At 65.2% G+C, this 55,522-nt stretch carries 51 protein-coding genes, 2 tRNA genes, 1 pseudogene and 1 riboswitch (1 of these 55 cut by a window edge); of the genes and pseudogenes, 24 read left to right on the top strand and 30 right to left on the bottom strand.

Annotated elements, in window-relative coordinates; genetic code table 11:
* The 4 genes from ACYCVF_RS16955 to ACYCVF_RS16940 form a co-directional block, all read right to left on the bottom strand.
* On the bottom strand, positions 1–1,362 hold the 5' portion of the coding sequence (locus ACYCVF_RS16955; protein ID WP_459598133.1) for an ammonium transporter. It extends 87 nt beyond the left edge of the window; only the first 1,362 of its 1,449 coding nucleotides appear in the window; it begins with the start codon at positions 1,360–1,362; the stop codon falls past the left edge of the window.
* Positions 1,363–1,399: 37 nt separating this feature from the next.
* Positions 1,400–1,738: a P-II family nitrogen regulator gene (locus ACYCVF_RS16950; protein ID WP_008142813.1), complete on the bottom strand. Its 339-nt coding sequence runs from the start codon at positions 1,736–1,738 to the stop codon at positions 1,400–1,402.
* A 309-nt stretch (positions 1,739–2,047) separates the two neighbouring features.
* Positions 2,048–3,349, bottom strand: a complete 1,302-nt coding sequence (locus ACYCVF_RS16945) for an ammonium transporter (protein ID WP_459598131.1) — start codon at positions 3,347–3,349, stop codon at positions 2,048–2,050.
* Between the two features lie 130 nt (positions 3,350–3,479).
* Positions 3,480–3,818, bottom strand: a complete 339-nt coding sequence (locus ACYCVF_RS16940) for a P-II family nitrogen regulator (RefSeq protein WP_028176997.1) — start codon at positions 3,816–3,818, stop codon at positions 3,480–3,482.
* 238 nt (positions 3,819–4,056) lie between these two features.
* Here ACYCVF_RS16940 and ACYCVF_RS16935 point away from each other — a divergent pair, with 238 nt between their 5' ends.
* Positions 4,057–4,956 (top strand): GYF domain-containing protein, encoded by a 900-nt coding sequence (locus ACYCVF_RS16935; RefSeq protein ID WP_459598128.1) that lies wholly within the window; start codon positions 4,057–4,059, stop codon positions 4,954–4,956.
* A 104-nt stretch (positions 4,957–5,060) separates the two neighbouring features.
* On the opposite strand, the gene tesB is transcribed toward ACYCVF_RS16935, so the two are convergent.
* On the bottom strand, positions 5,061–5,924 hold the full coding sequence (tesB, locus tag ACYCVF_RS16930; protein WP_459598126.1) for an acyl-CoA thioesterase II: 864 nt from the start codon (positions 5,922–5,924) through the stop codon (positions 5,061–5,063).
* A 205-nt stretch (positions 5,925–6,129) separates the two neighbouring features.
* Between tesB and ACYCVF_RS16925 the strand changes: the two genes are divergently transcribed.
* Positions 6,130–7,350: a ubiquinone biosynthesis hydroxylase gene (locus ACYCVF_RS16925; RefSeq protein ID WP_459598124.1), complete on the top strand. Its 1,221-nt coding sequence runs from the start codon at positions 6,130–6,132 to the stop codon at positions 7,348–7,350.
* A 68-nt stretch (positions 7,351–7,418) separates the two neighbouring features.
* Here the strand turns inward: ACYCVF_RS16925 and ACYCVF_RS16920 are convergent, their stop codons facing one another.
* From ACYCVF_RS16920 to trxA, 3 genes are all read right to left on the bottom strand, one after another.
* A complete protein-coding gene (locus ACYCVF_RS16920) occupies positions 7,419–7,616 on the bottom strand; it encodes a Trm112 family protein (RefSeq protein ID WP_459598122.1) in 198 nt (65 codons plus the stop codon).
* 309 nt (positions 7,617–7,925) lie between these two features.
* A complete protein-coding gene (locus ACYCVF_RS16915) occupies positions 7,926–8,600 on the bottom strand; it encodes an LON peptidase substrate-binding domain-containing protein (RefSeq protein ID WP_459598120.1) in 675 nt (224 codons plus the stop codon).
* 32 nt (positions 8,601–8,632) lie between these two features.
* Positions 8,633–9,556 carry a thioredoxin gene (gene trxA / locus ACYCVF_RS16910; protein ID WP_459598118.1) on the bottom strand — a complete coding sequence of 308 codons (924 nt, stop codon included), beginning with the start codon at positions 9,554–9,556 and terminating at the stop codon, positions 8,633–8,635.
* Positions 9,557–9,829: 273 nt separating this feature from the next.
* Here trxA and ACYCVF_RS16905 point away from each other — a divergent pair.
* Positions 9,830–9,904: transfer RNA gene (locus ACYCVF_RS16905), tRNA-Gly, on the top strand.
* Between the two features lie 147 nt (positions 9,905–10,051).
* Here the strand turns inward: ACYCVF_RS16905 and ACYCVF_RS16900 are convergent.
* Together ACYCVF_RS16900 and ACYCVF_RS16895 are read right to left on the bottom strand one after the other, a co-directional pair.
* Positions 10,052–10,702 carry a nucleotidyl transferase AbiEii/AbiGii toxin family protein gene (locus ACYCVF_RS16900; protein WP_459598116.1) on the bottom strand — a complete coding sequence of 217 codons (651 nt, stop codon included), beginning with the start codon at positions 10,700–10,702 and terminating at the stop codon, positions 10,052–10,054.
* 3 nt (positions 10,703–10,705) lie between these two features.
* Complete coding sequence (locus ACYCVF_RS16895; protein ID WP_459598114.1) at positions 10,706–10,966, bottom strand: hypothetical protein; 261 nt, start codon at positions 10,964–10,966, stop codon at positions 10,706–10,708.
* 194 nt (positions 10,967–11,160) lie between these two features.
* On the opposite strand from ACYCVF_RS16895, the gene ACYCVF_RS16890 reads away from it, so the two are divergent.
* The 3 genes from ACYCVF_RS16890 (at position 11,161) to ACYCVF_RS16880 (ending at position 14,574) form a co-directional block, all read left to right on the top strand.
* A complete protein-coding gene (locus tag ACYCVF_RS16890; protein WP_459598112.1) occupies positions 11,161–12,147 on the top strand; it encodes an NAD-dependent epimerase/dehydratase family protein in 987 nt (328 codons plus the stop codon).
* Positions 12,148–12,526: 379 nt separating this feature from the next.
* Positions 12,527–13,807, top strand: coding sequence for a PQQ-dependent sugar dehydrogenase (locus tag ACYCVF_RS16885; protein ID WP_459598110.1), 1,281 nt, complete (start codon positions 12,527–12,529; stop codon positions 13,805–13,807).
* Positions 13,808–13,992: 185 nt separating this feature from the next.
* Entirely contained in the window at positions 13,993–14,574 is a 582-nt protein-coding gene (locus tag ACYCVF_RS16880; protein ID WP_459598107.1) for a c-type cytochrome, read from the top strand.
* A gap of 203 nt (positions 14,575–14,777) precedes the next feature.
* Here ACYCVF_RS16880 and panE read toward each other — a convergent pair whose 3' ends face one another.
* The 4 genes from panE to ACYCVF_RS16860 form a co-directional block, all read right to left on the bottom strand.
* Entirely contained in the window at positions 14,778–15,701 is a 924-nt protein-coding gene (gene panE / locus ACYCVF_RS16875) for a 2-dehydropantoate 2-reductase (protein WP_459598105.1), read from the bottom strand.
* 127 nt (positions 15,702–15,828) lie between these two features.
* The gene (locus ACYCVF_RS16870) at positions 15,829–16,443 is read right to left on the bottom strand and encodes a 2-hydroxychromene-2-carboxylate isomerase (RefSeq protein ID WP_459598103.1); all 615 of its coding nucleotides are present in this window, start codon (positions 16,441–16,443) and stop codon (positions 15,829–15,831) included.
* 92 nt (positions 16,444–16,535) lie between these two features.
* Positions 16,536–17,885: an MATE family efflux transporter gene (locus tag ACYCVF_RS16865; protein WP_459598101.1), complete on the bottom strand. Its 1,350-nt coding sequence runs from the start codon at positions 17,883–17,885 to the stop codon at positions 16,536–16,538.
* Between the two features lie 84 nt (positions 17,886–17,969).
* Positions 17,970–18,554, bottom strand: a complete 585-nt coding sequence (locus tag ACYCVF_RS16860) for a DUF2239 family protein (RefSeq protein WP_459598099.1) — start codon at positions 18,552–18,554, stop codon at positions 17,970–17,972.
* Positions 18,555–18,717: 163 nt separating this feature from the next.
* Between ACYCVF_RS16860 and ACYCVF_RS16855 the strand changes: the two genes are divergently transcribed.
* On the top strand, positions 18,718–19,383 hold the full coding sequence (locus tag ACYCVF_RS16855) for a glutathione S-transferase family protein (RefSeq protein ID WP_459598097.1): 666 nt from the start codon (positions 18,718–18,720) through the stop codon (positions 19,381–19,383).
* Between the two features lie 80 nt (positions 19,384–19,463).
* Here the strand turns inward: ACYCVF_RS16855 and ggt are convergent, their stop codons facing one another.
* Positions 19,464–21,215, bottom strand: a complete 1,752-nt coding sequence (ggt, locus tag ACYCVF_RS16850) for a gamma-glutamyltransferase (protein WP_459598095.1) — start codon at positions 21,213–21,215, stop codon at positions 19,464–19,466.
* 98 nt (positions 21,216–21,313) lie between these two features.
* Here ggt and ACYCVF_RS16845 point away from each other — a divergent pair, with 98 nt between their 5' ends.
* Complete coding sequence (locus ACYCVF_RS16845) at positions 21,314–22,699, top strand: MFS transporter (RefSeq protein ID WP_459598093.1); 1,386 nt, start codon at positions 21,314–21,316, stop codon at positions 22,697–22,699.
* A gap of 127 nt (positions 22,700–22,826) precedes the next feature.
* Here the strand turns inward: ACYCVF_RS16845 and purH are convergent, their stop codons facing one another.
* The 3 genes from purH to ACYCVF_RS16830 all read right to left on the bottom strand — a co-directional run bounded on the left by purH (position 22,827) and on the right by ACYCVF_RS16830 (position 27,807).
* Complete coding sequence (purH, locus tag ACYCVF_RS16840; RefSeq protein WP_459598091.1) at positions 22,827–24,419, bottom strand: bifunctional phosphoribosylaminoimidazolecarboxamide formyltransferase/IMP cyclohydrolase; 1,593 nt, start codon at positions 24,417–24,419, stop codon at positions 22,827–22,829.
* 24 nt (positions 24,420–24,443) lie between these two features.
* Positions 24,444–24,525: riboswitch (ZMP/ZTP riboswitch) on the bottom strand.
* 58 nt (positions 24,526–24,583) lie between these two features.
* Positions 24,584–26,302 carry a heparinase II/III family protein gene (locus ACYCVF_RS16835; RefSeq protein WP_459598089.1) on the bottom strand — a complete coding sequence of 573 codons (1,719 nt, stop codon included), beginning with the start codon at positions 26,300–26,302 and terminating at the stop codon, positions 24,584–24,586.
* 158 nt (positions 26,303–26,460) lie between these two features.
* Positions 26,461–27,807, bottom strand: coding sequence for an RsmB/NOP family class I SAM-dependent RNA methyltransferase (locus tag ACYCVF_RS16830; RefSeq protein WP_459598087.1), 1,347 nt, complete (start codon positions 27,805–27,807; stop codon positions 26,461–26,463).
* Positions 27,808–27,996: 189 nt separating this feature from the next.
* Here ACYCVF_RS16830 and ACYCVF_RS16825 point away from each other — a divergent pair, with 189 nt between their 5' ends.
* The gene (locus ACYCVF_RS16825) at positions 27,997–28,206 is read left to right on the top strand and encodes a DUF1674 domain-containing protein (protein ID WP_459606564.1); all 210 of its coding nucleotides are present in this window, start codon (positions 27,997–27,999) and stop codon (positions 28,204–28,206) included.
* 71 nt (positions 28,207–28,277) lie between these two features.
* Positions 28,278–28,868, top strand: a complete 591-nt coding sequence (locus ACYCVF_RS16820; protein WP_459606563.1) for a thermonuclease family protein — start codon at positions 28,278–28,280, stop codon at positions 28,866–28,868.
* Between the two features lie 53 nt (positions 28,869–28,921).
* Here ACYCVF_RS16820 and ACYCVF_RS16815 read toward each other — a convergent pair whose 3' ends face one another.
* Together ACYCVF_RS16815 and acs are read right to left on the bottom strand one after the other, a co-directional pair.
* Complete coding sequence (locus ACYCVF_RS16815) at positions 28,922–29,437, bottom strand: L,D-transpeptidase (protein ID WP_459598081.1); 516 nt, start codon at positions 29,435–29,437, stop codon at positions 28,922–28,924.
* 426 nt (positions 29,438–29,863) lie between these two features.
* Entirely contained in the window at positions 29,864–31,810 is a 1,947-nt protein-coding gene (gene acs, locus ACYCVF_RS16810; RefSeq protein WP_459598079.1) for an acetate--CoA ligase, read from the bottom strand.
* A 399-nt stretch (positions 31,811–32,209) separates the two neighbouring features.
* On the opposite strand from acs, the gene ACYCVF_RS16805 reads away from it, so the two are divergent.
* Complete coding sequence (locus ACYCVF_RS16805) at positions 32,210–33,376, top strand: DNA topoisomerase IB (RefSeq protein WP_459606562.1); 1,167 nt, start codon at positions 32,210–32,212, stop codon at positions 33,374–33,376.
* 96 nt (positions 33,377–33,472) lie between these two features.
* Here the strand turns inward: ACYCVF_RS16805 and ACYCVF_RS16800 are convergent, their stop codons facing one another.
* The 3 genes from ACYCVF_RS16800 to tsaD are packed head-to-tail and all read right to left on the bottom strand — an operon-like array spanning position 33,473 to position 35,945.
* Positions 33,473–33,886 carry an EVE domain-containing protein gene (locus ACYCVF_RS16800; RefSeq protein WP_459598075.1) on the bottom strand — a complete coding sequence of 138 codons (414 nt, stop codon included), beginning with the start codon at positions 33,884–33,886 and terminating at the stop codon, positions 33,473–33,475.
* Positions 33,887–33,888: 2 nt separating this feature from the next.
* Entirely contained in the window at positions 33,889–34,869 is a 981-nt protein-coding gene (locus tag ACYCVF_RS16795) for an NAD(P)H-dependent glycerol-3-phosphate dehydrogenase (RefSeq protein ID WP_459606561.1), read from the bottom strand.
* A gap of 2 nt (positions 34,870–34,871) precedes the next feature.
* Complete coding sequence (tsaD, locus tag ACYCVF_RS16790) at positions 34,872–35,945, bottom strand: tRNA (adenosine(37)-N6)-threonylcarbamoyltransferase complex transferase subunit TsaD (protein ID WP_459598071.1); 1,074 nt, start codon at positions 35,943–35,945, stop codon at positions 34,872–34,874.
* A gap of 149 nt (positions 35,946–36,094) precedes the next feature.
* On the opposite strand from tsaD, the gene ACYCVF_RS16785 reads away from it, so the two are divergent.
* From ACYCVF_RS16785 to ACYCVF_RS16770, 4 genes are all read left to right on the top strand, one after another.
* Positions 36,095–36,841 carry a uroporphyrinogen-III synthase gene (locus ACYCVF_RS16785; protein WP_459599638.1) on the top strand — a complete coding sequence of 249 codons (747 nt, stop codon included), beginning with the start codon at positions 36,095–36,097 and terminating at the stop codon, positions 36,839–36,841.
* A gap of 65 nt (positions 36,842–36,906) precedes the next feature.
* Complete coding sequence (locus ACYCVF_RS16780; protein WP_459598069.1) at positions 36,907–38,175, top strand: COG4223 family protein; 1,269 nt, start codon at positions 36,907–36,909, stop codon at positions 38,173–38,175.
* A gap of 36 nt (positions 38,176–38,211) precedes the next feature.
* Positions 38,212–40,020, top strand: a complete 1,809-nt coding sequence (locus tag ACYCVF_RS16775; RefSeq protein ID WP_459598067.1) for a heme biosynthesis HemY N-terminal domain-containing protein — start codon at positions 38,212–38,214, stop codon at positions 40,018–40,020.
* A gap of 100 nt (positions 40,021–40,120) precedes the next feature.
* A tRNA-Thr gene (locus ACYCVF_RS16770) sits at positions 40,121–40,196 on the top strand.
* 106 nt (positions 40,197–40,302) lie between these two features.
* Here ACYCVF_RS16770 and ACYCVF_RS16765 read toward each other — a convergent pair.
* Positions 40,303–41,205: a LysR family transcriptional regulator gene (locus ACYCVF_RS16765; protein WP_459598065.1), complete on the bottom strand. Its 903-nt coding sequence runs from the start codon at positions 41,203–41,205 to the stop codon at positions 40,303–40,305.
* Positions 41,206–41,297: 92 nt separating this feature from the next.
* On the opposite strand from ACYCVF_RS16765, the gene ACYCVF_RS16760 reads away from it, so the two are divergent.
* The 4 genes from ACYCVF_RS16760 to ACYCVF_RS16745 all read left to right on the top strand — a co-directional run bounded on the left by ACYCVF_RS16760 (position 41,298) and on the right by ACYCVF_RS16745 (position 45,159).
* Entirely contained in the window at positions 41,298–42,359 is a 1,062-nt protein-coding gene (locus ACYCVF_RS16760; RefSeq protein WP_459598063.1) for an aldo/keto reductase, read from the top strand.
* A 90-nt stretch (positions 42,360–42,449) separates the two neighbouring features.
* On the top strand, positions 42,450–42,965 hold the full coding sequence (locus ACYCVF_RS16755; RefSeq protein ID WP_459598061.1) for a nuclear transport factor 2 family protein: 516 nt from the start codon (positions 42,450–42,452) through the stop codon (positions 42,963–42,965).
* Between the two features lie 311 nt (positions 42,966–43,276).
* Positions 43,277–44,548, top strand: coding sequence for a DUF2157 domain-containing protein (locus tag ACYCVF_RS16750; RefSeq protein ID WP_459598059.1), 1,272 nt, complete (start codon positions 43,277–43,279; stop codon positions 44,546–44,548).
* Positions 44,545–45,159: a GDYXXLXY domain-containing protein gene (locus ACYCVF_RS16745; RefSeq protein WP_459598057.1), complete on the top strand. Its 615-nt coding sequence runs from the start codon at positions 44,545–44,547 to the stop codon at positions 45,157–45,159. Before ACYCVF_RS16750 ends, ACYCVF_RS16745 begins: the two co-directional genes overlap by 4 nt.
* 90 nt (positions 45,160–45,249) lie before the next feature.
* Here ACYCVF_RS16745 and ACYCVF_RS16740 read toward each other — a convergent pair whose 3' ends face one another.
* Positions 45,250–46,665, bottom strand: coding sequence for an aminotransferase-like domain-containing protein (locus tag ACYCVF_RS16740; RefSeq protein ID WP_459598055.1), 1,416 nt, complete (start codon positions 46,663–46,665; stop codon positions 45,250–45,252).
* 124 nt (positions 46,666–46,789) lie between these two features.
* Between ACYCVF_RS16740 and ACYCVF_RS16735 the strand changes: the two genes are divergently transcribed.
* A complete protein-coding gene (locus ACYCVF_RS16735) occupies positions 46,790–47,650 on the top strand; it encodes a DMT family transporter (RefSeq protein ID WP_459598053.1) in 861 nt (286 codons plus the stop codon).
* 10 nt (positions 47,651–47,660) lie between these two features.
* Here the strand turns inward: ACYCVF_RS16735 and ACYCVF_RS16730 are convergent, their stop codons facing one another.
* Entirely contained in the window at positions 47,661–48,875 is a 1,215-nt protein-coding gene (locus ACYCVF_RS16730; RefSeq protein WP_459598051.1) for an EAL domain-containing protein, read from the bottom strand.
* 556 nt (positions 48,876–49,431) lie between these two features.
* On the bottom strand, positions 49,432–50,604 hold the full coding sequence (locus ACYCVF_RS16725) for a hypothetical protein (protein ID WP_459598049.1): 1,173 nt from the start codon (positions 50,602–50,604) through the stop codon (positions 49,432–49,434).
* A 337-nt stretch (positions 50,605–50,941) separates the two neighbouring features.
* On the opposite strand from ACYCVF_RS16725, the gene ACYCVF_RS16720 reads away from it, so the two are divergent.
* A complete protein-coding gene (locus ACYCVF_RS16720) occupies positions 50,942–51,562 on the top strand; it encodes a LuxR C-terminal-related transcriptional regulator (protein WP_459598047.1) in 621 nt (206 codons plus the stop codon).
* Between the two features lie 76 nt (positions 51,563–51,638).
* On the opposite strand, the gene ACYCVF_RS16715 is transcribed toward ACYCVF_RS16720, so the two are convergent.
* The 3 genes from ACYCVF_RS16715 to ACYCVF_RS16705 all read right to left on the bottom strand — a co-directional run bounded on the left by ACYCVF_RS16715 (position 51,639) and on the right by ACYCVF_RS16705 (position 53,296).
* A complete protein-coding gene (locus ACYCVF_RS16715) occupies positions 51,639–51,887 on the bottom strand; it encodes a hypothetical protein (protein ID WP_459598045.1) in 249 nt (82 codons plus the stop codon).
* A gap of 179 nt (positions 51,888–52,066) precedes the next feature.
* Positions 52,067–52,441 carry an Hpt domain-containing protein gene (locus ACYCVF_RS16710; protein WP_459598043.1) on the bottom strand — a complete coding sequence of 125 codons (375 nt, stop codon included), beginning with the start codon at positions 52,439–52,441 and terminating at the stop codon, positions 52,067–52,069.
* Between the two features lie 156 nt (positions 52,442–52,597).
* A complete protein-coding gene (locus ACYCVF_RS16705) occupies positions 52,598–53,296 on the bottom strand; it encodes a Crp/Fnr family transcriptional regulator (RefSeq protein ID WP_459599636.1) in 699 nt (232 codons plus the stop codon).
* Between the two features lie 795 nt (positions 53,297–54,091).
* Here ACYCVF_RS16705 and ACYCVF_RS16700 point away from each other — a divergent pair.
* The 3 genes and pseudogenes from ACYCVF_RS16700 to ACYCVF_RS16690 form a co-directional block, all read left to right on the top strand.
* Positions 54,092–54,301 (top strand): annotated as a pseudogene (locus ACYCVF_RS16700) (response regulator); the annotation flags it as partial.
* Between the two features lie 91 nt (positions 54,302–54,392).
* Positions 54,393–54,527 (top strand): hypothetical protein, encoded by a 135-nt coding sequence (locus ACYCVF_RS16695; RefSeq protein WP_459599722.1) that lies wholly within the window; start codon positions 54,393–54,395, stop codon positions 54,525–54,527.
* 424 nt (positions 54,528–54,951) lie between these two features.
* On the top strand, positions 54,952–55,522 hold a 571-nt coding region (locus ACYCVF_RS16690; protein ID WP_459598041.1), incomplete at its 3' end, for an Hpt domain-containing protein.

Here is a 55,522-nt window from a genome sequence, read left to right as displayed (position 1 = left end):
ATCGACGACCTTGTAGAGGATCGCCGAGCCGACGCCCGACCACACCAGCGTGGTGCAGACGGCCTTGATCTGGGCGAGCATCTGGACCGCGAAGTCGTAGTCGGCGACCTTGGGCGGGATCGCGGTGTAGTCGACGACGCCGGCGCCGCCGAGGGCGGGGTTGACGAGAATGCCGGTGCCGATGGCGCCGACAATGCCGCCGACGCAGTGCACGCCGAACACGTCGAGCGAGTCATCGTAGCCCAGCGCGTTCTTCACGACGGTGCAGAAGAACAGGCAGACCACGCCGACCACGAGGCCAAGCACGATTGCTCCCATGATCCCGGAGAAGCCGGCCGCAGGCGTGACGGCCACGAGGCCCGCGACGGCGCCGGAGATGACGCCGAGCACCGAGGGGTGACCCTTCACGATCCACTCCGCGAACATCCACGACAGCGCGGCTGCCGCGGTGGCGACGAAGGAGTTGGTCATGGCGAGCGCTGCACCGCCGCTGGCTTCGAGGTTGGAGCCGGCGTTGAAACCGAACCAGCCGACCCAGAGCAGCGAGGCGCCGATCATCGACATGGTCAGCGAGTGCGGGGCCATCAGCTCCTTGCCGTAACCGATACGCTTGCCGATCAGGAGTGCGCCGACGAGGCCCGCGATACCGGCGTTGATGTGCACCACGGTGCCGCCCGCGAAGTCGATCGCGCCCATCTTGAAGATCCAGCCGGCGTCGGCGTTGAGCTCGTCGAGCTTGGCCTGTGCCGCGGTCTTCGCCGCCGCGTCAGTTGCAGCAGCGAGCGCCTTGGCGGCATCCTGGATCAGGTCCGGACCCTGCCAGTACCAGACCATGTGCGCGATCGGGAAATAGACCAGCGTGACCCAGAGCGGGACGAAGAGAGCGATCGCCGCGAACTTCATGCGCTCGGCAAAGGCGCCGACGATGAGGGCGGGCGTGATCGCCGCGAAGGTCATCTGGAAGCAGACATAGATGAGCTCCGAGATGTTGGCGTCGACCGAGAAGGTCGCGGCCTTCGTGTCGGTGGTGACGCCCATCATGAAGGCCTTGGAGAAGCCGCCGATGAAGTCGGAGCCGCCGGTGAAGGTGAGGCTGTAGCCGTACACGGCCCAGATCACGGTGACGACGCAGACGGTGTAGAACACCTGCATCAGGACGGAGAGCATGTTCTTGGAACGGACGAGACCGCCGTAGAACAGCGCGAGGCCGGGGATCGTCATCAACAGCACCAGCACTGTCGATGTCATCATCCAGGCGTTGTCTCCCTTGTTGACCGTTGGCTCGGCATAGGCTGCGGTCGCAGCGAACAGGCCGACTGCGAGAGCCGCCAATCCCGCGCCATAGGGACGCTTGAACGTCATATTATTTACTCCTGATTGGATAAGGTTGAGCGCGAAATCAAAGGGCCGCGGCATCGGCCTCGCCGGTGCGGATGCGCACCGCGTGGTCGAGGTTGATGACGAAGATCTTGCCGTCGCCGATCTGTCCGGTTTTCGCCGCGGACGTGATGGCGTCGATGGTCTTGTCGACTTGGTCGGAGGCGACAGCGACCTCGATCTTGATCTTGGGCAGGAAGCTCACGGCATATTCGGCGCCGCGATAGATTTCCGTATGGCCCTTCTGGCGGCCATACCCCTTGACTTCCGTCACCGTGAGACCGTGAACGCCGATGGCGGTCAGGGCGTCACGGACTTCTTCCAGCTTGAATGGCTTAATAATCGCCATAACAATTTTCATGGGTCCTATCCCCGCTTGGGCCCGGTCCGGACGTGGCCGGGCGTTCTCGACTGGTTCGCCACGAGGGAGAGTTCACTACGCGGGCACAGCCAGGACCCTTAGAATCAAATGCCGTGCCAGATCGGGCGCCTTGCCTAACGGACTATGAAAGCAGGTGTTTTCGCGTTTGACGGGGACTGCACTGCAGTGCGTTATTAGGTCGCGCTCAAAACGTGGTCACAGCTGCTCAAAACGAGGGCATGACAGGCTGTCGACACAATGTTGCTCACGCGTCGGGCAGCGGAAAGGTAATAAAGTAGGGCTGGCGCCTTATTGCAGGGCCTCACCGTGCTGCGAAATATCCAGTCCTTCGAGCTCTTGCTCACGAGATACGCGCAAGGGCACGAAGAGGCCGACCAGCTTGAGCAGAATGAAGCTCATGCCCGCCGACCAGACGAAGGTGACGGCGACCCCGTAGAACTGGATCAGGATCTGCTGCGGATGGCCCTCCAGCAGACCGGCGGTGCCGCCGATGGCGCTGGTCGCGAACACGCCGGCAAGCAGGGTTCCGGTCAGTCCGCCGATGCCGTGAACACCGAACACGTCGAGCGAATCGTCATAGTCGAAGCGGTGCTTCAGCCAGGTACAGGCCCAGTAGCAGACCGCTCCGGCGATGATTCCGATGACGATGCCGTGCCAGGGTGCGACGAAGCCCGAGGCCGGCGTGATGGTGCCGAGTCCGGCCACCGCGCCGGAGATCATGCCGAGCACGGAGGGCTTGCGCCGCGTCGACCATTCGATCGCAGCCCATGTCAGCGCGCCGGCGCAGGCGGCGAGATGGGTCGCGATGATCGCCATCACCGCGCGTGAGTTCGCCGAAAGCGCCGAGCCGCCGTTGAAGCCGAACCAGCCGACCCACAACAGGCCGGTGCCCATCACCGCGAGCGACAAATCGAATGGCGAGAGATTTTCGGTGCCGTAGCCGAGACGGCGCCCCATCACCTTGGCCGCAACAAGGCCGCTGGTGCCGGCCGACAGGTGCACCACGAGGCCGCCGGCGAAATCCAGCACGCCCATGCCGGCGAGGAAGCCGCCGCCCCACACCCAATGCGCCAGCGGAATGTAGACGAAGATGAACCAGGCGACCGAGAAAAGGAGATAGGCGGAGAACCGCATCCGGTCGGCAACCGAGCCGGCGACCAGCGCCACCGTGATGATGGCGAACGTCATCTGGTACAGCATGAACAGCGATTCCGGGATCGTCTTCGCCGCAGGGTTGACGCTGTCCATGGTCATGCCGGCGAGGAACCAGCGGTCGAGCGTGCCGATCCACGGTCCGTCCCCGACGAAGGACAGCGAATAGCCGAACGCCACCCAGAGAATGGAGATCAACGTCACCGCCGCGAGGCTCTGCGCCATGGTGGCGAGCACGTTCTTCTTGCGCACCATGCCGGAATAGAACAGCGCGAGTCCCGGGATCGTCATCATCAGCACCAGGGCGGTGGCGACGATCATCCAGGCCGTGTCGGCGGTGTTGATCTCGGAGAGCGCGGCGTGCGCCGGCGACGCCATGGCCGACACAAGCCCGATCGGCGCGGCCAAACAGGCCGCGCGGCGCAACAATCCCGCCATGTCGTTTCCCCCAGCAGTGATGACGTCGCACGCTGTGGCGTCGTTGCCCGGTGCGATCGAAGATTTATCAGAGCGTTTTCGAGCGAAGTGGCTGCCGGTTCGCGCCGAGACGACGCGTCAGACCAAGAACCTAGAGCGCGTCGCTGTCGGTCTCGCCGGTGCGGATACGCAGCGCGTGATCGATCGGTGTGACGAAGATCTTGCCGTCGCCGATCTGCCCGGTGCGCGCGGTCGCGGTGATCACGCTGACCGCCTTGTCGGCGACGTCGGAAGCGACCGCGATTTCGATGCGCAGCTTGGGCAGGAAGTTCACGACATATTCGGCGCCGCGATAAATCTCGGTGTGGCCCTTCTGCCGGCCATAACCCTTCACCTCGGTCACGGTCATGCCGTGGACCCCGATCGCGGTCAGCGCCTGACGGACCTCGTCGAGCTTGAAGGGTTTGATGATCGCGACGACGAGTTTCATGGTCAGGCCTGTTTCCCGGGATGCGCCGCGCCGTATGTCCCCGGCGCAGCGTCAATCTGGCATCTTTCCGGGCAAATGGCATAAAAAAGTTGCAGATTGAAGCGGAAAAACGTTTGGCCGTGTGAACGGGCGCCTCTGTACAGGGCAACCGTTCATCCTTCACAATGCATTTTTGGCATGGATGCGGTGAACCCAGGCGTCCCGGCTGGTACAAAAGTATGTTTGAGGGGGACTCTACATGGCGAGTTGGTTCTACGCATCCGAGGGCAAGCAGCAGGGGCCCTTTCCGGAGGGGCAATTTCGCGACCTCGTCGCTCAGGGCGTCGTGCGCCCGGACACCCTGGTCTGGACCGAGGGCATGGCCGGCTGGCAGAAGGCGGGTGAGATTCCCGGCCTGATCGGCGGCGGCGCGCCGCCGGCGGTCCCGATGGGCGGGCCGCCGATGATGGGCGGAAGCGGTTACGGCGGCGCTGGCGGCTATGCTGCTGCCGGCGGCGGAGGGTCGCTCGCGGTCGATTTCGGCATCCTCGAATTCACCTGGCGCACCATCGTCCTGCTGATCGGAATGATCTTCGTCATCCCCGCGCCGTGGGCGTTCGTCTGGTACACGAAATGGATCGTGTCCTGCGTGAGGGTGCCGGGGCGGCCGAACCTCGGCTTCACCGGCAATGCCATGACGCTGGTGCCCTGGTATTTCGGCTTCATCGTTCTGGCGATCGTCCTCGGCTATATCGGCAGCGATATCCTGAGCAACCTGCTGTTCATCGTGCAGATCGTCCTCTACTGGCTTCTGGTCAAATGGATGGTGGCCAATCTCGCCTCCAACGAGCAGCCGCTGGGCCTGAGCTTCACGGGCTCGATCTGGGCCTATATCGGCTGGAACCTGCTGTTCGCGATCTCGCTCATCACCATCATCGGCTGGGCCTGGGTCGCCGCGGCGCAGATGCGCTGGTTCTGCCGGAGCATCGAGGGCACGCGGCGCGAGATCGTATTCACGGGCAGCGGTCTCGACATCCTCTGGCGCGGCATCGTGGCTGTGATCCTGTGCAGCCTCATCATCCCGATTCCGTGGGTGTATCGCTGGATCATGAACTGGTTCGCCTCGCAGACCGAGCTCGTTCCGCGCGGCTCCGTCTGAAGCATGATCCGGAAAAGTGCGCCGCGATTTTCCGGTAAGACGATGATTGGGCGACAACCCAAGGCGCGATGACGGTTCACCGTGATCGCATCGCGCCTTAGGCGTTAAGCTCTCCGCTCGCGCACGGAGCCTTCCTGCGCGACGGAGGCGACCAGCGTCCCGTCAGGCTTGAAGATCGAGCCGCGGGTCAGGCCGCGGCCGCCTTGCGCGCTCGGCGAATCCTGCGCGTAGAGCAGCCATTCGTCGGCGCGGAACGGGCGGTGAAACCACATTGCGTGGTCGAGGCTCGCCGGCATCATGCGCTTGTCGAACAGCGTGCGGCCATAGCGCGCCATGATCGCATCCAGCAGCGAGAAGTCCGAGGCATAGGCGAGCGCGCACATGTGCAGCGCCGGATCGTCCGGCAGCGTTGCTGCGGTCTTGATCCACACATGGATGCGGCCGTCGTCTATCTTCTGGCCGAAATAGCGGCCGAGCTCGACCGGGCGCAGCTCGATCGGACGATCGGATTCATAGTAGCGGCGGATGAACTCAGGCATCTCCTTGAACATCGGCTGCTTCGCCACCTCCTCCGCCGTCAGCTTTTCCGGCGGCGGCACATCGGGCATCTTGTCCTGATGGTCGAACGCGCTTTTCTCCTCGGCGTGGAACGACACCATGATCGAGAAGATCGCGTTGCCGTGCTGGATCGCGGTGACGCGGCGGGTCGAGTAGCTCTTGCCGTCGCGCAAACGTTCGACTTGGTAGATGATCGGGATCTGCGGATCGCCCGGCAGGATGAAGTAGCAATGCAGCGAATGCGGCAGCCGGCCCTCGACGGTGCGGCAGGCCGCGACCATCGCCTGCCCGATGACCTGGCCGCCGAACACCCGCTGCCAGCTCGTCTTCGGGCTGTTGCCGCGGAACAGGTTCACCTCGAGCTGCTCGAGGTCGAGGATCGAAATGAGGTCGATCAGGCTTTTGGACATGATGTTGCTTTCGAAGATCTCGCCATTCCGGGGCATCGCGATAGCGATGAACCCGGAACCCCGAGCTGATAACCTCTGGATTCCGGGTTCGCGCCTGCCGCGCGGCCCGGAACGACACATTGGGCCATTCGGCCCTTGTTTCACCGCACTGTTTCGCCCAGCTCTAGTCTGCTAGCAAGAGCATGGATCAGCCGGGAAGCTTGGTATGGCGGTACAGGGTAGCATTGTCATCGGCGGCGGCGCGTTTGCAGGGCTGGCGCTGGCCTTGGCGCTGCGCCAAGGGCTCGGGCCCGACATTCCCGTCATCGTCGCCGACCCCGCGCTCGGCACCCGGCCGAGCCGCGACCCGCGCGCGACAGCGATCGTGGCAGCCTGCCGCCGCCTGTTCGAGGCGATCGGCGCCTGGGACGACGTCAGGAGCGATGCGCAGCCGATCCTCGACATGGTCGTCACGGATTCGAAGCTCGAGGACGCCACCCGTCCGGTATTCCTGAACTTCGCCGGCGATGTCGCGCCGGGCGAGCCCTTCGCGCATATGGTCGAGAACCGCCGCCTGATCGATGCTCTGGTGGTCCGTGCCGAAGCCGAGGGCATCGACCTCCGCGCCACCGCCGTGACCTCCTACGACGCGCGTTCCGACGGCATCGACGTGACGCTCGGTGACGGCAGCGTCGTCGCGGCGAGTCTTCTTGTCGCCGCCGACGGCGCAAGGTCGAAGCTGCGCGAGCGCGCCGGCATCGCGACCCATGGCTGGGAATACGACCAGTCCGGCATCGTCGTCACCGTCGGCCATGAGCGCGACCACGAGGGCCGCGCCGAAGAACATTTCCTGCCTGCAGGTCCCTTCGCGATCCTGCCGCTGTCGGGCAAGCGCTCCTCGCTGGTGTGGACCGAGCGCCGAGCTGAGGCGGCGCGAATCATTGCGCTCAGCGACGACGAATTCCACGCCGAGCTCGAACAGCGTTTCGGCCTGCATCTCGGCGAGGTGAAGGCGCTCGACAAGCCGCGCGCGTTTCCGCTGTCCTATTTCGTTGCGCGGTCCTTCATCGCCGAGCGCCTCGCGCTGGTCGGCGATGCCGCCCACGTCATCCATCCGATCGCGGGCCAGGGCCTCAACATGGGGCTGAAGGACGTCGCTGCGCTGGCGGAAGTGGTCGTCGATGCCGCGCGGCTCGGCATGGATATCGGCGCCGCCGACGTGCTCGAGCGCTACCAGCGCTGGCGCCGCTTCGACACCATGGCGATGGGCGTTGCCACCAACTCGCTGAACTTCCTGTTCTCCAACCAGTCGACGCTGTTGCGCACGGTGCGCGACATCGGCCTCGGCCTCGTCGACCGCGCACCGCCGCTGAAGAATCTCTTCATCCGCCAGGCTGCGGGGCTCACCGGCGATGTGCCGCGGCTCTTGAAGGGCGAGGCGTTGTGAGGCGCGAACAGGAAGTAGCGAATAGCGAGCAGGTCCGTTCGCTATTCGCTACTCCCCATTCGCCATTCTCAATCGATCTTTCGCGCTTCTTCCGGCAACATGATCGGAATGCCGTCGCGGATGGGATATGCGAGCTTGGCACTGCGCGAGATCAGCTCCTGCTTTGCAGAATCGAACTCCAGCGGGCCCTTGGTCAGCGGGCAAACCAGAATCTCCAGCAATTTGGGGTCGACGCTGTTTTCGGGACGTTCGGTGGGCACGTTCATGATGGTCTCCGGCGGTCGGCTTGCCTCTAGCATAGAAACTTGCGCCCGCCCATCGCCGGCCTCAAGTGCCATGAGATCGCAATGAATCGTCATCGCGCTTACTGTTGAGCATGATCCTCCCTGAGAGCCACCGCGCATTTTTCGGGATCATGCACAAGGCGTGATGGGCATTCACCAACGCGAGAACCTGATGGCGCGATGTTACCGGACGCAAGCATCCGCGGTCATCTCACCTCTCCCGGCTGGGGAGAGGTGAACACCTCGGCGATCGCTTCTACTTAGGCTTGGACGGATCCGACCGCGCGCCGCTCACTGCAGTGGCGGATCGCCGCTGGTGCGCTTCTTGGCGAGGTCCATCTCGGTGACCGCGATCAGGATCTCGGCGCGGGTCTTCAGGTCGGGAGCCTCCAGCATGGCCTGCTTTTCCGCGGGGCCATAGGGCGACATCATCGCCAGCGCGTTGACGAGCGCCTCGTTTGGCGCGCTCTCGACGCCTTCCCAGTCGACCTTGAGATTGTTGGCCTTCAGGAAGTCAGCCAAAACGGCCAGCAGCGCCTCGCGATCGACCTCCTCCTCGCCCATGCGCGCGGTGAAGTCGTCGACGAAGGCGAAGAAGTCCACCTTGCATTGCCGGTAGGCAGTAAGCACCTCGAGCTCCTCGACCACCTTGAAGCGCGCGACGCCGGTGAGCTCGAGGATGTAGCGGCCGTCGCCGGATTCGGCGAGCTGGGTGATCCGGCCGACGCAGCCGACGCGGAACAGCGCCGGCTTGTCGGAATTCTTCGAGTGCGCCGCGTCGGGCTGGATCATGCCGATCAGGCGATGCCCGTCGCGGAAGGAATCATCGACCATCGCGAGATAGCGCGGCTCGAAGATGTTGAGCGGCATCTGGCCGCGGGGCAGCAGCAGCGCTCCCGGCAGCGGAAACACCGGAATGATCTCCGGAAGGTCGGCGGGCCCGCGATATTCGATGTTGATCGGCATCTGCCCGGTCCCCCCTGGCGTTGCCAGTGTCCTTACGAAAACAGGATCGTCGACAAGCGCTTGCGTCCCTCGACGGTTGCATCATCCGTGGCGCCCCAGGCCTCGAAGAACTGCACCAGCTGCTTGCGGGCGCCGTCGTCATTCCATTTGCGGTCGCGCTTGACGATATCGAGCAGCTGCTCTGTCGCGGCGGCGCGGTTGCCTTGCGCGTTGAGCGCGGTGGCGAGGTCGAACCGGGCCTGATGATCGAGCGGGTTTGCGGCGACTTTCTGTTCCAGCTCGGCGACCGGCCCAAGCGATTTCGCCTGCTCGGCGAGGTCGATCGCGGTCTGCACGGCCTTCACGGCCGGGTCGTTGCGCTTGGATTCCGGCACCATGGCCAGCGTCTGCTTGGCCTGCTCCATCGCGCCCGAGACGGCGTAGCACTTCGCAAGGCCGGCAAGCGCCGCGATGTTGGTCGAATCATGCTGGAGCGCCTCGGCATAGATCTGCGCTGCCGCCGCGGCGTCGCCCTCGGCGAGCACCGCTTCGGCCTCCTGCACGATCTCCGCGACGTTGACCTCGCCCGGCGCTGTGACGCCCTTGGTCAGCCGCTCGATGAAGGCGTTGATCTGGCTCTCCGGCACCGCACCCATGAATCCGTCGGCGGGCTGGCCGTTGACGAAGGCGATCACGGCCGGGATCGACTGGATGCCCATCTGGCCCGGGATCGCCGGATGCTGGTCGATGTTCATCTTGACAAGCTTGACCTTGCCCTTGGCCGCCTTCACCGCCTTTTCCAGCACGGGGGTGAGCTGCTTGCAGGGCCCGCACCACTCCGCCCAGAAATCGATCAGCACCGGCTGGCGCTTCGATTCCTCGATCACGTCCTTCACGAAGGTCTGGGTGGTGGTGTCCTTGATCAGGTCGGCCGCAGCCGGGCCTGCCGCTCCGTTACCCTGGTCGATGATCGTCACGGGATCCCCTCGTCATTGCTGGAATGGCGGCTGTTTAGCACGCCGCCAATTCATATGCTTGTTATCGGCTCCTAAATTGGGCCGGGCCGGCCGAATTTCAATCCGGCCGACCCGATTCGCCGGTTCCGGGGCACTTTCCGGCCATTTAGCCGCATTCAGGGTCCATATGGGGGCTCCGGATGCGCATCTATGCCGCCGGTAGCTGTTGCATTCCCCTCCCGCTTTTGGCATACGACAGCCGTTGCCGGCGCGGTCACGCGACCGACACAGGATGCGGGTGTAGCTCAGTGGTAGAGCACGACCTTGCCAAGGTCGGGGTCGAGGGTTCGAGCCCCTTCGCCCGCTCCAAATTTTCTCCCAGAGCATCCAGAATGAGTTGGCGATCCCCGCCAGGGGCAAGTCGCTACGCCGATCTTGGTGTGACCCACGCCGTGCTGTCTGGGCTCCTGGACTGGAATGGGAGGCAATCCGGAATCCAGGACGATTGTGTCCAAGCTATACAGCGCGAAGAAGGTCCTTGGTCTTCTCCAGCGCCACGTTCGCGATTCTCTTGTACGGATCTTTGATCGAAAGCTGATTGATCACTGCGTTTACGAAGTCAGGCTTCAACTTGCTGATTGCAGACAGGGTGTTTGCGACGCTATCGCGATAGCTGGCCAGTTCCTTGATGATCGCTTCCGCATGCGTTTCGCTGCCTGCTGCGATGTCAAATATATCGCGCGGCGCGATGCTCTGGCCCCGATGATAGACCTTCTTCACGATGATCTCCGGGATTGTCTCCAGAAGCACCACTTCGCCCTCGACCGTCGCTTGGGTCGTTGGCGAGGAAGTCAGTGCCTGCGCGACGATGAAATCGATCTCGCCAAATGCGAAGCCGAGCTTCAGAAGCCGTGCGCCATCCCCCATGTAATCAGCAGGCCTAATCTCGAAATCGAAATCATGCCTTCGGGGATCGAGGAAGGGAAGAACCTGAGGATCCGGCAGAAATATATCGATATCGTGGCTTATCCGATGGTCGATTTGTAGCATCATCGCTGTGCCGCCGCCGAACGTCCAACGCTCAATGATTTGCTGTTCGGCGTTGACTTGCCGGATCATCGCACAGGCAATGCGGAAAAGTTGCGCCCAATCGGATTGAGCGCTCATTTCTTACGCCGCGAGCGGAAAGGATTGCCCCGAAAATTCGGCAAACGCCTTGGCCGCGGCAACCAGCTGATCGCGGCTGATGCCATGCGTCTCAGCGAACGCGATCTGCAATTCGGGTTCAACATCCCCAAAAAAAGACGACATGGGACCACAGGCCGCCTTTGCCGAAGAGGGGTCGAGCAGACAATGGACAAGCTCCTGTGCGTCCAGCTTTTTGCTGTACGGCGCGTTCACAGTCGACAAAACTAGGAGGGGGCTGTTCATCTGCGTCACTATCTAAATGCCCGGTCAATATAGGATTGACTTGAAGCATCTACACTCTTCCTAACGGTCTTCGCGGTCAACTTGTTCCTTCTTCGTTCCATTTGCAATGGGTAGATTCGCCTCAACCCTCCAACCGAACGCCTGGAACGTGCGGTGGCTTTCCGTCGTTGGCGGGTCGGTCTAATCGGTCTCAAATGCTAGTTCTGGTCACCGGCAGTGCCGGCCATCTCGGTGAAGCGGTCCTGCGCACCCTGCGTGAGCGCGGCTTGCCTGCGCGCGGGCTCGATCTGAAGGCTTCGCCCTTCACCGACGCCGTCGGCTCGATCGTCGATCCCGCATTCGTGCGGGAGCAGATGGACGGCGTCACCGCCGTCATCCACACCGCGACGCTGCACAAGCCGCATGTGGCGACCCACTCCAGGCAGGACTTCGTCGACACCAACGTCACCGGCACGCTCAATCTGCTCGAGGCGGCCGCGGCGGCGGCCGTGAGGAGCTTCGTCTTCACCAGCACCACCAGCGCGTTCGGCTCGCAGCTTCGCCCCGAGGCCGGACAGGCTGCGGTGTGGGTCACCGAGGATCTGCCGCCGGTGCCGAAGAACATCTACGGCACGACCAAGCTGATGGCCGAGACTCTCTGCGAGCTGTTCGTTCGCGAACGCGCCCTGCCCGTCGTAGTCCTGCGGACCTCGCGCTTCTTCCCAGAGGACGATGACGATCCGGCGATGCGGTCGGTCTATACGCTCGAGAACGCCCAGGCCAATGAGCTGCTCCATCGGCGGCTGGACATCGCTGACGCGGTGAGCGCTCATCTGCTTGCCGCCGAACGCGCGCCCAGAATCGGCTTCGCCCGCTACATCGTCTCGGCCACCAGCCCGTTCGAGCAGCGTCATCTCGCCGCGCTCGCGCGCGATGCGGCCGGTGTCGTGCGCGAGCTCTATCCGGAGTGCGCGCAGCTTTATGCGGCGCGCGGCTGGCGGCTCTTCCCCGCGATCGACCGCGTCTATGTCAACGACCGCGCGCGGCGCGAGCTCGGCTGGCGGCCCGAATTCGACTTCGCGCATGTTCTGCGCAGCCTGCAAGGTGACCGCGATTATCGCAGCCCGCTGGCGCGCGAGGTCGGGTCGAAAGGCTATCATGACACGGTGTTCGACCATGGGCCGTACCCCGTCGCCTCGTAAGCGCCGCGATTGCCATTTCGCTCGACCTTTCAAATGTCTGTCCGGTCTCACCGGGAACGGGCCGGCCCCAGCCGCTCTACTGTGCATGGGGTTGTTTTCGCGTTTTTGCATGGCCTCGCCCAAGCGCCGCCTGCAACGATCCTCATGCCACTTTGATTCCGCGTTGCAGCGAGAGCATTGTCGTCACGGCGTTCGCCCTTATTGACCTTCCGTCTCAATTTTCTCGGAGCGCGAACGCGGTGCACGCGGCGCGCTTCTCACCGCTCGCGGATGTGCTAACCTTTTTGCGTCTGTCGTGCAGACGGACCCAAACTTCGCCTCTCGACTAGCAGAATACAATAATGCGCAGCCCTGACGGCTGCCTTAGGGGAGTGACGCGATGAAATTCCATCGAACCGTCTTTCAATCCGTTCTGGCGCTTGCAGCGGTTGCCCTTCTCGCGGGGACCAGCGCTGGCCATGCGCAACAGCAGGACAAGAACAAGCCGCTGAAGAAATACGAATCCGGCACCAAGGAGTTCTGGACTCATCCGCCGGACGATTGGTTCCTCGGCGACGAGACCGAGGCGCAGAAGGGCCTCGCGCCGCCGTCGGGACCGCCGACCGGCGCCTCCGACGCCGAGCTCGCCAACATCGTCAAGAAGATCAAGCTGCCGGCGGGCTTCAAGATCGAGGTCTACGCCTCGGGCGTGCTGGCCGCGCGGCAGATGGCGTGGGGTGACAAGGGCACGCTGTTCGTCGGCTCGTTCGGCCTCGGCAACGTCTATGCCATCAAGGACAACAACGGGAAGAAGGAGGTCAAGACCGTCCTCAAGGGCCTGAACATGCCCACCGGTGTCGCCTTCAGGGACGGCGCGCTCTACGTCATCGCCGTCGACAAGCTGATCCGCTACGACAACGCCGAAGCCAATCTCGACAATCTCGGCCAGGGCAAGGTCGTCTATGACGACATGCCCTCCTATGCCGCGCATGGCTGGAAGTACATTGCGGTCGACAAGGAGGGTTGGTTCTTCCTGCCGTTCGGTCCGCCCTTCAACATCGGCATTCCGCCGACCAGCGTGTCGCAGATCCGCCGTGTCGATCCCAAGACCGGCAACGCCGAGATCTGGGCGCTCGGCGTCCGCAATTCGGTCGGCGGCGACGTCGACCCGCGCACCGGCAAGCTCTGGTTCACCGAGAATGCCCGCGACTGGATCAGCGATGACCTGCCTTCGGACAAGCTGAACATGATCAACAGGATCGGCGAGCATTTCGGCTATCCCTATTGCCACCAGGGCAATCTGCCCGACGACAAGTTCGCGATGGGCCACAAATGCTCCGAGTTCACACCGCCCGTGCTGAATCTCGGCGCCCATGTCGCTCCGCTCGGCATGAAGTTCTACTCCGGCGACCAATTCCCCGCCGACTACAAGAACAACATCCTGATCGCCGAACACGGCTCCTGGAATCGCCACAAGTACCAGGGGGCACGCATCACACGCGTGATCGTCGGGCCTGACGGCAAGAACCCCAAGAGGGAGATCTTCGCCTCCGGCTGGCTCGAGGGCGACCAGGGCTATCTCGGCCGTCCCAACGATATCATCCTCGCCAAGGACGGGTCGATCCTCGTCGCCGACGACTGGGCCGGCGCGATCTACCGCATCAGCTACAGCAAGAAGTAGCGCACGCACCAAACGAGGCTGCGGCGGCCGGAAGGCGCCGCAGCCTTTTGCTTGACGCAGCAAGCTCACAGCGGAACGCGCTCGTCATGCCCGGACTTGATCCGGAATCGATCATGCGAGAAGCCCTTCAAGAATGGGATGGATTGCCGGGGCAAGCCCGGCAATGACAGTCGGAGACATTATCCATGCGAGCAGTCTGGTTTGGAGTTCTGGCCGCCACGCTTCTCGTTGCGCCGGCCACGCGTGCCGCCGACGTCGCCGCGGGCAAGGCCAAGGCGCAGGTCTGTGCGGGCTGCCACGGCGAGAACGGCATCTCGCAGACCGAGAACATCCCCTCGCTGGCCGGCCAGCCCGATCAATTCCTGCAATGGCAGCTCGTGTTTTTCCGCGCCGGCTCGCGCAAGAACGAGCAGATGCAGCCGATCATCGCGGAGATCACCAACGAGGACATCCGCAATCTCGGCGCCTATTTTTCTTCGCTGGCGCCGCCGAAGGGAGCCGAGGACGGGGATCCGGACCTGTCGAAGAAGGGCGCGCAGGTTGCGGCCGGCCGCCGCTGCGCCTCGTGCCACACGGACAGCTATGCCGGCACCAAGGCCGTCGCGCGGCTCGCGGGTCAACGCGAGGAATATCTCGTCAAGGCGCTGCATGACTACAAGGCCGGCCAGCGCGTCGGCGGCGGCGTCGCCGCGATGGCCGATGTCGCCTACCACATGAGCGACGAGGAAATCACGGCCGTCTCGCACTATCTCGCCCATTTGAAATAGCGCTGATCTGCTATCGCAAATCCGTCGTCGTCCCGGACAAGCGCGCCTTAAGCGCACGCAGATCCGGGATCCATCACCACAGGATCAGGTTTGGCGAAGACCCGGAGTTGCCGGCGTGCCGCATAGCCACTCTCCGTGGTCATGGGTACAAACCAGCGCTCACTTCGTTCGCTTGCCCGGGACGACGGCCGTGTATGAAGCGCCTACCCAGCGCGCTGCTTCTCATATGCCTTCAGATGCGTATAGGCGATACGCAGCTTCGGCACCGGCACCTTGGCCGTATCGGCGCGCGCGATCAGGTCGCCGATGACGTGGTCGGCCTCGACCGGCAGGCCAGCCTTGATGTCGCGGAACATCGACGCCGTCATTGGCGATCCTTCGGCGGTGAGGTTGCCCTTCACCCGCTCGAAGAACGGCCCGCCCGGCGGATAGCCGCACGCGGTGGCGATCGCGCTGGTCTCGTCCAGCATGCCGAGCAGGAAATCCCGGCCGCCCGGAGCCGCCAGGATGTCGCCGACGGAGGCGCGCATCAGGCTGGTGGACGCCGCGAGCGACGAGAGGAACACCCACTTCTCCCACATGTCCTGCATGATGTTCTGGCTCGCGGTGGCGCCAGTGATGCCGCTCTTGAAGGCTTCGTCGATCGCCTTCACCCGGTCCGACATCTTGCCGTCGCGCTCGCCGTAATTGATCGACTGCATCGGTTGAAGCTGCACCACCTCGCGCTTCTCGTTCAAGGTCGCCGCGATGGCGCAGAGGCCGCCGAGCACCCGCTCCTTGCCGAACCTGGTATCCAGCGTGTCGAGATGCTTCATGCCGTTGAGCATCGGAATGATCGCGGTGTTCGGTCCGACCGCGGCCGCGAACGACTTGATGGCGTCGTCGAGGTCGAACGCCTTGCAGCTCAAGAGCACGACGTCGAACTTGTCCTTGAGCGCGTCCGCCTGCACGGTCGGCGGGTTTTTCAAGGTCACGTCGCCATTCGGGCTCTTGATGACGAGACCGGCACCCGCAAGCTCGCTGGCGCGACGGGGCCGGACCAGGAAGGTGACGTCGCGACCGGCCTGCAACAGCCTGCCCCCAAAATAGCCGCCGATGGCGCCGGCGCCGACCACGAGGATACGCATGGGACAAACTCCGTTATTGTTCTTCTTCGGACAGAAGCGAATGGCGAATAGGGGGTCGCGAATAGGATAGCAGATAGCGAAACGCGAGTAACGTTTCCACTACTCACTACTCGCCACTCGCCACTCACTACTCGCCCTTTCCCAGCACCATTTCCTCGACCTCGCGCAGCTGTTCCTTGCCGAAGAAGATCTCGTCGCCGACGAAGAAGGTGGGCGAGCCGAACGCGCCGCGGGCGACGGCCTCCTCGGTGTTCTTGATCAGCTTGCCCTTCACCTCGGGTTCCCCGGCGCGGGCGAACAGCTTCTGCGCGTCGAGGCCGGAGGAGGCCAGCGCATTCGCCGCGATTTCAGGATCGTCCATCTTCTTCGGCTCGCGCCACATGTGATGGAAGGCGGCCTCGACATATTTTTCGAAGACGCCTTCGAGCTGTGCCGCGATTGCCGCGCGCATCAGGTTCAGCGTGTTGACGGGGAAATGCGGATTCCAGACATAGGGCTGGACATGGAAGCGCTTGATGAAACGCTCGGTCTCGATCGCCTGGAATTCGCGCTTGTTCCTGATGCCGGCCAGGCTCTCCGCCGGCGACTTGTTGTTGGTCGACTTGAAGATGCCGCCGAGCAGGATCGGCACATATTCGAACTTGACGCCGATCCGCTGCTCGATCGCCGGAATCGCCAGATGGCTGAGATAGGCGTTGGGGCTGCCGAAGTCGAACAGGAATTGCGGTGCGGTGCGGGTCAAAATCATTCTCCCTGACGTCGCTTTTTGTCATTGTGGCGCAGGCCGCGCCACAGGTCCACCGTTTAATGACGGTCATAATACTTAGGGTCCCGTCAGATCAGACGCCGCATCGCCTGCTTGCGCCACACCAGGAGGTAATAGCCCATCTGCAAAACGAACATGGCGCAGAACACGATCGGATAGGCTGCCCAGACGCCCTCGAGGCCGATCTTTCGGCTGAGGATCACGGCGGCCGGCAGCTCGATCGCGACAATCGCGAAGATCGAGAGAAGCATGGGTGTGAACGCGACACCGGCCGCGCGCATCGCACCGGAAAACACGGTTGCCAAGCCGAACGGCACCGAGCTCCACAAGGCGATGTACAGCAGCCTTTTCGCCATATCGAGCACGGCGCCGTCGGTGATGAAGATGCCGAGCACCGCGCGCGGCATGAGGTAGATCAGCGCGACCAGCCCGCCGGTCAGGACGAGGTTGAAGATGAGGCCGGTGCGTACGATGCCGTCGAGCCGTGCCCTGTCGCCGCCGCCGATTGCTTGCGCGCCGAGGATCGAGACCGCGATCGAAATCGACATCGCCGTGAACTGCGCATAGCCCATCACCTGGTTGACGGCGCCGTAAGCCGCAGTGGCGTCGGATCCGAAGCCGTTGACGAGGCCGAGCAGCACCAGCTCTGCGATCGCCATGGACATCATGCCGATCGCGGTCGGCAGTCCGATGCCGAGGACCTTTCCGAGCACCGCGCCGTTCAGCCGCAGATGTCGCAGCAACGCAGCGTCCGGTGCGAGCGCGTGTGTCTTCCGCAGCAGATAGGCCGCCAGCACGATCAGCGTCATCGCATTGGCGATCGCAGATGCCCATGCCGGACTGGTGATGCCGGCCGCCGGCAATCCGAACGCGCCGCGGATCAGCAATGGCGTCAGGACCAGGCCGATCGCGGTCGACAACGCCAGCGCCAGCAGCGGTGTCAGCGCGTCGCCGACGCCGCGGATCATCGCCGTCATCAGCAGGAAGACGAAGCCGAGCGGAACTGTCAGCAGCATGATCCTGGCATAGGCGCTGGCCTCATCGAGAATGTCGGCGGGCGTGGCGAGCGCCATCATCAATTGACGGCTGAACAGCCCGCCAATCAGTGCAACCGAAATCGACAGCAGCAAGCCGACTGCGAGTGTCGTACCCGCGATGACCTTGATCCGGCCGTGCTCACCCGCGCCAAAGGCCTGGCCGATCAGCACGGTGGCGCCGGTGCTCAGCCCCATGACGAAGGCGAACAGGAAGAACATCACCGGGAAGAAGACCGAGACCGCGGCGAGCGCATCGACGCCGATCATCTGGCCGAGATAGACGTTGCTGACGGTGCCGAACAGCGATTGCAGTGCGTTGCTCAGCATCATGGGGGCGAGGAAGCGGAGGAATATGGTCCAGAGCGGTTTTGGAGCGGACATGGATCGGCCTTTCATCAGGGCGTGCGAAGCCGTTGCCGCGCGATGCGCGGCTCGGCCGTCGATGGGGTTGTGAAGAGCGGCGCCTTAAGCGCGGTCGCTGTAGGCGAGCTTGACGATGTGGTCGCGGATATCAGTCGGCCAATCGGCGATCAGTCCGGTGAAGCGCCGCCGGTCGTCCGCGAACAGCGCGCGCGAGGCCTCCTCGAACTGCGGCAGGTTGCCGGCCATGGTCGACATGAAGTGATAGGCCGCATCGCGCGCGTGGCGCTCGCGCTCCTTGGCGCCGCTGGCGCGCCTGGCCTCGTCGACGAGCTTGCGCAGCGCGACCGAGGCACCCCCGGCCTGTGCGTTGAGCCACTCCCAGTGCCGCGGCAGCAAGGTCACCTCGCGTGCGACCACGCCGAGCTTCGGCCGGCCACGTCCGCGCGGCCCGCTAGGCGGCTCGCTGTTTTCGGTCGCCGGTGGCGGCATCAGCTTGGCCAGCCGCGCCAGCACCTCGCGATCGTCGCCGCGCAGGTCGAAGTCGATCGACCGGCCCGTGCCGTCGTCGAAGATGATGACCGGCTGATCCAGCGGCTGCGTTGCCCGCTTGACGGAGAGCGCGACTTCGCCGGCCGTGCCGGAGGCCAGCCGGCGCTGGCCCACAAACGCTGTGTAGGTCCCTTGCATCGGAAACGTTCCATATTGATCGTGTGGGCAGCTTAATATCCGGGTAAATTACCGGCGTCAATATACCCGGGTGAAACTATCTGCGCCGATGGCTCGACAATGTGTTCCCGGGCTGGCACGAACGCGCGGCCGATCGACCACGCCAAGCCCTGAGGACCTCGCGATGCTGACCGTTCACCACCTCAACAATTCCCGCTCGCAGCGCGTGCTGTGGCTGCTCGAGGAGTTGGGCGTGCCCTACGAGATCGTGCGTTACCAGCGTCAGCCGGACATGCGCGCGCCAAACGAGTTGCGCGCCATTCATCCGCTCGGCAAGTCGCCGGTCATCACGGACAACGGCAACACCATCGCCGAGTCAGGCGCGATCATCGAATATCTCATCGCCACCTATGGCAATGGCCGGCTGACCCCGCCGCCGAACACGCCGGAGCGGCTGCGCTACACCTATTGGCTGCATTATGCGGAGGGATCCGCAATGCAGCCGCTGCTGCTCAAGCTCCTGTTCACGCTGATGCCGAAGCGCGCGCCGGCATTGCTGCGCCCGCTGGTGCGCAAGGTTTGCAACCAGGCGCTGACTGCGCTGGTCAATCCGCAGCTCAAGCAGCACATGGACTATTGGGAAGGCGAGCTCGCCAAGAGCGAGTGGTTCGCGGGCAGCGAGTTCACCGCGGCCGATATCCAGATGAGCTTTCCGCTGGAAGCCGCCCAAGCGCGCGGCGGGCTGGAGCAGGGCCATCCCAAGGCGATGGCGTTCCTGGAGCGTATCCACGCGCGGCCGGCCTATGCGCGCGCGCTGGAAAAAGGCGGACCGTATCAGGTGGGCCGGTAATCGCGCTCACCGTCATTGCCGGGGCGCGCAACCCGAACGACAGTGAGCAATTGCGCACCTGCGCATGCAAACGAAGAGGTCTACTGCCCCGCCGCTTCGGCGCCGCGCGTGCGTGGATCGGCCGCGCCGAGCGGTCCGTTCGGCGTCACGAGAATCGAATTGGCCGATGTCTGCCCCATGGGCTCGACGGTGAGGTGGCCCATTGCCTTCAGCTCGGACAGCACATCGTCGGGAAAGCCACGCTCGACGCGCACTTCATCCGGCAGCCATTGGTGATGCAGCCGCGGCGCAGCGACGGCGGCCGCGACGTCCATCTTGTGGTCGAGGACGTTCACGATCACCTGGAGCACGGTCGAGATGATGCGGCTGCCGCCGGGGGAGCCCGTCACCAGCACCGGCTTGCCGTCCCTCAGCACGATCGTCGGCGACATCGACGAGAGCGGCCGTTTGCCGGGACCGGGCAGGTTTGCCTCGAAGCCGACGAGACCATACGCATTGGATGCACCGACCGCCGCGGTGAAATCGTCGAGCTCGTTGTTGAGCAGCACGCCGGTGCCTTCGGCGACCAAGCCGACGCCGTAGCTGAAGTTCAGCGTATAGGTGTTGCTGACGGCGTTGCCGCGACCGTCGACGACGGAAAAATGCGTGGTGTTGCTGCCCTCGCGCGTCGCGGCAGAAGCGGACACGATCTCCTTCGACGGCGTGGCCCGTTCGTTCGAAATGCCCGCGCGCAGCCTGGCGGCATAGTCCTTCGCGACCAGCGTCTCGATCGGCGCGTTGACGAAGGCGGGATCGCCGAGATAGCGCGCGCGGTCGGCATAGGCGCGCTTCATGGCCTCGATCAGCAGATGCAGCGATGCCGCCGATCCCTGCTTCAATTCGGCAAGCTGAAAGCCTTCGAGGATGTTGAGCGTCTCCACCAGCACCACGCCGCCGGACGAAGGCAGCGGCATCGAGACGATGTCATAGCCGCGATAGGTGCCGCGCACCGGCGCGCGGATGATCGGCTGATAGGCCTTGAGGTCGGCCGCTGTCATGATGCCGCCGGCATCAGTCACGGACTTGGCGAGTTTCTCCGCGACCTGTCCCTCATAGAATCCTCGCGGCCCCTGGGCGGCGACGGTCGACAGCGTTTCGGCGAGATCGTTCTGCACCAGCCGGTCGCCTTCGCCCAGCGGTGTGCCATCTGGCCGCGAGAAGATCCTGGCCGAAGACGCCCAGCGTGCCAGCCGCCGGTGCCAGGTTGGCAGCGTGTCGGCAATGTCGTCACCGACGATGAAGCCATCGCGTGCGAGCGCGATTGCGGGCGCGAGCAGTTGCGCCAGCGTGAACTGGCCCGAGCCGTATTTGTCCAACGCCAGGGCGAGGCCTGCGACAGTGCCGGGCACGCCGATGCCGAGCGCGGAATCGCGTGACTTCGCTGTATCGGGCTTGCCGTCGGCGCCGAGGAAGATCTGCGGTGTGGTCGCAGCCGGGGCGGTCTCGCGATAATCGATCGTGATGCCTTCATTGCGATCGGCGGAATGGATCACCATGAAGCCGCCGCCGCCGATATTGCCGGCACGCGGGTAGGTCACCGCCATGGCAAAGCCGGTCGCGACCGCGGCGTCGATCGCATTGCCGCCGCGCCGCAGGATGTCGGCACCGACCTGGGCGGAGATCTTCTCCTGCGCGACCACCATGCCGTGCTCGGCGCCGACGGCGCGCACCGTGTCGCGTGGTGGCAGAGCATGGCCCCGCCGCGCATCCTGAGCGGTCGCGGGAACGAAACCGAACGCCAGAGTGGCAATGACCGCGAAAAACGTCCGCCGTGTCGAATAAGGCGACATCATCAATTTCCGTCGTGCTCTCGGGCCAGTTCACACCCCTCGCTACAATGCTATACGGTTTGCCCCGACAGAGGCAAAACTGTTCGTGATGAGGACTGCTGATGACGACGATCGCTCCCGATCTGCGCATGGCCGGCGCACGGCGGACCTATCCGCCGCGCGCCGCCGTCGTCAGCTGGATCTTCTTCGACTGGGCCGCGCAGCCCTATTTCACGCTGATCACGACCTTCGTCTTCGCCCCCTACTTCGTGACCAGCATTGCGCCAAATCCCGCCACCGGCCAGTCGCTGTGGGCTTTCGCGATGGCCGCGGCTGGCCTTTCAATCGCGCTGTTGTCGCCGGTACTGGGAGCCATCGCAGACGCGGCTGGACGCAGGAAGCCGTGGATCGCAGGCTTCGGCGCGGTGCTGGTGCTGGCGTCCTGCACGCTGTGGATCGGCAAACCTGGCGATGCCGCCGTCATTCCTTTGCTGCTCACTGCTGTCGCGCTTGCCAGCATCGGGGCCGAGTTCGCTACCGTCTTCAACAATGCAATGATGCCGACCCTGGTGCCGCCTGAACGGATCGGCCGGCTCTCCGGCACCGGCTGGGCCACGGGCTACGTTGGTGGCATCGTCAGCCTGATCATCGTGCTCGGCTTCCTCGCCGCCAATCCCGGGACCGGCCGCACGCTGCTCGGCTTCGCGCCGTTGTTCGGGCTCGACCCCGTCACTCATCAAGGGGATCGTGCCGCCGGGCCGTTGACCGGGTTATGGTTCATCATCTTCGTGATGCCGATGTTCCTGTTCACGCCGGATTACCCTGCGAAGCGACCGCTGCGCGAGGCGCTGCGGGAAGGTCTGTCCGAGCTGAAGCAATCGATCAAGCGACTGCCCAAGCAGAAGTCGCTGGCGGCATTCCTGCTCGCCAACATGATCTACACCGATGGACTGGTGTCGCTGTTCGCGTTTGGGGGTATCTATGCCGCCGGCACGTTCGGCTGGCACACGATCCAGATCGGCACGTTCGGCATCATGCTCGCGGTCGCGGGCGCGTTGGGTGCATGGCTCGGCGGCAAGCTCGACGATCGCCTCGGGCCGAAGCGCGTCATCGCCGGCAGTCTGCTGGTCCTGCTGCTGGCGGTGGCCGCGATCCTGCTGGTCGACAAGGACAGCGTCCTGTTCGTCAAGACCGCGCCGCCGCAAGCAGGCGCTCCCCTGTTCTCGAGCGCGGCGGAGCGCGCCTATCTCGTGCTGGGCTGCTTGATCGGTGCAGCCGGGGGCCCGCTGCAGGCCGCCTCCCGCACGCTGCTGATCCGCCTCGCGCCGCAGGATCGCATCGCGCAATATTTCGGCCTGTTCGCTCTGACGGGGAAGGTGACGTCGTTCATCGGACCGCTCTTGATCGGCACGATCACCGCGGTGACGGCGAGCCAGAAGGCCGGCATGGCCGTGCTGGTGGTGTTCTTCGTCGCGGGACTGGGACTGTTGATGCGGGTGCGGAAATAGCCGCACCACCGTCACTCCGGGACATCGCGGAGCGATGAGCCCGGAATCGCGCCAGTGTCGCGCGAGATTCTCCGGTGCGCAATTCGCACCAGAGTTCGCTCTCTGCGCCCTGGAATGATGGCAGGCTTCAATGCCTGAAGTGCCGCGTTCCCGTGAAGACCATCGCTATGCCGTGCTCGTCGGCGGCCTTGATCACCTCGTCGTCGCGCATCGAGCCGCCGGGCTGCACCACGGCCGTGGCGCCGGCGTCGATGCAGGCGAGCATGCCGTCCGCGAACGGGAAGAACGCATCCGAGGCCACCACCGAGCCCTTGGTCAACGGTTCGGCGAGCTTCAGCTCATTGGCCGCATCCTGCGCCTTGCGCGCCGCGATCCGTGCTGAATCCACCCGGCTCATCTGGCCCGCGCCGATGCCGACGGTGGCGAGGTTCCTGGCGTAGATGATGGTGTTCGACTTGACGTGTTTTGCCACGCGGAACGCGAATTTCAGGTCGCGCATTTCCGCATCCGTCGGCGCACGCCTGGTCACGACCTTGAAGGTCATGTCGTCGACCACGGCATTGTCGCGGCTCTGCACGAGAAGACCCCCGGCCACCGTCTTGGCCGTGAGGCCGGGGGCGCGCGGGTCGGGCAGGCTGCCGGCGAGCAGCAGGCGCAGGTTCTTCTTGCCGCCGATGATGGCGATCGCCTCCTCGCTGGCGTCGGGCGCGATGATCACCTCGGTGAAGATCTTCGTGATCTCGCGGGCCGTGTCGGCATCGAGCGGACGGTTCATCGCGATGATGCCGCCGAACGCGGACGTGGAATCGCAGGCCAGCGCCCTGCGATAGGCTTCGACGAGGTTCGATCCCTCCGCGACGCCGCAGGGATTGGCGTGCTTGACGATGACGCAGGCCGCGGTGCGCTCGGCGTCGAACTCGCCGATGCATTCATAGGCCGCGTCGGTGTCGTTGATGTTGTTGTAGGAGAGCTCCTTGCCCTGGAGCTGCCGTGCGGTGGAGACGCCCGGGCGCTTGTCCGGCGTCGCGTAGAACGCCGCGGTCTGGTGCGGGTTCTCGCCGTAGCGCAACGACTGGATCAGGCGGCCGCCGAAGGCGCGGAAGTCGGGCGCGTCGATCTCGAGCTGGCGGTTGAACCAGTTCGAGATCGCGGCGTCATACGCCGCGGTGCGGGCATACGCCTTCGCGGCAAGACGCCTGCGCAGTTTCAGCGTGGTCGCGCCCTTGTTGGCGGCGAGCTCGTCGAGCACGGCCTGATAGTCCTGCGCTTCGACCACCACGGCAACATCGTCATGGTTCTTTGCGGCCGCGCGGATCATCGCGGGACCGCCGATGTCGATGTTCTCGATGCAATCCTCGAAGCCGGCGCCCTTCTCGACGGTGGCTTCGAACGGATAGAGATTGACGACCAGCAGATCGATCGGCGCGATGCCATGCGCCTTCATCGCTTCGGCATGGTCCTTGTTGTCCCGGATCGCGAGCAGGCCGCCGTGGACCTTCGGATGCAGCGTCTTGACGCGGCCGTCCATCATCTCGGGGAAACCGGTCAGTTCGGAAACGTCCTTCACCGCGAGGCCGGCCGCGGCAATGGCCTTGGCGGTGCCGCCGGTGGAGACCAGCTCGACATCATGGGCGGCAAGCGCCTTTGCGAACTCGATCAGGCCGGTCTTGTCGGAAACGGAGAGTAGGGCGCGGGTGACGCGGCGGGGATGGTCAGTCATGAGCAAGATCCTCTGTCTTAGGAGTGTCTATGCCCAGGCGCGCGGCGGTAACGTCCCGCGCTTCCCGATGGTGCTCCATCCAAGGTCGCCAGTCGCGCGAGCGCGTGCTCGATAGCAGCTTTCGGCCGGTTTCACAACGCCGGACAGGACTGGCGTCCGCGCGGCTACAGCGGTAGTTCCGGCTCCCGCCGTGCGTTGCGCCGGGCATTCGTCACCGCCGGCGACGCCGTGGAGCGCACGAAACTCCAGCGGATCGAGGGGGCCTGCCGCGCGTCCTGCCGGATCACGATCTGGGCGGTGCGGCGCGGGCCGTCATTGCCGGCCAGGAACACGCTGTCCTCGAGGTCGACCTTGTCGTCGAGCGCCTCGAAGGTCCAGACGTCGCGGTTCGGCAGCACCAGCATCACGCCGCGAGCGTCCGACAGCCGGCTCGCCTTCACCGCCGGATGCAGGTGGAAGCGCAGCGCGAAGTCGGCATCCGCGCCCCTGAAGCGTCCGCCCTGCGGCGGCGACAGGGTGTCCTCGCCATCGATGCGCGCGCCGTCATTGGCGATCATCAGCACGCGGCGGTGGATTGCCCCGAACTTGGCGAGATAGCCGTCATGCGAGGTCGTCAGCAGCGTGCCGTTCTGCACGATCTCGCGATAGCTCTCGACCTGGACGGGTCCGCTGGTGATGGGAGCGCCGTGCAAGAGCCGCTTCATCGCCGACATCTCGACGAACTGGCATGACGAGGTCTCGTGATAGGTCAGCGTCGAATGCGCCGCCGTGCTGCGTGCGAACGGCCGCCAATTGTCGCGTCCCGTGGTCGGCATGCCGCTATTGGTGACGATGCGGCTGATGCCGGAAGACAGTTCGAACGACAGGCAGCCGGCATGGGCATCGTGGCTGACGCCGGCCGGCGGCGGCGGGCCGGTATCGATGATCAACGTGGTCTGGCCGGCATCGAGGCGCTGGAAGCCGGTATGCGGCATGTTCGCCATCGGCGCGCCGTGGGTGTCGTCATAGGCGAGCAGCGTGGCGAGCAGGTCCGAAGACGTCGCGCTCATGCCGTTGAACAGGGCAAAATTGCCGTCGCCGTGCCGGAAGAAGCGCAGCATCGGCATCATGCGGTCGATCGCGTTGAGCAGCGCCGGCGGCGGCGCGATGTTGCGCGCGGCAAACGTCTGCCGCAGCGGCAGCAGATCGATCAGGAGCTCGATGAGCGCACCCGGATTGCGGGAGATGTGCCCCCCGTCGGGCAGGATCTGCCGCTGCAATTCGTCGGACAGCTTCTTGGAGGCGCTGCGGATGTGGCGTGTCTGGTTGGCGAGACACAGGGCCGAGTAGCACAGCGCGATCAGCACCTGGAGCTTCGGCACTCCGTCCGGGATGTCGACCATCGTGTAGCGCAGGAAGCGGATCTCGCGGGCCAGGGCGCGCAGATAGCGACGGTAGAACTTGTTGTCGGTCTCGCTCAGCACCAGCGGCGCCTGCGACAGAAGCGAGATCACGCGCCGGGCCAGCACGTCGGCGCGGCGCGCGACGGGGCGGCGCTTGTTGGCAGGGTTGGCGATCCAGTCCTCGATGAGCGCGCGCGCATTCGCCCGCGTCAGCGCAGTGTCGGCGGCGCGCAAATGACGCAACCAGCCGAAGCCGAGCAGCGCGACCTCCCAGTCCTCCGACGGAGGTTCGAGATCGAAGATCGAACGTCCGTGGCAATTGACGATCTTGCCCGCGAAGACGAAGCGGCCGGCATAGATTTCGGCGGCGCGGGTTGCGTCCGCGGTGCGCAGGTCGTGCGGCGCGATGATCAGTCGGTCGGTGCGGCCGGGCCAGACCCGCGAGAGCGTCACGGAACCACCGCTCGCGCGCGCGAGCATGTTCCGCGCGAAGCGGTTCATGACCAGCGTCGAGATATGTCTGCGTTGAGCGACCGACACGCCTTGCCTTGATGGGGGGAGAGGATCAGCGACGAATCCTTATTAGCCCCAAAATCGGTCGTCTGACACCACCTTGAACGGCGCGAATCAGAGTCGTGGCCGCAAAATCCAGTGCAAAATCAGGATTTAACGAGCCGGGCCGCGAAAAATCCGTCGAGGCCGCCGAGCTTGGGATCGGCGTTCGGCAGATGGCAGGGCAGGGTGCGAAGGTCGCCGTCTCGGTTGAGGATTTCGTCGAGGCCCGCCACCTCCGACGCCTCGATGGGGACGCGGCGAAGCACGGGCTCGGCCGCGAGCAGCGCTGCCACCGCCTGCTCACCCTCCTCGGGTTCCAGCGAACAGGTGCAATAGACCAGCGTCCCGCCCGGCTTGAGCAGCGACACCGATTTCCGCAGCAGCCGCTGCTGGAGTGCGGCCAGGGCGGTGATGTCGGACTCCTGCCGCAGCCAGGCCACGTCGGGATGACGGCGGATCGTGCCGGTCGAGGTACAGGGCGCATCGATCAGGATACCGTCGAAGGCCTCGGCAGGGCCGGCCCATTCCACGGCGTCAGCGACGACGGTCTCGGCCTGGAGCGACAGTCGGGCGAGGTTTTCGCGCAAACGTGCCACCCGGGCGGGCGAGCGGTCGATGGCCGTGACATGCGCGCCGGCATACGCAAGCTGCGCGGTCTTGCCACCGGGCGCGGCGCAGAGATCGGCTATGGACTTGCCTTTGACGTCGCCGAACAGCCGGGCAGGCAACGCGGCGGCGGCGTCCTGGACCCACCATTGTCCTTCGGCGAATCCGGGCAGCATGGTCACCGAACCGTGCAGCAGCATCCGCACGGTTCCGGTCGGCAGCGTCTCGCCATGCAGGCGGCTCGCCCATTGTGCGGGATCCGACTTCACCGTCAGATCCAGCGAGGGCTCGTGGCCGAGCGCCAGTGCCATGTCTCGCGCGATCGCCTCGCCATAATGCGCGCTCCACCGCGCAAACAGCCATGGCGGCAGATCCAGCGATTGCGTCGCGACCTCATCGATCAGCCCCTTGCCCTCGCGCGCGCAGCGGCGCAGCACGGCGTTGACGAGGCCGGCATAGCGCGCCGCGCGGCGGTCGGATTGCACGAGGCGAACGGAGAGATCGACCGCCGCGTGATCGGGCACGTCCATCCAGAGGATCTGGGCGGCGCCGATCAAGAGCGCGCTCTGCGCGCGCGGCGCGTCGGAGGGAATACCCTTGTCGAGCAGGCGGGACAGCACATGACCGAGCGTGCCGAGCCGGCGCAGCACCGTGGCGACGAGGCGCCGCATCAGCGCACGGTCGCGATCGGCCAGCGTCTTCAGTCCGGGGTGGGCGCCACTGCCGTCGAGCTGGTCGTCAAGCGTGCGGTGCTTGTGCAGCACGCCGTCGACGATGTCGGCGGCAATCCGCCGTGCCGCAAGACCAGGCACTTCGGATGGAGGGACGAAACGTTGAGATGGCATGCGGAAGCAAGGTTCTGAGCGAGCGGCAGTTCCGCCGCAAACGGCGCATGCCTTGAGAACCCGATCTCTGGCACGCGAATATGCCAAATGTAAGAATCGCTTGCGGGTTTTTTCAGCCCTTGGAGCCGATTTCAGGAATGCGTTATTGGGCATCGCGTTGCGCCCGGTCCTGCGCTAGAAGGCGTGACGATGAGTGACCAGTCTCCCGTTCCCGTTCCCGATCGCAAGCCGCTATCGCCGGCGGCCCAGCGCGCGCTGGCCGAAGCCGAAGCGCGCCGGCAGGCTGCGGCCGCCCAGGCCATGCACGAGGCGAGGGCGAAGGAGTTGCAGGGGCCGAAGGGGCCCGAGCCCACCCGCTACGGCGATTGGGAGCGCAAGGGCATCGCTTCCGACTTTTGAAGTCGCCGCTTCACGCGCGCTCTTCATAAGCCAGCTTGCCGGTTCAGCCGACTCAGCCCTAGCGTGCGCGGATGTCGCGCTTCGATCCCAGCCGTCCATACCGGACTTCAAACAGCGGCTCGCCGTTCGGCCGTCGCTTCTCCGGACTGTTGCCGTGGATGTTCGCGGTCGGCGTTGTGACGGCCGTGGTGCTCGGCTTCCGCCAGGGAGCGATCTGGCCTGTTCCGCAAGTGAATGACGAACGATCGCGCGATGCCGAGATCATCCTGCAGCAGTCCGGCGCAGCCGGCCTTCGCCAACCGGTCGAGGTCATTCGCACCGTCGACGGCGACACATTTCTGGCGCGCGTGCATCAGCATCATGGTGGTGATCTCGTCGCACGTGTTCGGCTGCGCGGCATCGATGCGCCCGAGCTGAAGGCCTCCTGCCAGGAGGAGCTGGACAAGGCCGAAGCTGCGGCCCGCGCATTGCGCGATCTGCTCAGTCAGGGCGGCGTGACGATCACCAATCTCGGCCCCGACAAATACGGTCGCGTTCTCGCCGATGTCGCTACCCGGAAGACGCCGAGCGTCGCGGCGGCAATGCTCGCCGGCGGCTTTGTGCGCAGTTACAATGGCGGCCATCGCAACGGCTGGTGCGCGCGCGGGTGGCGCTTCTGGTGACAAAAAAAGCCGCGTCGGTGACGCGGCCTTTCCATCTTGGCTGTTTCAGGCGATCAGCGCGTGACGACCACCGTCGTGCCGACCGAGACGCGGCCATAGAGATCGGTGATGTCGTCGTTGAGCATGCGGATGCAGCCATAGGAGACGAAGCCGCCGATCGAGCCCGGCACATTTGTGCCGTGGATCGCATACTCACCGCCCGCCAGCGTCATCGCCGCCACGCCCATAGGGTTGCGCGGCGAGCCGCCGGGAATGACGTCGGGGATGTTCGGCTTGTCGCGCTTCACCTCGGCGGGCGGCGCCCAGGCCGGATTGAGGTACTTGCCGTCGATCTTCGTCGTGCCGGCCCATTGCTTGCCGGTCTTGCCGACGCCGACCGGATAGCGCACGGCGTGGCCGTTATCGAGGATGAGATAGAGCCGCCGCTCGCTGGTCTTGACCACGATGGTGCCCGGCGAATAGTCGGCCAGGTGTGCGCCCACCAGCTCCGGCTTCGCCTCTGCCGCCGTCGACATCAAGATTCCGGCCCCGATGGTGGCGGCCAGCGCCACCGCAATCCTCATCGACATCGATGCTTCCCCTTGCCCCAAAACGGATCGCTCAAAATGACGCAGAACCCGGCAATCGCCGCGCCAAGCCCTCATAGCGCTCATTCTTAACCGCGCCTGTTAACCGGATGGTTTCCACGCACGGCCGCCGAGGGCCAGCCAGCAGCGGGAACAAAGGAAATGTTCGAAATAAAGTAAATGACTTGAAAACAACACCTGGCGGGAAAGATGCCGGACGCGGCAGGGCAGTCCTGACAAGTGTGTGAGGACGTGAACGGCTGTTGTTTCGAGGAGGCGTTGGCGCGAAAGGCGGCCCTGGCCCGCACGCAGGGCAGCGCCTTGGCGCTGCTGCGTGGAGCCGGAGCACAGCTCTTCATGGGGTTGGCTAGCCCCGGTTCAGCAGCGCATCACTTGCGGGCTGCGCTGCGTCCGCGGCACGAGAGCGGCTTACGCCGACTTTCGGTTCTGCCGGTTCTTGACCAGGTCGTCGACGACAGCGGGATCGGCCAGGGTCGACGTGTCGCCCAGGCTACCCGGCTCGTCTTCGGCGATCTTGCGCAGGATGCGGCGCATGATCTTGCCCGAGCGGGTCTTGGGCAGGCCCGGCGCGAACTGGATCTGGTCGGGCGAAGCGATCGGACCGATCTCCTTGCGCACCCAGGTGACGAGCTCCTTGCGCAGATCGTCGGTCGGCTGCACGCCGGCCATCAGGGTCACATAGGCGTAGATGCCCTGGCCCTTGATGTCGTGCGGGAAACCGACCACCGCAGCTTCCGACACCTTCTCATGCGCGACCAGCGCGCTCTCGACCTCGGCGGTGCCCATGCGATGGCCGGAGACGTTGATGACGTCGTCGACGCGACCGGTAATCCAGTAATAGCCGTCGGCATCGCGCCGGCAGCCGTCGCCGGTGAAGTACTTGCCCTTGTAGGTCGAGAAATAGGTCTGCTCGAAGCGGGCGTGATCGCCGTAGACCGTGCGCATCTGCCCAGGCCAGGACCGCGTCAGGCAGAGATTGCCTGTGGTCTCGCCTTCCAGCACCTTGCCGTCGGCATCGACGATCTCGGGCACGACGCCGAAGAACGGCTGCGTCGCCGAGCCCGGCTTCAGCTTGGTGGCGCCCGGCAGCGGTGTGATCAGGATGCCGCCGGTCTCGGTCTGCCACCATGTGTCGACGATCGGGCAGCGATCGTCGCCGACGACGCGGTGATACCACTCCCAGGCCTCCGGGTTGATCGGCTCACCGACCGAGCCGAGCAGGCGCAAGCTCGCGCGCGAGGTCTTCTTCACGGGTTCGTCGCCCGATTGCATCAGCGCGCGGATCGCGGTCGGCGCGGTGTAGAAGATGTTGACCTTGTGCTTGTCGATGACGTTCCAGAACCTGGAATTGTCAGGATAATTCGGCACGCCCTCGAACATCAGCGTGGTCGCCCCGTTCGCCAAGGGCCCGTAGAGGATGTAGCTGTGGCCGGTGACCCAGCCGACGTCGGCGGTGCACCAGTAGATGTCGCCGTCGTGATAGTCGAAGACGTATTGATGCGTCATCGAGGCGAACACGAGATAGCCGCCAGAGGTGTGCAGCACGCCCTTGGGCTGGCCGGTCGAGCCCGAGGTGTAGAGGATGAACAGCGGATCCTCGGCGTGCATGTGCTCGACCGGGCATTCGGTCGTCACCATCGCCGCGGCTTCGTGGTACCAGAGGTCGCGCGTCGGGTTCATGTCGACCTTGCCGCCGGTGCGCTTGACGACGACGACCCAATCGACGCCATCGGCCTTGGCGAGCGCCGCGTCGACATTGGCCTTCAGCGGCACCTTCTTGCCGCCACGCAGGCCTTCATCCGCGGTGATGATGATCTTGGATTGGCAATCGTTGATGCGCTGGGCGAGGCTGTCGGGCGAGAAGCCCGCGAACACCACTGAATGGATTGCGCCGATGCGGGCGCAGGCCAGCATCGCATAGGCCGCTTCCGGAATCATCGGCAGGTAGATGGTGACGCGGTCGCCCTTCCCGACGTTGCGGGTGCGCAGGATGTTCGCCATCCGGCAGACTTCGTCATGCAGCTCCTGATAGGTGATGTGCCTGGACTGCGAGGGATCGTCGCCTTCCCAGATGATCGCAGTCTGGTTGGCGCGCGTGTGAAGATGCCGGTCGATGCAATTGTGGGCGACGTTGAGGATGCCGTCCTCGAACCATTTGATCGAAATGTTGCCGGGCGCGAACGAGACGTTCTCGATTTTGGTCGGCGCCTTCATCCAGTCGATGCGCTTGGCCTGCTCCGCCCAGAAACCATTGGGGTCCGAGATCGAGCGAGCGTACATCTCCTTGTACCTGGCCTGGTCGACCCAGGCGCGCTTCGCCCACTCCGCGGGGACGTCGTAGATCTTCTCGGACATGCTTCCCTCCACATACGGCAGGCCAAACGCCAGCGATCGGCGAGCCGACTTGATCATTGACTGATTATGCGTCGGGCTAACCGGACCCGACAAGGAGCACAAGCTGGACCTTCGGCGGGTTGCCGGCCATGCGGAGGATCAAGGCCGCCGGCTGCCACTGTCGCAGATCTGAAACAGGCCCAGGTCGCCTTTCGCGTGTTTACCCCATTTGCGCGGAACGGGCCGGCCCAGGGCCTCATGCAGCGCTAGAGGTATTTAGAAACCCCTTCTCACTGATTCGGGACTCGCAATACGGTTCGGAACACCCTAAATGGCCAACCCGGGTCCAAAGAGACCCCTCGGAACAAAAATCAGAACAGCGGCATTGATCGATAACAGACAGGGCTAAGGCATAACGCTATGATGGATCAGCAGAATCTCGGGACGATGCGGCCCGCTTCAGCCGATCCTGCGGCCATCGCGCTGGCCAAAGCCCTCGGACAATGGCCCAAACCGGCCGGTTTCAGGCGCCCCAGCCCGAAAAAGACCTTCGATACGGCGCCGGCGACGGTCGAGGCGCTCGCCAGGGAGCATGGCCTGCGGCTGGGCGACCAGAACGAGCTGACCATCCGGCGCGTCAAGCGCGGCAAGGGCTATTCCTTCGTCCGCCCCAACGGCGCGCATATCCGCGACGCCCGCACCATCCGCCGCCTGCATGCCATGGCGGTGCCGCCGGCCTATCGCGAGGTCCGCTACTCGGCCGATCCGAATTCGCATCTCCAGGCGGTGGGACGCGATGCCGCGGGCCGGCTGCAATATCGCTATCACGCCGATTGGGAGAAGGTCCGCGAGCACCGCAAGGCGCATCGCCTCGAAAAGCTCGTCGGGGCGCTGCCAAAAATCCGGCGCAAGGTCTCGGCGTTCCTGTCGGGCGACGAGCCGACGCGTGAGTTCGCGCTCTCGGCCGTGATCGAGCTGATCGCGCGTACCGCGATCCGTCCCGGCAACGAGTCCTATGCCCGTCTCAACGGCACCCGCGGCGCAACCACGCTGCTGAAGTCCAACGTCACGCTCGAGGACGACTGCTTCGTGCTGACCTTCAAGGCGAAGGGCGGCAAGGCTGTGCGGAAGGAGTGCGACGCGGCCAAGCTGGTGCGCGCCGTCGGCATTTTGCAGGCCGTTCCCGGTAAGCGCATGTTCCAGTACCGCGATGCCTACGGCATCGTGCGCGCGGTCAACACCACCCAGGTCAATGCGTTTCTGCGCGAGATCGCCGGCATCAAGATCTCGCTGAAGGATTTTCGTACGCTGATGGCGTCCGCCGTCGTGGTGGAATCGCTGTCGCGGATCACGCCGGCGACCAGCCAGCGCGGCCGCAAGAAGCAGGTGCTGGACGCAATCCGCTCCGCGGCGGACAAGCTCTCGAACACGCCGGCGATCTGCCGCAGGAGCTACGTCCACGATACCATCGTCACTGCGTTCGAAGAGGGCATCCTCGAGCGCTTCGCCGCGACCATGAAGGGCCAGCGCTCTCAGGCGAGGCGCGAGCAGCTGCTGGCGCAGGTGGTGGCGACCGTCGCGGTGTGATGCGCATCCGGCATCGTAGCCCGCATGAGCGTAGCGATATGCGGGTCGAGTGATCCCGGATGTCGCTGCGCTCATCCGGGCTGCGGCGGCGGTGATCTACACTCCGCCCATCTTGCAGACGAGCTTCCACTCCTCCGCCGTCACCGGCTGCACCGACAGGCGCGAATATTTCACCAGGGCCATGTCCGCGAGCTTCTTCTCGGCCTTGACCGCGGCCATCGTCACCGGCGTCTTCAGGGGCTTGTCGGCCTTGATGTCGACGCAGACGAATTTGCCGGTCTTGTCGGTCGGATCCGGATAGGCCTCCTTGATGACCTCCGCGATCCCGACGATCTCCTTGCCCTCGTTGGAATGATAGAAGAACGCCTTGTCGCCCTTCTTCATGTTCACGAGGTTTTGGCGCGCGGTGAAATTGCGCACGCCGGTCCAGGCCTCGCCCTTGCCGCCCTTCGCGACCTGCTGGTCCCAGGACCACACCGACGGTTCGGATTTCACGAGCCAGTACGCCATGCCTATTCCTCTGCCTTGAAGGGGCGCGTCATCAGCGCCGAGATCGCGGCGTCGATCGTACGTCGTCCGCTCAGGATCGCCGCGACCGCTTCTGATACCGGCAACTCGATATTTTGCGAAGCTGCGAGTTCGATCAGCACGGGTGCCGTGAACTCGCCCTCGGCGAGCTTGCCAGCGGGAGGCTGTTCGCCGCGCCCCAGCGCGAGCCCGAGCGCGAAATTGCGCGATTGCGGGCTCGAGCAGGTCAGGATCAAATCGCCGAGACCCGACAGGCCGGTGAGCGTCTCGCTGCGCGCGCCGAGCGCGCGGCCAAGACGCGTCAGCTCCGCAAAGCCGCGGGTGGTGAGCGCAGCCTGGGCCGAGGCGCCGAGCCTGCGCCCGACCGCGATGCCGACCGCGATTGCCAGCACGTTCTTGGCCGCACCGCCGATCTCGACGCCCCGGATGTCCGTGGAGTGATAGGGGCGGAACGTCGGCGAACCGAGCGCCTGCACGAGCGCGCGCGCCAGCGCCTCATCGTTTGCCGCCAGGGTCACCGCCGTCGGCAGGCCGCGCGCGACGTCGTCGGCAAAGCTCGGGCCCGACAGGATCGCCGGCTGCGCGTGCGGCGCGGCCTCGGCGATCACGTCGGTCATGAACTTGTGGGTGCCGTGCTCGATGCCCTTGGCGCAGGCGACGATCGGCACCGGCCTTGCCAGATGCGATGCCAGCATGTTGACGGCGCCGCGCAAATGTTGCGCCGGTGTCGCAATCAGCAGCATGTCCGCGCGCGCCGCGAGCGAGAGGTCGCTGGTGACGACGATATCAGGCGCAAGCTGGACGCCCGGCAGCCGCGGATTGTCGCGGCTCGACGCAATCCGCGCGGCATGCTCCGCATTGCGAGCCCAGAGCGTGACGCTTCGCCCGGCTCGCGCTGCAACGGCCGCCAGCGACGTGCCCCATGCGCCCGCGCCGATCACCGCGACGGAGTCGAACGCCGACATCGCTAGAATCCCGCCCGCGTCTTGCCGTAACCCGCGGGTGCCGTCGCGTCGGCGTCGAGCAGCCATCGTGCGCGCGGCTGCGCCTCCATCGTGTCGGTCAGCCCGAGCGCGAGGCGTTCGGCGCCGGCCCATGCGATCATTGCGCCGTTGTCGGTGCAGAGCGCGGGCGGCGGCACGATCAGCTGCGTCTGCGCTTGCTTTGCGACGTCATCGAGAGCGCTGCGGATCGCCTGATTGGCGGCGACGCCGCCGGCAGCGACGAGCGCGTGCGGCGCGCCGAACCTTTCGCGGAAAAGCCTGAGGCCGACGCTCAGCCGGTCGGCGATCGAGTCGATTACGGCGGCCTGAAAACTCGCGCAGAGATCGCTGACGTCCTGCGGCGTGAGCTCAGCCAGCCGGCTCGCTTCGGTGCGCACTGCCGTCTTCAATCCCGACAGCGAGAAATTGGCATCGGGGCGTCCCTGCATCGGCCGAGGAAACGCAAAGCGCGTGGCGTCGCCGCCTGCCGCGGCGCGTTCCACCTGCGGCCCGCCGGGATAGGGCAGTCCCAGCATCTTCGCGACCTTGTCGAAGGCCTCGCCGATCGCATCGTCGACCGTGGTGCCGAGGCGTACATACTGGCCGACGCCGGTGACTGCGACGATCTGGGTGTGGCCGCCGGAGGCCAGGAAGAGACAATAGGGAAATTCGATTCCATCGGTGAGCCGTGGCGTCAGCGCATGCGCTTCGAGATGGTTCACGGCGACCAGTGGCGTGTCGTGCACCATCGCGATCGCCTTCGCGGTGGTGAGCCCGACGATGACGCCGCCGATCAGGCCGGGTCCCGCGGCGGCCGCGACGCCGCTCAGTTGGGCGAAGCCGATGCCGGCCTCACGCATGGCGCGATCGATGATGCCGTCGAGCAGATCGACATGCGCACGGGCCGCGATCTCCGGCACGACGCCGCCGAAGCGGGCATGCTCCTCGACCTGCGACCTCACGATGTTGGACAGGATCTTGCCGCTGCCGTCAGGCGCGCGCTCGATCACGGCAGCCGCGGTTTCGTCGCAGGTGGTTTCTATGCCCAGCACCAGCATTGGCGAATTGTTATCCAATTTGCGCCCTTGCGCTCATCCATAAAGCAGAGTTCTGGTACGTCCGGTAGCATCCCGAGGTCGGCTTGCGCAATCGTGACGCGCGACCGTCCAGGTCAATGCGTCCGCCACGTGGTTCGGGAACACCAGCGATGTCCATTCTTGTCACACGGCCGCATCCCGACAACGAGGCGACGGCGGAAGGCCTGCGCGCGCGCGGGCATGCTGTGCTGCTGGCCCCGGCGCTCAAGTTCGAGCCGGTCGCCCTCCATGGCGAGAGTGAAGCTCCCTATGGCGCCGTTCTCGTCACTTCAGCCAACGCCATCCGCGGCCTCGCGCCGCAATTGCCGGATCTCGATCTCCTGAAGCTGCCTTTGTTTGCGGTCGGCGAGCATACGGCTGCTGCGGCGCGCGAGGCCGGTTTTACCGAGGTGATCGTCGCCGGCGGCGATGCTGCTTCCTTGCGCGAAAAGGTAATGCAGAGCGTGCGTGACAAGGTGCTGAAGAAGAAGAGCACGCTGCTGTATCTCGCCGGCGCGGATCTGTCGCGCGACCTCGGCGGCGAACTCGGTGCGGAGGGGTTCCGTGTGGTCACGCAAACGACCTATCGCATGACGCCAGTCAAGCATCTGCCGCGAGAGGTTTGCGAGGGCTTTGTCGCCCACGACGTCGAGACGGTGCTGCACTACTCCCGTCGCAGCGCACGAGCGTTCTTGGATGCGGCGCGGGAAGAAGGCGTCGAAATTTCGGCGCTGGCCATCCCCCATTGCTGCCTGTCCGCGACGGTTGCGAGCGTGCTGCGCGACGCTGGCGCGTCACAGGTTCTGGTGGCCGCGACGCCGGACGAAAGTGCCTTGTTCGACACCTTGGAGCGTGCGTTGCGCACCCGTTTGGCGTAAGAGGTCAGGCCGAATCCGACGCAATCTAGTTCACCCAGGTAATGGAAGTGTGAGGAACCGTCACGATGGCCGACGACAAGCCTGAAGACGCTGGATTGGCGCCCGACGAGGGTCGTGCAAGGCGCACCCCGCCCACCATCGATCTTGAGGCGACGGAAGTCTCGACCCAGCCGCAGCAGGTCGCGGGCGAGCCCGAGGCGCCCGAGCAGGCCGCGCAGGAGCAGGCCGGGTTCGAAGAACCGGGATCGGAAGAGATCAAGGCCGAGCCTCGGTCCGAGTCTGCAGAGGAGCAGGTTTCCGCAGCGGCCGCACCCGTGTCGGCGCCGATTTCCCCCTGGGTCGTTGCGCCATTCTCCGGCGCCGCCGCAGCGGCGGTCGTGATCGCGGTCGGCTGGATGCTGGGCTGGCCCGCGGTGCAGGCGCCGCCTGCCGCGCCGCAGGTCACCAGTGCGTCCGTCGATGCGCTGAGCGCACGCATAGCCGGGGTTGAAGCCAAGGCCGGCAAGCCCGCAGCCGATCCGGCCACGGCGGCGCGGATTGACGCGCTGGAGAAATCCGCAAGCAGCCTGCGCAGCGACATGGCCAGTCTGCGTGCGCAGTCCGACAGGACCGCGAACGCCCTCAACGACGTGAAAGCGGGGTCGCCTGCCGCAGCGCCTGATCTTACCGCTGTCTTCGACCGGATCGCCCAGCTCGAGCGCGCCAGCAAGACGGAGCGCGCCGAGCTCGCGCAGCAGGGCGAGAAGATCGCCGCCGCCATGACGGTGGACGACAAGCCGCTGCGCAACGTGGTGGCGGCGGCCCTGCTCGATGTCGCCGTTCGCCACGGCGATCCCTATCAATCGCAATTGACTGCGGCGCGATCGCTTGCGGCCAAGCCCGACATGCTGAAGCCGCTCGACGCGTTTGCATCGTCCGGCATTCCGACGCCGGTCGCATTGAGTCGCGAGCTCCTCAACATCGTGCCGAAGCTGTCGCCGCCGGCGGAAGCTCCGGCGAGCGACGCGGGCATCGTCGAGCGTCTCCAGGCGGGAGCGTCGAAACTCGTTCGCATCGAGCGCACCGACAGGGTCGGCAACGATCGCGGCGCCATCGTTGCGCGCGTGACGGCGGCTGCGCTCCGCAACGATTTCGCGGAAGCGCGGCGTGAACTGAAGACCCTTCCCGAGGCTGATCGCGCCCCGGCGCAGGCCTGGCTCGACAAGACCGATGCTCGCGAAGCCGCGCTCGCTGCCTCCCGCAAATTCGCCGACGATGCCATGGCGGATCTCGCCAAATCCGATCCTGCAAAGTCCGATCCTGCAAAGTCTGATCCGGTCAAGCCTCTTCAGTAAACGGTCGCGCAACAATCGGCGCGTATAGGGATCGCCATGCTTCGCATCGTCCTCTTTCTCGTCCTGATCGCGCTCGCGGCGGCCGGCGCGGCCTGGGTTGCCGATCAGCCCGGCGATCTCGTGCTGACCGCGGGTGGTTTCCGAATCTCGACGACGCTTCCCAGGTTCGTGTTCCTGCTTGGCCTGTTTGCCGCGGCCGTCGTGCTGGTCTGGAGCATTCTCACGATGATCTGGCGCACGCCGGGCCGCCTGCGTCGCCGTCGCCACGAAAAACGCCAGGCCCGCGGCCGCCACGCCATCACCCACGGCCTGCTCGCGATCGGTCATGGCGATCCCGCGCTCGCCCGCCGTCACGCCGACGCGGCGCGGCGGCATGCGCCGAACGATCCGCTCGCGCTGCTGCTGCACGCGCAGTCGGCCCAGCTCGAAGGCAATCGCGACGAGGCGCAGCGCGTCTTCCGCGTCATGGCCGAGCGCGAGGATACGCGGCTGCTCGGCCTGCGCGGCCTGTTCATCGAGGCGCAGCGCGCCGACGATGCGGTCGGCGCGGTGATGATCGCGGAGGAAGCGATCAGGCTGTCGCCGTCCTCGACCTGGGCTTCGCATGCGGTGCTCGGCTTCCGTTGCGCGCGCGGCGACTGGAGCGGCGCACTGGCGATCCTCGACTCGAATCTGCGCGCGGGGCAGATCGACAAGCAGACCTATCGCCGGCAGCGCGGCGTCCTGCTCACCGCGCGCGCGCTGGAACTGGAAACGATGGACCGCGACGTCGCGCGCGAGAGTGCGATGGAAGCGGTCAAGCTCGCACCGACCCTGGTGCCGGCGGCGGTGCTCGCGGCGAAGTTCGAGAGCGAGGCGCATCAGGTGCGCCGTGCCATGAAGCTGGTGGAGGCCGCCTGGCTCGCCAATCCGCATCCCGATCTCGCGGATGCCTATGCGCATGTGAAGCTCGGCGACACGGCCTGGCATCGCTTGCAGCGGGTCGAGACTCTCGCCGCGAAAGCGCCAGCCGACAAGCCCGGTCATTTCGAAGGCCAGCTCGCGATCGCTCGCGCTGCGATCGACGCCTCCGAGTTCGCCCGTGCGCGCGAGGTGCTCGCGCCTTATCTCAAGGATCCGACCCAGCGCGTCGCGCTGCTGATGGCCGAGCTCGAGCGCACCGAGCATGGCGACGGCGGCCGCGCCCGCGCCTGGACCTTGCGCGCGGTGCGCGCGCGCCTCGATCCCGCCTGGACGGCGGACGGCTATGTCAGCGACCGCTGGCGTCCGGTCTCCCCGGTCACCGGCCGCCTCGATGCGTTCCAGTGGCAGACGCCGGTCGCGAGCCTGCCCTCGGACAGGGGCGCGATGATCGAATCCTCGGCCTTCGAGGAAGCCATGCTGGCCGCTCCGCCGCCGAAGCGGGTGGCGGCACCCGCAAGCGAGATCCCGGTGGAACCGGCAGTGGCGGCTGCGGCCCCGACACCGGCCGCCCAGGACAACTCGCCCCCTGAGGTCAAGGAAGCCTCGAAGGAAACCTCGAAGGAAACCCTGGCGGAATCTGCAAAGGACGCTGCTTTGGAGGTCCCGGAGGAAAAGCCGGTGGTCACGCCCTCCGAGCTGGCTGAACCGGCCCCGGCGCCCGCCGAATCGTCGCCTCCGGCGGCAACGCCGGTCTTCCGAACCCGGACCGATCTCGGCAAGCCGGTCTCGGCACCGATCCAGGCCGTCATCCCGATCGTCCGCGCACCTGACGATCCCGGGATCGACGACGACGGCCCGAGCGATGAATTTACGGAACAAATCGGCACGCCGAAGGCCCAGGCCGGCGGTTGGCGCGGATTCTGGTCCCGCTGGGGCGCGTGAGGCACATTTCGCCTCCCGCTTGTCCTTGCCAATTCGGGCCGTGCCCGATATCAGGAGCGCGCGTATCGGGGCCGGTATCGTCCGGGCTCCGGCAGGGTTCGCCGCAATAGCTCAGTCGGTAGAGCACGTCATTCGTAATGACGGGGTCGGGGGTTCGAATCCCTCTTGCGGCACCAGCCTCCAATCCTCCGACTTAGCGGCTTGAAGCGCCGCCATTGGATGCTCGAACGCATTGGAAATCTCGTCGATCCTGAGATTTCGATTTTCTACGGCGTGCTAAATTTAGCGCTTTCCGCTCGACCGATAACGCACATGATCGATCAGGGCGCGCAGCTTCGGCGGAAGATTCCGCCGGTCCGGGAAGTAGAGGAAGAAGCCGCGGAAGAACGGACAATAGTTCTCCAGCACGGGCACCAGCTCTCCTCGTTCGATATAGGGGCGAAAGGTGTCTTCCATGCCGAACGTCAGGCCGCCTCCCGCACACGCGGTCCGCACCATGACCCACATGTCGTTCGTCGTGATCCTCGGCTCCACCGCGACGTCAAACTCGCGTCCGTCCTCGGCAAATTCCCAACGATAGGGAGCCACATGCGGCGCCGGCCGCCAGCCGATGCAGCAATGCTGCGGAAGTTCGCGCGGATGAGAGGGGGTGCCAAAGCGCTCCAGATAGGCCGGCGCGGCCACGACAAGCTGGCGCTGCTCGCCTGAGACCGGGACGGCTACCATGTCCTGCTCGATCACCTCGCCGAGCCGAACGCCGGCGTCGTACCCTTCAGCGACGATGTCGAATTCCTCATCGGTCACCGTCACGTCGACCTGCACGCCGGGATTGGCCTGGGTGAAATCGGCAAGCAACGGGCCGCAAATGAATCGCTCGGCGATCGATGAAACAGCGAGACGCAGCTGCCCGGTCGGCTGCGCGTCACGGTCGCGGGCGCCATTGATCGCCTGTTCGACTTCGGCGAGCGCCGGCGCCACGCGCTGGTGCAAGCGCAGACCGGCTTCGGTGAGGCTGACGCTGCGCGTCGTTCGCTGGACGAGAGCCACGCCGATCCGATCTTCCATGCGTCGGACGGACTGGCTCACGGCGGATCGCGTCACGCCGAGCCGCTCGGCGGCGCCACGGAAGCTCTTCGCTTCCGCGACCGCGATGAAAACGGCGACGAGATTGAGGTCGGTGATCATTGGTTAGCTGAGCTTACCACCCTGGTCATCATTGGCCAACTTGTCTCACCTTTCGCTGAGAGCTACCTCCCGGCCATCCGATGGAGGCAATGATGACAGCACTTGATCAATACCGCCTGCTTGGCCGCTCCGGTTTGCGCGTCTCGCCGCTCGCATTGGGCACGATGACCTTCGGAACCGACTGGGGATGGGGAGCCGATGCCGGCGAGGCCCGGCGGATCTTCGACCTGTATGTCGATCGCGGCGGCAATTTCATCGATACGGCGGTGAACTACACCAACGGCGCTTCCGAGCGCCTCGTCGGCCAGTTCGCCCGGGACAAGCGCGACCGTCTCGTGCTTGCGACCAAATTCACCATGGCGCGCGATCCCGGCAATCCCAATTCGGGCGGTAACCACCGCCTCAACATGATGCGATCGGTGGAGCAGAGCCTGCGGCAGCTCGATACCGACCGCATCGACCTGCTCTATCTCCACGGCTGGGATGCGACGACGCAGCCCGATGAAGTGATGCGCGGCCTCGACGATCTCGTGCGCAGCGGGAAAGTCCAGTACGTCGGCATTTGCAACACACCGGCCTGGCGCATCTCACAGCTGCAGACGATTGCAGACCTGCGCGGCTGGTCGCCCTTCGTTGCCCTGCAGATCGAATACAGTCTGATCGAGCGCACCGTTGAACACGAGCTTATTCCGTTGGCAGCCGCCCTCGGCCTCGGTGTGCTGCCGTGGTCGCCCCTCGGCGGCGGCGTGCTCACCGGCAAGTACACACGGGCCGACGTCAGGGATTCCCAGGCACGAGCGGTCGGAACGACACGGGCCTCGGTCATCGCCTCGTCCGGCCACCTCAACGAGCGATCCTTGGAAGCCGCCGAAGCCGTGCGATCCATCGCCGCCGAGCTCGGCGCGACGTCGTCGCAGGTGGCACTTGCGTGGACGCTGGCGAATCCTGCGGTCACCTCGCCGGTGATCGGGGCGCGCACGCTGGACCAGGCGCAAGACAATTTCGGCGCAGTCGGAATGTCGCTTTCTCCTGACCAGATGGCGCGACTCGACCAGGCCACCGCGCCGGATCCGATCTTTCCAGGCCGATTCTTGCGCCGGCCGATGGTCGAGCAACTCATCTTTGGCGGCTCGACCATCGCACGGCGCGGATAGATCGAGAGCAACATGTCGGCGATGGTTCGGCCGACACGTGTGCATCACTTCGGGGCAGGACGGCATTTTGCACCAGAAAGGGAGACACCAATGGCAGCCATGCTCAATCGCGCACTCGCGTGGTGCGTCTACGCCGTCATTTTCACGGCATCCAGCCTGACAACGGCAGCGCCCTGCGGACAGGCCAACTCAGTGCAGGACGACAACAAGCGAATCGTCGTCGATGCGTTCGACCGCTGGGCGGCGGGTGGAACCAGCTTCTTCAATGACCTGCTGCACGACGACGTGGTGTGGCGCATCAAGGGATCCGGCCCAAGCGCCGGCGAATTCCGAGGGCGCGATGTGTTCCTGGATCGAGCGGTCCGCCCGTTCGCGAACCGGTTGTCGACACCCGTCCGTCCGACGGCCGTGAGGATCTTTGCCGATGACGACCACGTGATCGCGCATTGGGAAGGCAGCGGCGTGGCAGGCGACGGCAAGCCTTACGCGAACAGCTATTCGTGGATCATGCGCATGCAGGACGGCAAGGCGGCGGAGGTGACGGCCTATCTCGATCTCGCACCCTATGACGACATCCTGCGGCGCATTCCCCCGTCCGCGCAATAGCGCTGGCGCGCGAGCCGACTCGATCGGCATGCGGCCGCCAGCTTCGGGTCGAAATTATCGCATTGTGGACGCGCTCGGGACCGACCGATTGCAGACGCGCGAGGCCCGGCGCGTGTCCGATTCAGGTCGCCGCGTAAGTCATTGATCTTGCAGCGGTCGCCTACTGTGCATGGGGTTGTTTTCGACGTTATTGTTATCTGAAGCGTTATCTGGCCCGGCAAAGCCCTCATTCCCCCCGCCTTGAACCCACTCCCCGCACGATCCGACCTAGCAAGGTCCCGCCATCCGGCGAGACCCAGTGATCCCCAACCATGTTCGACAAATCTTACCGGCAGCGCCTCGAAGCCGATCTTGCGCGATGGGAGGCCGATGGCGTGATCGCGCCGGCGGCGGCGGCCTCCATCCGCCATGCGCTGCCGCCACTGCCCGCGGGCATCAACATCGCCGTGGTCGTCGCCATCGTCGGCGGCCTGCTGATCGCGGCCGCGTTCCTCGCCTTCGTCGCCGCGCACTGGACGGAGATCGCGCGGCTGCTGCGGTTCGCGATCCTGCTCGCCGGCATGGTCGTCACCGGCGGTCTCGGCGCGTGGTTCGCTGCGAAGGGCCGCAATGTTCTCGCCGATCTCTGCGCCAGCATCGGAGCGATCATCTTCGGTGCGGGTATAGCGCTGGTTGGCCAGATGTATCATCTCGGCGAGGATTTTGCCGGCGGCATGCTGCTGTGGTCGATCGGCGCATTTGCCGCGGCAGGGCTGACCGGCTCGCGCGGTGCGCTCGCGGTCGGGCTTGTCGCCGCCAGCATCTGGACCTGCATGCGGACCTATGATGCACCCGACGTCCTGCATCTTCCGTTCGTGGCGGTCTGGCTGGTCGCAGCCAGCCTCGCCTTCGCCTGGAATTCGCGCGCGGCGGCTCATCTCGTCGCGCTCGCAGTGCTGCCGTGGTGGATCGCGACGTCGCTGCGCTTCGAACTCGACGGAGCCCAGCCGTCATTCGTGCTCGCGAACGGTGCGGCCCTGCTGTTCGGCGCCGGGCTCGCGATCGCCGCGGCACCCTCGCCGAGGGCGCTCCGCCTCGGAACGGTCGTGTCGATTTACGGAGCGTTGTCGCTGGCCGGCGTCGCCGTCCTGGAAGTGACGACCGTCGACGACATCATCCGCCTCCGGACCGCCACGGTGCCCGCCCAACCCTTGTGGGCGATCCTGTGCGGTGCTGCCGGCGTGATCCTTGCTCTCGTGTCGGCCGGGATCACCAGGCGCATCGGTGAAGTCCTGGCGGGATGCGCGATCGCCCTCGTGCTGATCGCCGCGCCGCTCTGGCCGGCATCTGCGGCCGGCGAGCCATGGTTCTCCTATGCCGCGCTGCTCTGCGCCATGCTGTGCCTGGTCGTTTCCGGCATGCTCGACGAGGTGCGCCCGCGCATCATTGCCGGCTGGCTCGGCATCGCGGGCGTGATCGCCGGCATCACCTGGGCCGTGAAGGGCTCGCTGCTGCGCCGCTCGGTCTTCCTTGCGGCGGCCGGGATCATCGCCATCGCATTCGCGACCGCGCTCAACCGCCTGATGCCGAGGGCCGCGCGATGATCGAGCTGGCCACATCCGCCGCAAAACTCTGGCAACGCATTCCGAAAGCCGTGCTGTTCGGCGTCGCCGTCCTGCTGCAATGCGCGCTGCTGGTCCTGATGGTCGCCGATCGCATGCAGATCCTGCGGGAAGGCACCGAGGTGACGTTGCAGACGCAGCCGGTCGATCCCCGCGATCTCCTGCGCGGCGACTATGTCGTGCTCCGCTACGACATCTCGCAAGTGCCGGCGGGGGCGCTCGCCGGCAAGCTGGCCGACGCGCGCCACCCTGATGTGTTCGTCAAGCTCGCGCCCAATGCCGACGGCCTTTACCAAGCGGTCTCGGTGCATGCGGAGCCCGTCACGGTCACGGCGCCCGAGGTGCTGATCCGCGGCCGCGTCGGAAATTACGGCGGGTCCTGCGGCGCAGACCGGCGCCGCTTCTGCGACAAGCTACCGATCAAATATGGCCTCGAAAGCTATTTCGTGCCCGAAGGCGAGGGCCGAAAGCTCGAGGATGCCCGCAACCAGCAGAAGCTGCGGATCGTCGCCGCCGTGCTGCCGTCAGGCCGGGCTGCCATCAAGCGTCTGTTGCTCGATGGCGAGCCCGTCTACGAAGAGCCGTTATACTGAAGCGCGATGAGATCAGGATGGGTCGTCATCGCGCCTCGGGTTGTTGTTTGAGCATGGTCTTTTCGGAACACCGCTGCACACTTTTCCGGATCATGCTTTAGATGTCTGTCGTTCGCCCGCCTTCAACGCCCGTCGCAGCACGTCCCAGACCCGCGCATCGCTCATATGCGCCACGTTGAAGCGCATGAAGTCCGGCGCCGACTGCGACACGCTGAACACGTTGCCCGGCGCCAGCACGACATCCTCATCCAGCGCGGCGCGCGCAACGGCAGTGGCATCCTGTCCGCCCGCGAGGCGGCACCACAGGAAGAAGCCGCCGCGCGGCATCAGCCAGGGTTCGATGCCCAGCGCCTGAAGCTTTCGCGCGACGTCGCGACGCGAGCGCGTGAGCTTATGCCTGAGCTCGTCCATGTGCTTGCGATAGCTGCCGCCCGCCAGGACCTTTGCGATGATCTCAGTGGCGACCGGGCTCGGCCCGCCGAAGCTGGTCGCGACCTGGACGTCGACGAGATGCTCGATCCAGTCGGCGCGGGCCGCGATGTAGCCGCAGCGCACCGATGCCGACAGCGTCTTGGAGAAGCTGCCGATGCGGATCACGCGGGTGAGGCCGTCGAGCGCGGCCAGGCGCGGCGAACGCTCCGGCTCGAAGTCGCCGAAGATGTCGTCCTCGATGATGGTGAGGTCGTGCGCTGCGGCCGCGGTCAAGAGCCGGTGCGCGGTGGCAAGAGACAGCGTCGCACCCGTCGGATTATGTAGTGCTGAATTGGTGATGTAGAGCCGCGGCCGTTCGCTGCCCAGGATCTGCTCGAACCGCGCGACGTCCGGGCCCGACGGCGTGGTGGGCACGCCGACGATCCTCGCCTGATGTGCCCGCAGCAGCGCACGGAAATTGAAGTAGCAGGGGTCGTCGACCAGCACGGTGTCGCCGGGTCGGAGCAGGAAGCGGCAGGCGAGGTCGGTGGCCTGCGTGCCCGAGCCCGTCAGCATGAGCTGGTCGACTGACGCTTCAACTGCATCTTCAGCCAGCCGCGTGATCAGCAGCCGGCGCAGCGCCAGTGCGCCGCGCGTGCTGCCATAGTCGGTCAGCAGGCTCTCGTCGGCGCGCGCCAGCGCACGGATGGCCCGCCGCAAGCCGGCCTCCGGCATCCAGTCTGTCGGCAACCAGCCGCAACCCGGCTTGAGCACGGCTGCATCGGCGTCGAGCGACTGCCGCGACACCCAGAACGGATCGACCTCCCGGTCGCGCCGCGGCTCGACCTCCGCCAGCGCGAGCGGCGGCGTTGCCGTCGGAGAGACATAGAAGCCCGAGCCGCGGCGCGCGCGGATCAGGCCTTCGGCCGCGAGCCGGTCATAGGCCTCGACCACCGTCGAGGGCGAAACGTCCATCGTTGCGGCAAGGCTGCGGATCGAGGGCAGGCGGTCGCCTGCGCTGAGCGCGCGGCCCGCGACCTTGGCGCGGACCGCGCTCATGACGTCAGCGGTCCGCGTGCCGTTGCGGCCCCTCATGCGTGCATCAGCGCCCAATGTGTACGGCTTCCATACCAATACAGTTTCCTTGTATTGTATGGGATTGTCGCTGGATTTGCCATGGTCGAAGGAGATAGATGGCCGCGCCAGGGAATGAGTTGACATGCAATCTGCAGGCAGCGGCTGGGGCAACGGGCTTCTCGGCGTCATCATCTTCAGCGGCTCGCTGCCGGCGACGCGGGTTGCGGTCGGCGGCTTCTCGGCGCTGTTCCTGACGTCGGCGCGCGCCGTCATCGCGGCGCTGATCGCTGCGGCCGTGATCGGCCTGCTCCGGCAGAGCCGGCCGCAGCGGGAGGATCTCGCGTCCCTCACCATCGTCGCCATCGGCGTCGTGATCGGCTTTCCCCTGCTGACCGCGCTCGCGCTCCAGCACATCACCTCGGCGCATTCGATCGTCTTCATCGGCCTGCTGCCGCTGTCGACCGCGATCTTCGCCGTGCTGCGCGGCGGCGAGCGGCCGAAACCTCTGTTCTGGCTGTTCGCCGTTCTCGGCAGCGCCACGGTGGCGGGCTTTGCGCTCTCCGGCGACGGTTCGGCCTCGCTCGCAGGCGACCTCTTGATGGTGGCCGCGATCGTGCTGTGCGGCCTCGGTTATGCCGAAGGCGCCGCGTTGTCGCGCCGGCTCGGCGGCTGGCAGGTGATCTCCTGGGCGCTGCTGCTCGCGCTGCCGCTGATGGCGGCGCTCGCAATCCTGACGTGGCCGTCCGCCTGGATCGGGATTAGCGTGCCCGCCTGGATCGGGCTCGCCTACGTCTCGGTCTTCAGCATGTTCGTCGGCTTCATCTTCTGGTACCGCGGGCTCGCCACCGGCGGCATTGCCCGTGTCGGCCAGTTGCAGCAGCTCCAGCCATTCTTCGGTCTCGCGCTCGCAGGTCTGCTGCTGCACGAGCCGGTCGCCTGGAGCATGATTGCCGCGACCGCGCTCGTGGTGGTCTGCGTCTTCTTCGCGCGCCGGTTTGCGTGAGGCCCGTGCCTCACGCCTGCCCCATCACCGTCCGGGTCAGCGCGCTCCTTGCGAACTTCTTCAGCGGCATCGGCTTGCCGAACAGGAAGCCCTGCACGAGGTCGAAGCCGACCTCGTTCGCCGCGACGAGGTCGGCGCGGCTTTCGACTCCTTGCGCCACGGCGCGCGCGCCGAAACCCTGCGCCAGCTCCACGATGTGACGGCACACCGTGCGCTTCAGCCGATCGCCGCCGCTGCCGGTGACGAATTGCCGGTCGGCCTTCAGCTTGACGAAGGGAATCCTGTCCAGCCCCATCAGCGACGGCCAGTTGGCGCCGAGATTGTCGATCGACAGGCCGATATTGTGCAGGCCGATCTCGCGCGCGACCTCCGTCAGGAGATCGAGCTCGCGGATCGCCTCCTCGCTGTCGATCTCGACCGTCAGCCCGCCGAAGGCAGGATGCGTCGGCACGCGCCGGCAGAGGTCGCGCACCGCCTGCGGCTCGCTCAGATAGGCGGCGGGAAGATTGATCGACAGATCGACCGGGCTTTGCTGCTCCAGGAGATAGTGCCAGTCCTGCACGGCGCGATCGATCACGAATTCCGACAGGCCGCGAAAATGCGGATCGTGCGGCTCCGGGATGAAATAGGCTGGCGGCACCACGCCCCAGGTCGGATGCCGCATCCGCACCAGCGCCTCGGCGCCGCAGCGGGTCAGGGTGCGCGCGTCGATCTTGGGCTGGTACCAGAGTTCGAGCCAGCCTGCGTGCAGGGCCTCGCCGACATGCACGGCCGGGCTGGGCGCCGGCTCGTCCGGCAGCAGCATCGCAACCCGCTCGCGCAGCGTCTCCGCGGCAAAGGGCGTGGTGAGCGGCGGCAGCATCGCGAGGCCATATTCCTCGCCGACCTGCCGCACGGCTTTGACGATGATCGAATCGCGGGCGCCGACGGCGAGGACCCTGCCGCCGAATGCCTCGCGCACCAATATTTCCAGGAATCTGCCCGGCTCGATGCCGTCGGCGGCAACGCCGAGCAGGATCAGGTCCGGCAATTCGGCGGCGAGCACGGTCTGCAGCTCGTCCGCGCTGGCGCATTCGCAGGTGACGAAGCCGAGATCCTCGAGAATTTCGCTGAGGAAGGCGCGCAGGTGACGTTTGCTGTCGGCCACGCAGGCGCGCGGCGTCACCTTCCGTCGTCCGAAGGTCACAGGCCTTCGTCCGACGAGTTCAATCATCCCATCGTTCATCGTACACCACTCCCGTTCCGTGACGGTTTCTTAAACGGCGAGCGTGGGTCCAAATAAGGAGAGCTTCAGATCGTTCTTGAATTATCTGAGTAACGTTAAGCCCTGCAATTCGAGCTAATTTGTCGACATTACTCTCGAGAGGAATTCGGTACCCAGGAGCGCGCGCGGCGACGCGTTTGCTTGCGAGGATCGTGGTCAAATTCGCTTCGCGCGATGCGCGAATGTCTTGTTTTCGCTCGCGACGGATATGCGACAACATGCGCGGGCGCCACGCCGCGAATGTGAAGTGCATCACACGCGCGTTGCGGAACCTGCGTTAGTGCTCCGCGGAGCCGGTGGTGGGCTGTCGAAGGACTCCAGCAATGACGACGCGGCGTATGATGTATTGGTGGTTCAGGTTCGTGCTGTCAGGGCGGTTTCTCGACCGCTTCCTGAGCGTGCCCCGCGCGCCGCATTGAGACATGATCCGCAAAGGTGCGCAGCAATCGTCCGGAAAGATCACGCCTGATCCGCAACCCTGAACCGCGATGACGAATCACCCCAATCGCATCGCGCTTTAGTGCGCCGGGTTCTGCCCGATCAATTTGCGGAACGCCGCCGCACCGTCCTGCATCGCGTCGCGTCCCTTCCAGGCCAGGTAAGTCAGCTTGCCGCCGAGCGTGTCATGGCTGCGCAGCCGCCGCGATCCGAGAATGTGGCCGACATTGGCGGGGAAGCGGCTCACCTCGGCGGATACCAACGCCGCAATCGCGTCCATCAATTGCTGGAGACGGACGCCCCAGTCGCAATGTTCGATGCCGTCGATGCGGACCTTGAGCGCATATTCGGTGTCGTAGATTTCGGCGAGCAGGTCGCGGGCGACCAGCACCCGGTTGTTCCGGAGCGCGACCCGAAGCGCGAGGCGCTTGTCGTCGAGCCGGTCGAGCACCATGGGGACGACGCAGGCATAGGGCGTGGCGGCAACGTCCGCGGCGGACTTGCTCGCAGCGGGCTTGGTGGCGAGCCGCATCAATTGCCAGGAGGTCTTCAGGCGCCGCGCCACCAGCGCCAGCGCGAAGTGCAGTGCCTGCGGATGGGCCTTCTTGAAGGCGTCGAGCTGCGCGGTGATCTGCACGACCTGACCGTCGTCGAACTTCGCGATTGTCCCGGGCAGTTTCTCGTTGAACTTCGGCAGCGCATCGCCTGCGCGCAGGACGAGAAGCATCTTCAAGACGTCGTCGAAGGCGGTGCGCGAGGCCGTGTATTGCGCGAGCTTGGCTCGCGCAGATTCAGTGCTCTCGGACGAGGTAACGGTGTTCTCGAGGACCTTGACGACCTTGGTCTGGAAGGTCGACGCGATCTTCTGCACTTCCTTCGGGTTGTTGGCCGCGACCTGGTCGGTGATCGCCTTGATGTAGTCGCGCGCCATGGTCGGCAGCAGGTCGCGGCAGATCCATTCCCAGATCGGGGTGAGGGTGTTGCGCGAGATCCGCCCCATGTTGGCGTGCTCGGGCGCGCCGTCGATCAGGAACAGCTCGAGCGGCGCGAAGAAATAGCGCGACGGGTTGGTGGCGCGCGCCTGAGTCGATCCGTCCTTGCGGAACTCGGCGCGCAAGCGGGACTGGATGGCGGCTGAACCCGGCATGTCGATGCCGCACAGTTCCAGCCGTTCGAGCTCGCTGAGCAGACAGCTGCGCGACAGCGGCGTGAGCCTCTGCAGGAATTCCGACAGCCGATCGATCTCGTCCATTGCACGCAATCTTTCGCAGCGTGTCCCGCGGGCTTGCGGGCCCCATGCGTGGAGGCATTTGCGCGCTCTCAACCGCCCTAGAGAAGCAAGTGGCCGTTAATTAATCCGTAAAACCCCAAGGGGTCGGATCTCGGCGGAGGGCGGTGGCCAGGGCGTTTTCCGCCTCTCCGCCCAATATCTTGGCGGAAAGCTCAACCCCTGCGTGGTCGAATACGAGGCCACGCAAGCACAAATTGTGCCTAAGTCGCCATTTTAGCGCAAAACGGCCTAAATCACCGTAGTCTTACGGAGCAAAAAGTTAACCACAGACCGGCCCGGGTTCCGCTACACCAACCGCATGGAGTCACAGAACGATACGGCCACCGATTCGCGGCCGTCGGAATGGCACGAAGGCGCCGCTCCTTCAGCTGAAGAGCCCGATATCCGCCTGAGCGCCATCCGTGCCAAGGCGGCCGACGAAATGGCCGCTGCCATCGCCCGCGAGCTCAACGGCCCCCTGACTGCGCTCCTGCTCTACATGGGCGAGATCAAGCATCACAGCGACCAGCTAGCGCCCGCTACCGGCGATCGTGCCTATTTGCAGCGGGTGGTGGAGAACGCGCTGGCACAGACCGAGCGCGTTTGCGGACTGGTCAAGCAGCTTGCCGGCCCTCACAAGGGCAGCTTACCGATACCGTCCAGCACCGAGGAGGCAGAATCGAAGGCTGCCCGCGCACAGCAGGCCCAGCGCGTGCCGAGCGCCGAACTCCTCGGGCCGTCGGGCCAGAAGCGGCTGACCAAGCGCGAGCGCGAGGTGCTGAGGCTGATCAGCGAAGGCTATTCGAACAAGCAGGGCGCACTTCGCATGCAGATCAGTCCGCGCACCTTCGAGAGCCATCGCGCCGAGGCGATGCGCAAGCTCGGGGCGCGCAACACCGCGGACCTCGTCCGAGCGGCGCTGCTGCATTCGATCGACTGAGGCAGGCGGATTGCGTCGTCAGGCGGGTGCGGCGAGGCGCTGGACGTCTCTGGAGAAGCTTGGAAGCCTGTCGCGCTCAGAAATAATCTTCAGTGAACGGACGTGCGCGCGAGGCGGGACGCAGCGGCTTGATCTCGTCCTTCGGCGCGTTCGGAATGATCGTGATGGTCCAGCGGGGGGGCATGCTCGACTCCTGCTCCAGCACCGAACGTACGAAGCCGGTCACGATCGTCTCGCCAGTCTTCACCGTCGCCATCCGGCCGTTGAACTGTGCGATGCGGAAGCGACGAACCTCCTTCTGGTCTGCGGTTTCGTAGGTGAACATGAAAACCCTCCTGGTTTTCCGGGACTATCGCCAGCTATGATTAGCCATCCGTGAAAATCCCAAACCGTAGAAGTACGGCGGGCTTGGCGCAGCCTGTGGCGGAGCGTTTTCGAGTGAAGTGATACCGGTTCGCGCAGGCAAAGCGCGCCAACGCGGGCGTGCGAATTCCGTCTCGTGCTCTAGACCTGCGGCTCCTGCGCGCGTGCGGCGGCGTAGGCGGCCTCCATCAGGCCCAGGAGCGCGCGGAATTCGTCGTCGCCGAGACCATCCACGGTCTTCTCCAGCCGCAGCGCCAGCGCTGCGAGCCTGACATAGCCGAACGTTCCGGCCGCGCTCTTCAACGAATGCGCCTCGCGCGCGATCCTGGCGTGGTGCTGAGCAAGCGAGAGCGTGCGGAACAGCTGCAGACGCGCGCAGGTCTCGGTCCAGAACACACCGCGTACCTCCAAGGCGCCGTCCTCGCCGATCTCGCGCACCAGCGCCTCGTAGGCGCGCGGCTCGCGCGCGGGTTCGGCATCGAGCGCCTTCGCAGGCGCGATGGTTGCATCAAACATGGCCTTTCCTGACCTGATCAGGGTTCGCTGTCGCGCGGTACGTGGCGGTGCGACGCCTGCCTCGGGTCTACGCCATTCGAATTTCAGTTCCGGTAGCAGGACGGCCGGTGTTTGCAGGCCGGCATTAGCCGGTGGTTTACCAGTCGACCGCGGCGTTCAGTGCACGCCCAACAGCCGGTCGTACTGCGCCTTCACGGTGGCGTAGCATTCGCACGCCGTCTGGCGCAGGCCGTCCAGGTTGATGATCTGGATGTGTCCGCGGCTGTAATGGATGAAGTTGGCCTGCTGCAAGGAGTTGGCGACGAGCGACACGCTGTTGCGCCGCGCTCCGATCATCCGTGCCATGGTCTCCTGGGTCAGCAGCAGCCGGGGTTCGCACGACAGATCATGAGTGTGCAACAGGCACCGCGACAGCCGCGACTCCACCGGATGAGCGGCGTTGCAGCCCGCGGTCTGCTGCACCTGGGCGAAGATCGCCAGCCCGTGGCGCGTGAGCAGCGTGCGCAGGGTGCTGCTCTGGTCGGCGGCGATCCGCAGCCGATCCAGATCCACCACCGAGGCGACGCCGGGAACCAGCACAATGGCGGTGTTCAATGCACACGCATCGCCCATGATCGAGAGCGTTCCGAGCAGGCTATCGCGGCCGATCATGGCGACTTGCACATGCTCGCCCTTGGCCAGAGCCACGACCAGCGAGATGACGCCGCGGTGGAGAAAATAGGCACGCTCGAGTGTCTCGCCGGTCTCGACCAGCACCGCATCATGGGGCAGGTCGACCGTTCGCAGGTGCGGTCGGATCAATTCATAGTCGTCTGCCGACAGTGCGGACAGAAAACCGTTGGATGGACGCACCATCGTTTCCAAAGCTGCCTCTCCCCTTCCTGCAACTTCAAATCGCGAGGCGAAACCAAGGTCCTGCGTGGGTCAATTTTCATCATGTTCATGCCGGGATATATTGGCAATTGGGACAAGTTGTCCGACTGTGCCGGTTGATCCTGCGACGCTGCCTGCGCGCTGGCGCGCAGGGACTGTGCCGTGCTCCAGCCACGGCACGGCTCCCATCAAGTGCAGGTGGTAGGCCTTCACCCCCGAACAGCAGCCGCAGGACATCGTCATCGACGCCCGCAGATCGACGATATCGATTTGGCTGCGGCTGCACGGAATGATGCCGGCCCGCTGGAGCGCATGTGCGACCGCCGAAACGGCACTCCGTCGCGTCAATAGTTGCGGCATCTGATTGGGGCTGGGCACCGCTCGTGGTCATGCAGGTCAATCCGGCGGGTTCGATGGACGATCGGCGCGGTGCTCGTCGTCATTCAGTTGCACTGCGTTCGGACAATATCCCAAAGGTTGTCTTGCCGTCCATATACCCGTTAGGGCAGACAGGTTGTCTCGTTCGCGGGGGAATCGAGTGAGGCGCGCTGACTCCCTGGTGGGCGAAGCAGCGCCACGCAAGAAACACATAGGAAAAGACGGCAATGTGGCCCCATGAGCCGGAAAGCGTTGCACCCGCGCAGGCCGTCGGGCGCAAGGCGGCCCGCGCAGCCTCGTCCGTTTCCGCAGACGACGTTCGGCGCATGTCTCCATCGAAAGCAAAGGGGAAGGCGTGATGACGGTCGAATCGCCAAATCGCCGAAACGGGAAGCCTGAATGGGGCCACAAGATCTGCGCCACATCCTAGTCGTTGACGACGACACCGGTGCTGTGCGTGGCCATCGAGGCTTGTCTCCAGCGCAACAATTTCGGGCGACGATCGCCGAGGGAGGTGAAGCGCGCATTGCGGACCCCCGAACACGAACGTTCGATCTGATGATCGTCGACATCTTCATGCCGCATATGCGCGGATTCGAATCGATGCGGATTTTCCACGAGCGGGCGCCGGTCATTCCGCTGATCGCGATGTCTGGCCACGCTTCGCAGATCTGGATTCGCCAGCACCGATTCTCTCCGGATGGCACGGGAGCTCGGCGCCACGCGTTGCCTGCGCAAGGCGTTTACGTCGCACGCGCTGCTCGCCGTCATCAGCGATTGCCTGGCAGAGCATCGCCCCGAGGGCGACATCGCCGCGGCCGTCGGGCTCGGTTAGCGCGGCAGGCGCCGCTATGGCCGGGGCGTAATCGTTCGTTTACCTCACGCGTGGACCACGCAGACCGCGGCACAGCCCAAAACGCAGCGCGCGGGAGCGCCGCCGGTCGCGGCGGCCGGAGCCAACGCCATGCGGGCCGCCTCTATCGTTCTTCACGAGCTGGAGTTTCCCGCGCGCCTCGCCCTGCCGTTATCGGCCCGTTTACCTCGCACGTCTCCTCCGTTGCGAGGCGGAGCCGGATTGCCGAAAAGCGCTGCATCACGCCGTCAAACCGCAAACTTCTCTTCAATATCCGTAGTAGCACGGAGGATGAAATTAACGGGACTGTGAAAGGGGATGTCTAACGATCCACGATCAGGACGTCCGTGCGTGCCGACGGTGGCTCAGGCGTCGAGTTCAGGTCCAGGTCAGTAAGGCGTAGCTCATGGATGATCTGTTGCGGGAGTTTTTGACGGAGACCAGCGAGAGCCTGGACACCGTGGACAATCAGCTGGTGAAGTTCGAGCAGGAGCCGAACAACGCCAAGATCCTGGATAACATTTTCCGCCTGGTTCACACCATCAAGGGCACCTGCGGGTTCCTGGGGCTGCCGCGGCTCGAAGCGCTGGCGCATGCCGGCGAGACGCTGATGAGCAAATTCCGCGACGGCATGCCGGTGACGGCGGACGCAGTGTCGCTGATTCTGGCTTCGATCGACCGGATCAAGGAGATCCTGGCCGGTCTCGAGGCGACCGAAGCCGAGCCCGAGGGCAACGACCGCGATCTCATCGACCAGCTGGAAGCGATGGTCGAGCGAGGCATGGCGGCTATGGCCGCTGCAGCCGCTGCTCCGGTTGCGGAAGCGCCGCCGCTTGTGCCGGAAGCGCCGGCCGCTGCGCCTGCGCCGGCACAGGATATGACCACGGGCACGCTGATCGATCAGACGCTGGAGCGCCCGTTGCGTCCGGGCGAAGTCTCGCTCGACGAGCTCGAGCGCGCCTTCCGCGAGACCGCGA

It is taken from the genome of Bradyrhizobium cedriense, from assembly GCF_054602315.1.
The sequence above is the reverse complement of the archived record's forward strand: the minus strand, read 5'-3'. Positions and strand labels throughout refer to the sequence as shown.

Bases quoted from the DNA above. Each gene is read 5' to 3' on its own strand.
- ACYCVF_RS16805 (WP_459606562.1), top strand. From the start codon at position 32,210: ATGATGGATCAGCAGAATCTCGGGACGATGCGGCCCGCTTCAGCCGAT.
- ACYCVF_RS16885 (WP_459598110.1), top strand. From the start codon at position 12,527: ATGAAATTCCATCGAACCGTCTTTCAATCCGTTCTGGCGCTTGCAGCG.
- ACYCVF_RS16740 (WP_459598055.1), bottom strand. From the start codon at position 46,665: ATGAGGGGCCGCAACGGCACGCGGACCGCTGACGTCATGAGCGCGGTC.
- ggt (WP_459598095.1), bottom strand. From the start codon at position 21,215: ATGATGTCGCCTTATTCGACACGGCGGACGTTTTTCGCGGTCATTGCC.
- ACYCVF_RS16715 (WP_459598045.1), bottom strand. From the start codon at position 51,887: ATGTTCACCTACGAAACCGCAGACCAGAAGGAGGTTCGTCGCTTCCGC.
- ACYCVF_RS16730 (WP_459598051.1), bottom strand. From the start codon at position 48,875: ATGAACGATGGGATGATTGAACTCGTCGGACGAAGGCCTGTGACCTTC.
- ACYCVF_RS16950 (WP_008142813.1), bottom strand. From the start codon at position 1,738: ATGAAAATTGTTATGGCGATTATTAAGCCATTCAAGCTGGAAGAAGTC.
- ACYCVF_RS16825 (WP_459606564.1), top strand. From the start codon at position 27,997: ATGAGTGACCAGTCTCCCGTTCCCGTTCCCGATCGCAAGCCGCTATCG.
- tesB (WP_459598126.1), bottom strand. From the start codon at position 5,924: ATGTCCAAAAGCCTGATCGACCTCATTTCGATCCTCGACCTCGAGCAG.
- ACYCVF_RS16855 (WP_459598097.1), top strand. From the start codon at position 18,718: ATGCTGACCGTTCACCACCTCAACAATTCCCGCTCGCAGCGCGTGCTG.
- ACYCVF_RS16725 (WP_459598049.1), bottom strand. From the start codon at position 50,604: ATGGACGAGATCGATCGGCTGTCGGAATTCCTGCAGAGGCTCACGCCG.
- ACYCVF_RS16780 (WP_459598069.1), top strand. From the start codon at position 36,907: ATGGCCGACGACAAGCCTGAAGACGCTGGATTGGCGCCCGACGAGGGT.
- ACYCVF_RS16895 (WP_459598114.1), bottom strand. From the start codon at position 10,966: ATGAACAGCCCCCTCCTAGTTTTGTCGACTGTGAACGCGCCGTACAGC.
- ACYCVF_RS16820 (WP_459606563.1), top strand. From the start codon at position 28,278: ATGTCGCGCTTCGATCCCAGCCGTCCATACCGGACTTCAAACAGCGGC.
- ACYCVF_RS16865 (WP_459598101.1), bottom strand. From the start codon at position 17,885: ATGTCCGCTCCAAAACCGCTCTGGACCATATTCCTCCGCTTCCTCGCC.
- ACYCVF_RS16795 (WP_459606561.1), bottom strand. From the start codon at position 34,869: ATGTCGGCGTTCGACTCCGTCGCGGTGATCGGCGCGGGCGCATGGGGC.
- ACYCVF_RS16915 (WP_459598120.1), bottom strand. From the start codon at position 8,600: ATGCCGATCAACATCGAATATCGCGGGCCCGCCGACCTTCCGGAGATC.
- ACYCVF_RS16775 (WP_459598067.1), top strand. From the start codon at position 38,212: ATGCTTCGCATCGTCCTCTTTCTCGTCCTGATCGCGCTCGCGGCGGCC.
- ACYCVF_RS16735 (WP_459598053.1), top strand. From the start codon at position 46,790: ATGCAATCTGCAGGCAGCGGCTGGGGCAACGGGCTTCTCGGCGTCATC.
- ACYCVF_RS16920 (WP_459598122.1), bottom strand. From the start codon at position 7,616: ATGAACGTGCCCACCGAACGTCCCGAAAACAGCGTCGACCCCAAATTG.
- ACYCVF_RS16835 (WP_459598089.1), bottom strand. From the start codon at position 26,302: ATGAACCGCTTCGCGCGGAACATGCTCGCGCGCGCGAGCGGTGGTTCC.
- ACYCVF_RS16765 (WP_459598065.1), bottom strand. From the start codon at position 41,205: ATGATCACCGACCTCAATCTCGTCGCCGTTTTCATCGCGGTCGCGGAA.
- tsaD (WP_459598071.1), bottom strand. From the start codon at position 35,945: ATGCTGGTGCTGGGCATAGAAACCACCTGCGACGAAACCGCGGCTGCC.
- ACYCVF_RS16745 (WP_459598057.1), top strand. From the start codon at position 44,545: ATGATCGAGCTGGCCACATCCGCCGCAAAACTCTGGCAACGCATTCCG.
- ACYCVF_RS16860 (WP_459598099.1), bottom strand. From the start codon at position 18,554: ATGCAAGGGACCTACACAGCGTTTGTGGGCCAGCGCCGGCTGGCCTCC.
- ACYCVF_RS16845 (WP_459598093.1), top strand. From the start codon at position 21,314: ATGACGACGATCGCTCCCGATCTGCGCATGGCCGGCGCACGGCGGACC.
- ACYCVF_RS16815 (WP_459598081.1), bottom strand. From the start codon at position 29,437: ATGTCGATGAGGATTGCGGTGGCGCTGGCCGCCACCATCGGGGCCGGA.
- ACYCVF_RS16800 (WP_459598075.1), bottom strand. From the start codon at position 33,886: ATGGCGTACTGGCTCGTGAAATCCGAACCGTCGGTGTGGTCCTGGGAC.
- ACYCVF_RS16935 (WP_459598128.1), top strand. From the start codon at position 4,057: ATGGCGAGTTGGTTCTACGCATCCGAGGGCAAGCAGCAGGGGCCCTTT.
- ACYCVF_RS16785 (WP_459599638.1), top strand. From the start codon at position 36,095: ATGTCCATTCTTGTCACACGGCCGCATCCCGACAACGAGGCGACGGCG.
- ACYCVF_RS16945 (WP_459598131.1), bottom strand. From the start codon at position 3,349: ATGGCGGGATTGTTGCGCCGCGCGGCCTGTTTGGCCGCGCCGATCGGG.
- ACYCVF_RS16705 (WP_459599636.1), bottom strand. From the start codon at position 53,296: ATGGTGCGTCCATCCAACGGTTTTCTGTCCGCACTGTCGGCAGACGAC.
- ACYCVF_RS16710 (WP_459598043.1), bottom strand. From the start codon at position 52,441: ATGTTTGATGCAACCATCGCGCCTGCGAAGGCGCTCGATGCCGAACCC.
- ACYCVF_RS16695 (WP_459599722.1), top strand. From the start codon at position 54,393: ATGGCACGGGAGCTCGGCGCCACGCGTTGCCTGCGCAAGGCGTTTACG.
- ACYCVF_RS16760 (WP_459598063.1), top strand. From the start codon at position 41,298: ATGACAGCACTTGATCAATACCGCCTGCTTGGCCGCTCCGGTTTGCGC.
- ACYCVF_RS16900 (WP_459598116.1), bottom strand. From the start codon at position 10,702: ATGAGCGCTCAATCCGATTGGGCGCAACTTTTCCGCATTGCCTGTGCG.
- ACYCVF_RS16755 (WP_459598061.1), top strand. From the start codon at position 42,450: ATGGCAGCCATGCTCAATCGCGCACTCGCGTGGTGCGTCTACGCCGTC.
- ACYCVF_RS16880 (WP_459598107.1), top strand. From the start codon at position 13,993: ATGCGAGCAGTCTGGTTTGGAGTTCTGGCCGCCACGCTTCTCGTTGCG.
- ACYCVF_RS16890 (WP_459598112.1), top strand. From the start codon at position 11,161: ATGCTAGTTCTGGTCACCGGCAGTGCCGGCCATCTCGGTGAAGCGGTC.
- panE (WP_459598105.1), bottom strand. From the start codon at position 15,701: ATGCGTATCCTCGTGGTCGGCGCCGGCGCCATCGGCGGCTATTTTGGG.
- ACYCVF_RS16750 (WP_459598059.1), top strand. From the start codon at position 43,277: ATGTTCGACAAATCTTACCGGCAGCGCCTCGAAGCCGATCTTGCGCGA.
- acs (WP_459598079.1), bottom strand. From the start codon at position 31,810: ATGTCCGAGAAGATCTACGACGTCCCCGCGGAGTGGGCGAAGCGCGCC.
- ACYCVF_RS16940 (WP_028176997.1), bottom strand. From the start codon at position 3,818: ATGAAACTCGTCGTCGCGATCATCAAACCCTTCAAGCTCGACGAGGTC.
- ACYCVF_RS16830 (WP_459598087.1), bottom strand. From the start codon at position 27,807: ATGCCATCTCAACGTTTCGTCCCTCCATCCGAAGTGCCTGGTCTTGCG.
- ACYCVF_RS16720 (WP_459598047.1), top strand. From the start codon at position 50,942: ATGGAGTCACAGAACGATACGGCCACCGATTCGCGGCCGTCGGAATGG.
- purH (WP_459598091.1), bottom strand. From the start codon at position 24,419: ATGACTGACCATCCCCGCCGCGTCACCCGCGCCCTACTCTCCGTTTCC.
- ACYCVF_RS16925 (WP_459598124.1), top strand. From the start codon at position 6,130: ATGGCGGTACAGGGTAGCATTGTCATCGGCGGCGGCGCGTTTGCAGGG.